The organism is Kutzneria sp. 744 (assembly GCF_000568255.1).
In the GTDB taxonomy this organism is placed as follows: Bacteria; Actinomycetota; Actinomycetes; order Mycobacteriales; family Pseudonocardiaceae; genus Kutzneria.
Genome location: NZ_KK037166.1, coordinates 7,085,625 through 7,129,170, shown reverse-complemented (window position 1 = coordinate 7,129,170; position 43,546 = coordinate 7,085,625). Strand labels below are relative to the sequence as shown.

Below are 43,546 nucleotides of genomic sequence, written 5' to 3'. Positions count from 1 at the left end.
GTGGCCCGCAACCGCAGGGACTGCACCAGTAGCCATATCGCGCCGGGGATTCGCGCCAGCCGGGGCAGCGGGGCGAACACCGAGGGGAAGAAGGCCTCGAAGCAGTCGCACGGGGTCAGCACGACCCGCCCGACCCGCGCGGAGTGGTCGGCCATCACCAGCTGGGTGATGGCTCCGCCGGTGTCGTTGGCGACCAAGGTGACATCGGAAAGGTCGAGGGCCTCCAGGAACTCGGCGACCATGGCGGCCAGGCCCGGCGGCGTGAGGTCGGCGTCCGGCACGGGGACGGAATGGGCGCCGAGCGGCCAGTCCGGGACGATGCACCGGTATCCGGCGCCGGCGACGACGGGCACGACCTTGCGCCACAGGTCGCCGTTGACCAGCAGGCCGTGCACGAAAACGACGGGCGGGCCCTCGCCGAACTCCTGGTAGCGGAGGCGGCTGGCACTGAGCTCGATCTCCATGCCAGAAACATACAGGCAGTACGTATGTAACGTCCAGAGCCTTGTGGCCAGTGTGAGCAGGACCCCTGGTTACATCGGGCCTATCCCTGAGCCGCATTGCGTAGGTTTGACACCACACACCGATCACCCGAGGGGGCGCCGTGGAGACCGGGACCGAACCACCCCAGCCGAGGCTGGCCCGCCACCTGGCGATGGCCGAGGTATACGCCGATCAGACGTTGTCTCAGCGGTTCGCGAGCGATCTGAACCACCTGCTGGCCGAGACCAAGCAGACGCCCCGCACCCCCACGAGCACCTGGGACGAGTGGCGCGCGGCGGTCGCGCGCACCATCGGCCCGCCGCTCACGGACATGGTCCTGCCGTCGGAACCGGCCAGCGCGCCGGTGATCCCGCCCAATCAGCGCCACCTGTGGCGCAATCGCTTGCGGGCCATGCACGCCGCCGTCACGAGCGAGCCGCAGCCCTGGCCCGAACTGCGTATGACGGTCGCTCGCCTCTACCTCGACCTGCTCGCGGCCGGCGTGTGGGAGTCGGGCGAGCAGTGGCGGCCGGAACTGCGGGACGTCGTCTCGACGCTCCCGTTGCGGGACGGCGAGAGCGCTCCGGGCCAGCTGGAGTCGTACCTCAGCTCGCTGATCGCGGTGTGCCTGGCCCTGCTGACCCAAGAGGCCGATCTGTTCGGCAGCGCCCCGAACGACGCGATCGCGAAGTCGGCGTGGGACAAGGCGGCCGAGGTCGCGGCCTTCGCCGACGCGGAGCAGGCCGAGCGCTACCTGTACCACCCGGACCAGCCCTACGCCCGGGTCGCCACCCGCACGGACGTGGACTGGGTGATCGAACTGGCGGTGGACTCGGCCGACGACCCGCACGCGGAGCTGCGGGCGGCGTTCGAGAGCGCGGGCCTCGATGTGGAGCTGATCGACGGGGTCTGGGTCTCCAAGGGCACGTTCAAGAACCCGCGCCGGGCGGCCGCCCGCATCGCGACGCTGGTCGGCGGGGCAGTGCGTGACCATGGCGTACAACGACAAGCGGGCCAGCGTGATCATTCGCAACGGCCGCGAGGGTGGTGGGTGGCCGACTCGACCGCCCCGCGCTGGCGCTACTACAAGCTGACCACGATGGCCACGCCGGAGTCGCTGCTCGGTGACGCCGAGGGCCTGCCGCCGACCAGGGAGAACGATCCGTTCCGGCCGGTGCCGGACCGGGTCGCGGCCCTGTTCGAGGCGGCCGACGTGAACTCGCAGCACATCCTGATGCTGTTCGACAGCTTCCGGCCGCGGCTGCGTTAGGACAGCACCCGCACCGGCTTCCCCGCCACGAAGGCGTCGATGTCCTCGACGGCCTCGGTGAAGTAACGGGTGTAGTTGCCGCGGGTGACGTAGCCGAGGTGGGGCGTGGCCAGCACTGTCGGCAGTGTCCGAAGTGGATGGTCGGCCGGCAGCGGTTCGAGGTCGAACACGTCGAGCCCGGCCCCGGCCAGCCGCCCGGCGCACAAGGCGGCGATCATGGCTTCGGTGTCCACGATCGCCGCCCGCGAGGTGTTGACCAGCAGCGCGGACGGCTTCATGCAAGCCAGCGCGGCGTCGTCGACCAGGCCACGGGTGCGGTCGCCGAGCGCCAGGTGGATGGACACGATGTCGCTTCCCGCCAGCAGTTCGTCCTTGCTCGACGCCAGCGTTGCGCCGGCCGCCTCGGCCCGTTCGGCTGTCAGATTCTGGCTCCACGCCAGCACTTCCATGCCGAACGCCCGGGCAATGGCCGCCACCCGGGTCCCGATCTTGCCCAGTCCGAGCAGGCCGAGCGTGGACCCGGCCAGGTCGGTGCCGATCGTGCTCTGCCAGGCCCCGCCGGCCCGGAACGCCCCGTTTTCGGGCACGAGGTGACGAGCCAGGCCCAGGATCAACGCCCAGGTCAGCTCGACCGGCGGCTCGGATCGACTGGCCGTGCCGCACACGGTGATCCCCTGAGCCGACGCCGCCTTCAGGTCGATCGACGCGTTGCGCATGCCGGACGTGATCAGCAGCTTGAGCCGAGGCAGCCGGGCCAGCAGCGAGGCCGGGAACGGCGTGCGCTCACGCATGATCACCACCACGTCGAAGTCGGCCAACGCGGCGGCGACCTCGTCCTCGGTGTCCATGTGCTCACGGAAGACGGTGAGGTCGACCCGGCTCCAGTCGGCGATGGCCGAGGCCGCGTCCTGGTAGTCGTCGAGCACGGCGCAGCGCAGCATCACAAGACCTCCGAAAGCCGGTACTGGTTGGGCGACTGGCCGAACAGCCGCTTGAACGCGTGGGAGAAGGCGAACGGCGACTCGTAGCCGACCTGGCGGGCGATGGCCGACAGCGGCGCGTCGGAGTCGCGGAGCAGACGGGCGGCCCGGGTCATCCGCCACCATGTCAGGTAGGCCATCGGCGGCTGGCCGACGAGCGCGGCGAACCGCCGGGCCAGGGTGGCCCGGGACTGCCCGACCAGTGCGGCCAGTTCGGGCACGGTCCACGGCCGCGCCGGATCATCGTGGATGGCGTGCAACGCCCCGGCCACTGCCGGATCGGCCAGCGCGGCCGACCAGCCGACGCCGGGATTGTCGTCGAGCCAGGCCCGAAGCATGTACACCAGCAGCAGATCGAGCAGACCCGACACGACGGCATCACGCCCCGAGCGGTCGGCCTCGACCTCGGCGCCGAGCAGGTCGATGGCCGAGCGCAGCTCGGGGTGGCGGCCGACGGTCGCGGGCAGGTGGATGATCTCGGGCAGGTCGCCGAGCAGGGGATGCGCTCGCGACCGGTCGAGCCGGTACTTGCCGCACAGCAGTTCGGTTCCGTCGCCGGCCAGCGCATGCGCGGCGCCGTGCGGCAACAGCACGACATCGCCGACGCCGAGCCTGATTGGTTCGGCGAAATCGCCGAGCAGCGAGCAGTTGCCGCGCAACAGGATGTGGAAGCCGGCGCCGTCGTAGGCCTCGAACGGCACCTGCCAACGGACGTCCACCGAGGTGCGGTTGGACGACGGCCGCCCGGTCCGCAGCACGGCGACAACATCGCTCAGCACATCCATGGCCTGAGCGTATCAAGCATGGAACCGATGCTTGCAAGCATTCAAACGCTCAGCTGTGAGCCGCAGACTTGTACCCATGGACACCATCACCTTGGGCGAGGTCGAGATCACGCGGGTCGTCGAGCGGCACGGCGAGTTCGGGCCGCTGCGCACATTCGTGCCGGGCGTGCCGGACCCGGCGCCTTCCTGGCTGGTCCCCGACCACCACGACCCGGCGACCGGCGGCATGATCGCCGCGGCCCAGACCTGGGTACTGCGCAGCGCCGGCCGCACGATCCTGGTCGACACCGGCGTCGGCAACGATCGCGTGCGCACCAACCCGGTTTTTGCCGGCTGGCACACGGATTTCCTCGAACGGCTGAGCGCCGTCGTCGATCCGTCCGATGTGAACGTCGTGGTCAACACGCACGTGCACGCCGATCACGTCGGCTGGAACACGCATGACGTCGACGGCGAGTGGGCGCCCACGTTTCCCAACGCCACCTACCTGATCCACCGCGCCGACCACGAGCATTTCAAAGGCACCGAGGTGCACGACGACAGCGTCGCCCCGGTCATGGACCTGGTCACGTTGTGGGAGAACGGTTTCCGCATCGACGACAACCTCGAACTGGAGGCCGCGCCCGGGCACACGCCGGGGTCGGCGGTGCTGCGGCTGCGGTCCGGGAGCGACCGGGCGGTGTTCGTCGGCGACATGCTGCACAGCCCGTACCAGGTGACGGATCCGTTGTGCAACAGCACCTTCTGCCTCGACCAGAATCAGGCGCAGGCCACCCGGCTGCGTGTTCTCGGCCGGGCCGCCGACGAGCGGGAACTGGTCGTGCCGGCGCACTTCGGCGGGCACGGGGCGGTCGAGGTGGCCCACGACGGCAGCAACTTCGCCATTACCGGTTGGGCCGCCTTCGCGCAACTTTCAGCGGCGTGAAAGCGCCGTTCCTGAACTCCGAGTAGAGGAAAGCCCCCGTCCAAGCGTCAAAGACGGCGGCGCGAGTGAGGGGGTGTCAGTCCATCAGCTCCTGGGCCACGATGTAGCCGGAGCCGCCGTTGATGCCGTGGCCAGGCCAGGTGGCGGCGCCGAGCATGTACAGGTTGGGCACGACGGTGCGGTGGCTGGGCTGGCCGGGCAGCGGGCTGAACACGTAGCTCTGGGCCAGGTCGTGGCTGCCGCCGAAGGGATCTCCGGGGCCGCAGTTGGGGTTGAACGCGGCGAGCTCGCGCGGGCTGATCACGTGCCGGTCGAGGATGATGTCCTTGAGCCCGGACACATGCCGGGCGGCCTCGTCGACGACCCGGTCGGCGAAGGCGTTCTTGACGTCCTCGGTCCAGCCGTGCTCGCCGACGGGGATCGTGCCGGCGGCGTCGCCGTGCACGATCGCCGGCACCTCAAGCATTTGCAGCCGCGCCACGGCTCGACCGGGCGGGCAGCGGGAAGAGTCCAAAGTGGACGGTGTGTCCCACGAGATCGTCGGCTCGACCGGCAGTAAACCGCGCAGGGCCTCGTTGGTGGCACGAGAGATCGCGTTGAGGCCACCGGTCAGGTGCGGCTGGCCGACGTGCATGAGCCGCTCGTCGTGGAACCGGGCCGGCTCGGACAGCGCGAGATGAACCTGCACCGCGCCGAGACCGTAGCGATAGTCCTTGGCGTGCTTGCGAATCGCGGGCGGGGTGGCGCCGTGCTCGTGGTCGAGCAGCCGCAGGTAGAGCTGGTCCGGATTGACCGAGGCGATCACGGCCCGGCGCGCGTGGATCACGTCGCCGTCGGCGGTGCGCACGCCGACGGCATGCCCACCCTCGACCAGGACGTGTTTCACCCACTGTCCACAGCGGACCTCGCCACCGTTGCGCTCGACGATCTTGACCAGTCCCTTGACCAGCTCTTCGCTGCCACCACGGGGAATGGGCATGCCGACCATGGTCAGCGCGGCCAGCACCAGCACGGTCCAGGTGCCACTGTTGGCGTCGTCGACGGCCCGGCCGAGGTGCGTGGCCCACGGCGCGAGCATGGCCCGCAGCACGGGCGAGCGGAACCGCTGCTCAAGCAGGGCCCGCGCGCTCAGCGTGAACATGTGGGCGAAATCGGAGAAACCACCGTCGGCCGTGTGCATCAGGCCCTGGATCGCCGCGGCCGAGCTGGGCGTTGTCAGGTCGGCCGAGCACAGCGCGAACACCGTCTCGATGGCCGGCCCGAACTCCTTGAAGATCTCCCCCATCGCGTCGCCGTCGCCGGGCGCGAGCCGGTTGGCCTCGACGATGTTCTCGTCGAGATCGGTGGACACCACCGAGCTGCGGCCGTCGGGCAACGACACCCCGGTGGGGTATCGCGTGTTGAGATAGTCGATGTCCAGTTCGGACCGGAGATCCGCGTACGCCGGGCCCGCCACGAACAGCGGGTGCGCCGCCGAGAAGTTGTCGTGCACGAAGCCGGGCAAGGTCAGCGGGTCGGTGCGGACCAGGCCGCCGGGCCGGTCGTTGCCCTCAAGGACCAGCACACCCCAGCCGGCCCGCGCCAGGTACGCGGCGGCCACCAGCGCGTTGTGGCCGCTGCCGACGACGACCGCGTCGTATCCCACCATCCCCGAATCATGACCGCCGCCGGCCGCCCGGGACAACAGGTGATTGCGTGCCGTTTCCGTGACGCGGCAGTGACGGCCGACCTTCCTGGAATCGGTCCAAACTGGAACGCAGGGTCGCCGCGCCGGGCCATGCAGGGAGTGGTCCGGCGCGGGCGAACCCCGAGTGAATACGATTTCGCCTCACATCCACAAGGCGCGAAACTTAAGTGTTAACACGATGTCGGCAAGCGCCAAAAGAAGGGTGGTACCCCGGGAATTCTTCCGTCACAATCGGCGGCGATGACGCAACGCCGCGACTTCGCGCCCGCCCTGCTCGGTGCGATCACCGCCAGCGGGTTGACCCTGGACCGTATCGTCCACCGACTCGCCGAGCGGGGATTCGCGCTGAGCACCGCCACGCTCAGCTACTGGTCCAGAGGCCGGAGCAGACCCGAGCGTCCGGAGTCGCTGGCCGCGCTCAAGGCGCTGGAGGAGATCCTCTGCGTGCCGCCGGGCTCGCTGCGTGAGCTGCTGGGCGACCGGGTCAGACGGGGCCGCAACCGCCAGCGGATGGTGCCGTCGGGCGAGCTCTGGGGCCACTTCGGCCAGGCCGTCGACCAGCTGATGTCGCAGGTCCAGCGGCCGGCCGAGCACCGAAGAGTGATCAGTTACCACGAGCGCTACGCGATGGATCAGCGCGGCGGCGAGAACTACTGCCGGGTCATCGCCGTGCTTGAGGCCGTGACCGAGAAGGCCCGGCACATGATCGCCGTCTACCGGGACGACACCCGCTGCGCCCGACTGCCCACGGTGGTGCCGGTGGCCGGGGTGCGGCTCGGCCGGGTCGGCGTCGACCGCGAGTCGCATCTGATGGCCGCCGAACTGTGGTTCGACCAGAACCTGCGCAAGGGCGAGCGAACCGTTGTCGAATACGGCCTCGAATTTGTACCCGGCGGTAACAGGGCGGTGATGTGCGAACGGCGATTCGCGGCCCCGATCCGACAGTACGTTCTGGAGATCACCTTTCATCCGGAAGCGGTTCCGAGACACTTCCGGTCCAGCTCGGAACCGACCGACGGCGGTCGCGGCGTCGCCACCGAGTTGTTCATCGACGACCGCCGCACCGTCCGGGCGGTGTGGCTGGACCAGCCGGCCGGGGCCTACCGGATCGAATGGGAGTGGGACCGATGAGTTCTGCTCCTGGCCGTCGTTGTAGTTCGCATGACAGCGCTACACGACCCGTGCCATGCTGCGGACCCAGTGGACCAGGACGACTTCACCGAGCTCACCGCGCGGCACCGCCGCGAGCTCCACGTGCACTGCTACCGGATGCTCGGCTCCTTCGAGGACGCCGACGACCTGGTGCAGGAAACCTTCCTGCGGGCTTGGCGGGCCCGCGACGACGTGCGCGACGACGGCGTGCGGGCGTGGCTGTACAAGATCGCCACCAACGCCTGCCTCGACGCCATCCGCAGCCGCAAGCGCCGCGCGCCGTACCTCCAGCCCTATCCCGACACGCTGCTCGACGAGCTGTCGCCGGACCGGATCGTGGTCGAGCGCGAGACGATCGAGCTGGCCTACCTGGCCGCGATCCAGCTGCTGCCGGCGCGGCAGCGGGCCGTGCTCATCCTGCGTGACGTGCTCGACTGGTCGGCCGCCGAGACGGCTCGCCTGCTCGACCTGACCGTGCCGGCGGCCAACAGCGCCCTGCAACGGGCCCGCGCCACGCTGCGCAGCACCCAGTGGACGCCGTCCAGGCCGAGCGGCGACGAGCAGGCCCTGCTCACGGGCATGATCGAGGCGCACGAACACGCCGACATCGACCACTTCATCCGGCTGGTGCGCGACGACATCCGCATCTCCATGCCGCCCGCGCCGATGACCTACCTCGGCGTCGCCTCCATGAAGCCGTTGTTCGACCTCGCGTTCGGCCCCGACGGCATGGGCGAGTGGCGGCTGCTGCCCACCTCCGTCAACCGCACGCCGGCCGCCGCCAGCTACCTGCGCCGGCCCGGCGAGGTCGGCTTCCGCCCGTTCAAGCTGGACGTGTTCCGGGTGGTCGACGGCCTGGTGACCCAGATCCACGTGTTCGACGCCCGGATGTTCGACGACCTTGGCCTGCCGAAGGAGTTGGGTGACGATGCCTGAGCCGATGACCGTTGCGCGCCAACAGGAATTCCTGTCCGAGGGCACTCGCACCGCCGTGCTGGTGACGCTGCGGGCCTCGGGCCGGCCGCACGCCGTGCCGATCTGGTACGCCCTCGACGGCGAGGACGTGGTGATGTTCACCGGGGCCGACAGCGTGAAGGGCAAGGCCATGCGGGCCAACCCCCAGGTGTCGGTGGTGGTCGACGACGACCAGCCGCCGTACGCCTTCGTGTCGGTCGAGGGCACCGCCGAACTCTCCGACGACCCGGCCGAGCTGCGCCGCTGCGCGACGCTCATCGCCGAGCGCTACCTGCCGGCCGAGCAGGCCGCCCAGTTCGTCGAGTACAGCGCCCGCGCCGGCAACATCCTGGTGCGGGTCAAGGCCAACCACGTCATCGCCCAGGACCGGGTGGCCGGGTGACTTCTGTCAGGAAGGGCCCCTTACTGACGTTCAACGTCAGTAAGGGGCCCTTCCTGACGTTGAACGTCAGGATTGGTCCCTTGATCTTGGGGGGTTAGCCGCAGGCGGCGGCGCGGTCCAGCAGCAGGGTGCGTTCGCGTTCGTTGCGGGTGAGGGAGGCGGCCCGCTCGAACTCGGCGCGGGCCTCGGGCAGACGACCGAGCTTGGCCAGGAAGTCGCCGCGCACGCTGGGCAGCAGGTGGTAGTTCTGCATCGCCGGGATCTCCATCAGCTGGTCCAGCAGCGCGAGGCCGGTCCCGGGCCCGAAGGCCATGGACAGCGCCACGGCCCGGTTCAGCTCGACCACGGGCGAGGGCATGGCCTCGGCCAGCCGCTCGTACAGCCAGGCGATGCGTTCCCAGTCGGTGTCCTCGAAACGCCGGGCCTGGGCGTGGCACGCGGCGATGGCGGCCTGGAGCACGTAGGCGCCAGGCTTGTCGTCGATGAGGGCATCGGCCTGTTCCAACGCGGCCAGCCCACGGCGGATCAGCAGCTGGTCCCAGCGACCCCGGTTCTGGTCGGCCAGCAGGATGGGCTCGCCGCCGGGCCCGGTGCGGGCGGCGGCGCGGGAGGCCTGGATCTCCATCAGCGCCACCAGGCCGTGCACCTCGGGCTCGCGCGGGGCCAGCCGGGCCAGGATTCGCCCTAGCCGCAACGCATCCTCACACAACCCGGGCCGCATCCAGTCGTCGCCGGCGGTAGCCGAATAGCCCTCGTTGAAGATCAGGTAGACGACTTCGAGCACGGAGGACAGCCGGGCCGCCAGCTCCTCGCCCTGCGGCACCTCGAAGGGCACATCGGCCTTGGCCAAGGTCTTCTTCGCCCGCACGATCCGTTGCGCCACAGTCGATTCCGGCACCAGGAAGGCCCGGGCGATCTCGTCCGTGGTGAGGCCACCGAGCAGCCGCAGCGTCAGGGCGGCGCGGGCCTCGGTGGACAGCACGGGGTGGCAGGACACAAAAACCAGCCGCAGCAGGTCGTCGCCGATGCCGTCGTCCTCGGCGACGATGGCACCGATGTCCGGGGTCGACTCCTCCAGGTCGCGGCCGACCTCCTCGACCTTGCGCCGATAAGTCTCGTTGCGACGGATCTGGTCGATCGCCCGGCGCTTGGCCGTGGTCATCAGCCAGGCGCCCGGATTCTTCGGCACGCCCTCGTTGGGCCACTGCTCCAGGGCCGCCACCAGCGCGTCCTGGGCCAGCTCCTCGGCCGTGCCGATATCACGGACGAGCCTGGTCAGGCCGGCGATCAGCCGGGGCGCCTCGATCCGCCAGACAGCGTCGATCGCGCGGTGGGTATCCGTGGGCACAAACCCCGTCTACCCCACCGCGCGTGTCGACCGCAAGCGAATCCGTCAGTTGTCGTGCTGGGCCGCGGCGCGCTCCCGCAGGGCCTCGACCGCCGCCTGGCGCTCCGGGGTGAAGTTCTCGCCGAAGTCCTCGGCCGTGAAGACCTGGCGGATCTCGATGTTGGTCTGCACGCCGGGGGCCGGGTTGGGGCAGCGCTTGAACCGCTCGACGCACTCGGCCAGCGACTTGGCCTCGATCAGCCAGTAGCCGGCGATCAGCTCCTTGGCCTCGGTGAACGGCCCGTCCACCACCGTCTTCTTGTCGCCGTCGAAGTAGATCCGGGCGCCCTTGGCGCTGGACTGCAGGCCGTCGGCGCCCAGCAGCACGCCGGCGTCGACCAGCTCCTCGTTGAACTTGCCCATGGCCTCGAACTCGTCGGGCGTGGGCAGCACGCCGGCCTCGCTCGACTCGGTGGCCTTGACGATCACCATGAAACGCATCGCTGTCTCCTCATGTTCAGGGTGCCTTCTCACCTACGCGTCGATCGGCCGTCGGCTCGATCGACACCCTGCCAGAAGTTTTTTCCGCGAACTTGTCGGTGGCCGTGACCAGGGCGTCGCGCATGCCCTCCGACCTCACGCTGTGGCCCTCGTTGGGCACCATCACGAGCTCGGCGTGCGGCAGTGCCTGGGCCAGCAGCCAGGGCGTGCCGACGAGGTTGCCGAGGTCCAGGACGCCCTGGACGAAGACGGTCGGGATGTCGGCCAGCCGGTGGGCGTTGGCCAGCACCTCGTCCGGGTCGATGAAGTGGTCCTGGCTCCAGTAGTGCGTGACCAGCCGGGTGAAGGCGTAGGCGAACTTCTCGTCCTGCTCGTACATGGCGCGGGCCGGGGCGTAGGGCAGCATCGCGTCCTCCCAGTCGCACCACGCCCGCATGGCCCGGTCCCGGACCGCGGGGTCGGGATCGTTGAGCAACTTCGAGTAGCCGGCCGGGGCGTTGTCGCGCTCGTCCTCGGGCAGCAGCGCCACGAACTTCTCGTACGCCTGCGGGAAGATGCCGCCGAGGCCACGAGTCAGCAGGTCGACGTCGTCCTTACGGCCGGTGGCCAGGCCCATCTGCACGAGCTCGGTCACGCGGTCGGGGTGCCGCTCGGCGTAGACGAGGCTGAGCACGCAGCCCCAGGAGCCGCCGAACAGCATCCAGCGGTCGATGCCGAGGTGCCTGCGCAGCAATTCCATATCGGCAATGAGATGGCTGGTGGTGTTGACCGACAGGTCTACCGCCGGGTCGGCGGCGCTGGGCCGGCTGCGGCCGCAGTTTCGCTGGTCGAACAGCACGATCCGGTAGCGCTCTGGGTCGAAGTACCGGCGCGAGCCCGGGCCGCAGCCGCTGCCGGGGCCGCCGTGCACCGACAGCACCGGCTTGCCGGCCGGGTTGCCGCAGGTCTCCCAGTAGACGAGGTTGCCGTCGCCGACGTCGAGCAGGCCGTGGTCGTAGGGCTCGATCTCCGGGTAGATGTCGCGCATGGGTCCCCCTTGATGCAACAGTGCTGTTACATTAGCACTGTTATATTGCCGCGGTGACGGGACCGGGACTGGGCACACGACTGCGCCACCTACTCGAGCTGTTGGACGGCGACGTGGCCGTCGTCGAGGAGGAGCTCGGGCTCACCGGCTTCCGCCCGCGCTACGCCCCGTTCCTGCGCACCCTCGCCGCACTGGGGCCCAGCTCCATCCGCTCGCTGGCCGAGGTCGTCGAGGTCACCCACTCCGCTGCCAGCCAGACCGTCGCTGCCATGGAGCGCAAGGGGCTCGTCTCCCTGTCGCCGGGAACCGATGCGCGCCAACGGATTGTCGACCTGACGCCGCAGGCCCGCACACTGCTGCCCAAGCTCGAACAGGCCTGGGAGGCCACCGAGGCCGCCGGGCGCGAGCTGGACGCTGAGCTGCCGCACCCACTGTCCGAAGTGGTCCTTGCCGCCACGGAGGCGTTGCGACGCAAGGCACTCCGGGACCGGATCCGCGGTTACCTGTAGGAGCTGCGGTTGGCGTTGATCTGCTCGCGATTGGCCATCGCCCACTCGGCGAGCGCGATCACCAGCGGCACCAACGTCTTGCCCAGCTCGGTCACCTCGTACTCGACGCGCGGCGGCACCTCGGCGTAGGCGGTGCGGGCGATCAGGCCGTCCTCGACGAGATGCTTCAACGTCAGCGTGAGCATGCGCTGGGAGATACCGGCGATCGCCTTCTCCAGCTCGCCGAAGCGCATCGGACCGTCCCGCAGCGTGCCGACGACCAGCAGGCTCCACTTGTCGCCGATCCGGTCGAGCACCTCGCGGACGGCGCCGCCGTGCTTGATCGGCGGCGTGAAGTCGCCCTTGCGTGTGACCTGCGCCATGGCCGAGCCGCCCTTCCTGGACACATACATCGATGTGCCTTTTGTAGCGCCGCCCATACAGACACACCATGAGGCTACACACAAGAGGTAAGGATTGGAGAATTCCGTGAACATCGCACTGTGGGTCGTACAGGTTCTACTGGCATTGGTCTACCTGGCCGCCGGCGGCATCAAGGTGGTGCGGCCGCGCGAGCAGCTGGCGGCGTCCGGCCGGTTCGACTGGATGAAGGACACCTCGGATGCCGGCGTGAAGGCCGTCGGGGCGGTCGAGATACTGGGCGCACTCGGCCTGGTCCTCCCGGAGCCGACCGGAATCGCCCTGATCCTGACGCCGATCGCCGCCGTCGGGCTGGTTGTCGTGCAGATCGGCGCGATCCGAGTCCACCTCAGGCGCGACGAGCGGCAACCGTTGCCCGCCAACGGAATTCTGCTACTGTTGGCCGCCTTCGTCGCGGTCGGCCGTTTCCTCGGCTGACCCGGTCCACTAACAAAACGGCCGCCGGTGACGAGGCGGCATTTTGTCGGTCACCGACACGTCAATAGCGCTCACCCAATTGGGGGCATTTCCCGCCCTTGGGGAACTCATTGACAAGTTACTCCGAAAGCACCATCATCTTGCGCATGATGCGCGGGGTCTATCTGACCATTCGCCGGCACGTCGACCTGCAGAGGCAGGCCAGCGACCTCTGTCTCGGCCGCTGAGGCCAACTCATATTCGTCGGTGACCGACATGTTCGGTAGCCGCTGAAAGCGCTTGCCCGAACACCGGCATGGTGTCCGGTCGGTCAGTCGCGCGCATTTTCTCTTTCACGAATCGGGAGCACACATGTCTGTTCATCCGCCTGGCCGGCGGCGGGCGAGGATCGTCGGGGCGGCCGCGGTTGTCGCCGCCGCCGCCACGTTCTTCCCGGCCGCGGGCACGTCCGCGTACGCCGACGTGCAGGTCAGCACCGAGCACGTGACCGGCTCGGACGGCAAGGACTACTCCGTCACCAACCACCTGGTGCCGCAGTACGCCGCGAAGTCCGCCAGCCGCAAGGAATGGCTGTTGGTCTGGGCCGGCGACGAGAACATCGCCGACACCGTCGTGCCGGACATCAAGAACCTGCCGGGCACGCTCGGCGGCGGGCTGACCAAGGTGCGCAACGCGTTGCCGGGACCGGACTTCCTCGCCGTCATCGACGCCACCAAGGGCTCGCCGGAATACGGCAAGGTCGTCAACACCGCGACCGTCGGCCCGCTGGTGGAGAACGAGCCGCACCACATGCAGTACGTGTGGCACAAGGGCGACACCATCTACGCGGGCGCGCTGTTCGCGGCGGCCACCTACGCGTTCGATGTGTCCTCGTTGCCGCAGCTCAAGCTCAAGGGCATCAGCCTGCCCAGCCAGACGCTCGGCGGCTCGGTGCCGGACGCGTACTGGACGCTCAAGGACGGCACCGCCTACGGCACCTACATGGGCGGCCCCGTGGTGCCCGGGCCGTACCTGTACGGCGATGGCTCGTCGGTGATCGGCAACGGTTTCGCCGGCAGCCCGGGCGAGGTCGTGCACTTCGACCAGAGCGGCAAGGTGCTGTCTCAGTCCCCGGCGGCGACCCCGCAGGGCGACGACTCCAAGCTGTGCGACAACCTGCCACAGCTGGGCAGCGCCACCTGTGCCAACCCGCACGGCATCCAGGCCCGCGAGGACCTGAACACGATGATCACCAGCGACTACGCCGAGCCGCGCAACATCATCCTGGACCCGGTCAAGCAGCCGACGCCGTACCTGCGCCGGCCGACCATCCGGACCTGGGACATCTCCGACCGCAACAACCCCAGGCTGCGCGCGGTCAGCTACCTGCCGGACGGTCCCCGGGCCAACCCCGCGGACCCGCTGCACGCCGAAAGCCGGGCGGCCATGGAGAACACCGTGACCAACCAGCCGGGGCACAAGGGCGCGTTCGCCCAGACCATGCAGGGCGGCGCGATCTTCTACACGCCGGACATCACCGCGGCGGAGCCGCACTGGCGTGAGGTGTTCGACGACGGCACGGCCACGAAAGCGTTCAATCCCAACGCGACCGAGGCCAACGGCGGCGGCACCAACGGCGGTTGGGTGCAGGTCAGCCCGGACGACCACTACCTGTACCACGCGGTGATCGGCCGTCCCAAGGGCACGCTGTCGGCCGACGACCCCGGAACCATCGGCGGCGTGTACACATTGGACATTCGCAAGCTGCTGTCCGACGGCACGGGCTACACCTGCAACATCGACACGATTGTCAAGGCGCAGACCGGCGGCGGCGCGGACTGCCCGACACTGGTCGGCGCGGCGGCGATCAACCCGGGCACGCCGGGCCAGGGGCCGCACTGGGGCGCCTACGACAACTTCACCGTCGGCTCGGACGGCTACTACCACGAGACCGACAACCCGGCACGGGTCGCGGTGTCGGACTACTTCGTGGCGCGGTCCGGCATCGACGGCGACCACAAAGTCAACATGGTGAACCTCGGCCCGGACGGCAAGCTGACCGTCGACACCGCCTTCCGTGACGAGTACACGGGGCAGGTCGGCATCAACTTCAACCGGAAGTCCTGGCCGCACGGCGACTTCGGCAACGCGAAGCCGCACTCGGAGCTGTTCGTCGTCGCTGACGCGGACGTGAAGTAACGGCGAGCGGGTGGCGCCGCCCCGACCGCGGCGCCACCCGCTCCTACCTAAGCGGGACTGCCTTGAACATGACCGACATGGGCATGGACGCATCCGTCACCGGTGTGCCCCCTGCCGTACTGCTGCTCAGGATCGTGCTGTTGTTGGCGACGGCTGCCGTCGCCGGAATCGGACTGCTGCGCCCAACCGTGGTTTCGTTGCCGCGCAGCACCTTCGTCATCGCGTGGATCGCCGGTGCCGTCACGGCCGTGGCCGACGTGATCTCCTTGCTGTGGTTGGACGCCCATCCGGCCTTTGCCGTCGGTCAGCTGCTGCTGGCCGTTGCGGTGCCGGCCACGCTGCGCTGGCGCTCGCCGTCGGCATACCTCGGCTTCGGTCTGCTGGTGGTGCTGATCTCCGAGATCTCCTTGAGCCACATGGGGATCGAGTTCCTCGCCGACACCGGCTACACCGTCGGCGTGGTGGCTTGGCTCGGGCTGACGCTCGTGACCCCGTCCACCGGCCGCCTTCGCCCGCTGGCCTTGACCTTGGCCGTCGTATTGGCGCTGGCCGGCGTTCTTCAGATCGCTGTGTCCGGCGTCGGCTTCGACCGCCGGCTCTACGACACCGGCTTCGGGCTGGCGCTGCTGGCCGTGGCCCTGTTGCCGATCGTCGTCACCGCGTTGACGATCACGTTGCCGGTCCAGCGTCTCTACCCCGTCGGCGCCCTCTTGGTGGTCGTCGCCTACCTGGCTTGGGCGGCCCTCGGCGCCATCCCGCGGCCGGCGGATCTCCCGACTCCGGGCGTTCCTCTGCTGGGAACGGCGTCCGGTGCACCGGTTCTGGTTGTCCCGCAACGGCCCGGCCACAACCTCGTCCACCTGCCGGGCGAGGCCGTGGTCAACGGCGTCCGCGCGGTGGCCCGGCCCGGAATGAACGGGGCGTGGGCGGACATCGACCTGCCGCCGGGGCGTAGCACGCTTCAGCTCTCCTCTGGCGGCAAGGAATCCACGCTGTCGGTGGACACCGGCTCGGGGACCGCACGGACCGTCGACCCCGAGTGCGCGAACGCCGCGTTGGGCGGGCTCATCGGCGGGAGCCGGGTCGCGCTGACGTCCTGCCCCAGCGACGCGTTGTCCACAGGCGATGCCGAAGCTGTCCACAAGCTTGTGGACTTCTTGGCCGCCCGCAAGATCTCGGCGATCACCGTCGTCGGCGACGACTCCGCCCGGTCCAAGGCCGCCGCTGCCGCCGTCCGCGCGGCCGGCATCCCCGTGTTCGACACCGAGCAGCCCAACAGCGCCCTCGTGGTCGTCTCCGGCTGGTCGACGGCGGCGGATGAACTGTCCAAGGTCGCGGTGGAGCAGACCAGGAAACCAACCTTCATCAACGGCATCTACCTCGCGCCGTGGCTGCTGACCGCCCCCCTGCTCAAATCCGTTGTCAGCTCGGCGATCCCGCTGCGCTTCGACCCCCGGGATCCACAGACCCTGGCCTACACCGTCGCACTGGCCAACGCCTTCCCCGGCGAGACCGGTTCGATCGGCGGCCTGGACGAGTGGCTGGCCGCCCAGGGCCAGCGGTCGGATCCGTCGGTGCGGCTGTACGCGTCGGCCCAGGTCGACGCCATGCCCATGGACAACACCATGGACGGCATGGAGATGGCCTACCCCGGCCAGTGGGTTCCCAACGGCACCATCGTCCCGATCTCGGGGCCGCTGTCATGATCTTAGGAGGGAAGATGTCCGTCGCCAATGAGCGACTGCCCGTGCTCGCGGTCGAGGCGCCGTCGGCCAGATCCGGCGTGATCGTCGTCGGCACGGCCCTGGCCGCGATACTGGGCTTTGCCGTCTATCACGCGGCAGGCTGGAAGCTGGCCCTGCTGTACGTGGTGGGGCTGGCGCTGGGACTGGTGTTGTTCCACTCCCGCTTCGGTTTCACCTCGGCGTGGCGGCAGATCGTCGCGGTGGGGCAGGGCGCGGCGATCCGGGCCCACATGCTGATGTTGGCCGTCGCGGTGGCGCTGTTCGCGTTGATCCTGCAATCCGGCATCGGGCTTTCCGGCGCTCCCAAGGGAATCATCCTGCCGGCGAGCATCGGCGTCGCGCTGGGGGCGTTCATCTTCGGCATCGGCATGCAGATCGGCGGCTCCTGCGCGTCGGGCACGCTCTTCGCCGTCGGCAGTGGACAGACGGCGATCCTGTACACGTTGGGCGGCTTCATCCTCGGCTCGATCGGCAGCGCCTTCGCCGCCAACTGGATCGGGTACCTCCAGTCGCTCGGCCCGACGGTGTCGCTGGCCGAGACGCCGCTGGGCTACGGCGGCGGCGTGCTGTTCTCGTTCCTGATCATCGGCGCGATCGCCGGCGGATCCCTTCTGCTGCAACGGCGTCGCAACCCGCCGCCGATCGAGCCGGCCCCCGTGGCCCGGGGCTGGACGCGGGTGCTGCGGGGCGCGTGGCCGCTCTGGGTGGGCGCGATCCTGCTCGCGGTGCTGAACGCCGTGACGCTGCTCGTGTCGGGGAGTCCGTGGGGAATCACCGCCGCCTTCGCCTTGTGGGGAGCGAAGTTCCTTGGTTGGATGGGGATCGACATCTCCAACACTCCCTATTGGACGGTGCCGAAGAACGCCGCCGCGCTGCACGCCTCCGTGCTGGCCGACCGCGTGTCGGTGATGGACTTCGGCATCATGCTCGGGGCCCTGATCGCCTCGGCCCTGGCCGGAGCCTTTGTCCTGCACCGTGCCGTGCCGTGGAAGATGGCCGTCGGCGCGGTCATCGGCGGCATGCTCATGGGTTTCGGCGCCCGCATGGCCGGCGGCTGCAACATCGGCGCCTACTTCTCCGGCGTCGCCTCCTTCAGCCTGCACGGCTGGCTCTGGGGCGCCGCCGCCATCGTCGGCACCTATGTCGGCGTGCCCCTGCGCCCGCTGTTCGGGCTGGGCAACCCCAAACCCACCGATTCCGTTTGCTGAAAGGAAGTTCCATGAAGGCTGTTGTCATCGGCGTGCTGACCGCCGCACTGCTCGCGGTCGGGGCCGGCTCGGCCTCCGCCGACACCCTCCCGATCTGGGCCCTGCCGGGTGTGGACGTCGGCTCGCTGCTCGGTCCCACGGTGGGCCTGCCCACCACCGCCCTCGCCCCCGTCGACGGCCTGCTGAAGCTCATCAGCGGCTGACCAGGAAAGGAATTCCCCTCATGCGCAAGGCTCTCGTCACCACCATCCTGGTGGCCGCCGCCTTCATCGGCGCCGCCTCGCCCGCGCTGGCCGACGGCGTGACCGTCGTCGACCAGCCGGACACCAGTTCCCTCAACAACATCTGGACGTTCACCCTGCTCGGCGTGCCTCCGCTCGGCACACTGCAGTCCGTGTCGCAGGCGGTCGGCCGCCTGTTCTGAGCGGTCTGAAGACCCACCGTGGCCCGGCCCGTCGTCCCGCCGGGCCACGGTCCTTTTCTCCCCCTGATTGGAGTTGTCGCCTTGTCCCGCCGTGCCTCGACCGGCCTGGCCGCGCTGGCCGGAGTGCTGGCCGTCACCTGCGTGGCCAGCACCACCCCGCCGCTCGCCGTAGTCGACGCCCATCCGGTCGCCGCCACCGTCCCCGACCGCGTCGTCCCCGTCACGCCCGCCCCTGTTCCCCACCAGCGGGCCGACGTCCAGGTCGTCCGGCCGGACCACGTCGTCGCCTTCAGGCCCGTCGCCACCGTCACCGACAACCGCATTCCCGCCGTCCTGCTCGCCGCCTACCAGCACGCCGCCGGCCGTACCCCGTCGTGCCACCTGCGTTGGCCGGTCCTGGCGGCCATCGGCAAGGTCGAGTCCAACCACGCCCGTGGCGGCCAGGTCGACGAGCGGGGCACCGTTCACCGAGCCCATCTTCGGTCCCGAGGTCCTCGACGGCACCCACGCCGTCGGTCCCATGCAGTTCTTGCCTTCCACCTGGGCGCGGTGGGGCGTCGACGAGAACCACGACGGCACCGCCGACCCCCAGAACGTCTGGGACGCCACCGCTTCCGCCGCCGACTACCTCTGCGCCGACCGCCGCGACCTCGCCCTCAACGGCGACCTGGTCAATGCCGTCCTCAGCTACAACCACTCCGGCGCCTACCTGGCCGAGGTCTTCCAGTGGATCACCACCTACTCCGGCGGCGTCGCCCCCATCCCCGCTGTGCTGGCGGCTGCCCCGGTCACCACCGCAACCCCGCCACCCACCACTGGGACTTCTACTCCGCCGGCGAGCACAACCGCCACCACGCCACCCGCCACGACCACGACGACACCGCCGAATGTGCTGGGTGCTGTGATGGGTGGGTTGTTGGGAGATGTGGGTGGATTGTTGGGGAAGAAGTAAGGCCGAATGCGCCGGACACCACTGTGGCGGATCGCCGGAAGATGCCCGCGAGCTGGGCAGGGCATTGCGGCACCTGAAATGTCGGGGACTGCCGGCGAAGAAGTCAAGCTCGCCGCGGGCGGGACAGAATGCCCTCGGCCAAGGCAATCGCGTGTTCGCGGCCGGGGCATTCGTGCGTGCCGGCGCCGAAGGGATGGCCGTCCAGGCTGACCATCACGACCTCACCATCACGGACGCGCCGGGTGGAGCGCAAGGGTGGATCGACCAGCAGGGTCTCCTCGACGCTGGAATGGGTGCGGGCGTTGGCGACCAAGGCCGTGGTGGAATCGCAGGCCTGGACCAGGAGGCTGATCCGCGCGGCGGTGAGCTCGTCGGTGACGCCACCGAAAGCGGCTACCAGGCGAGCGACGGCGAGGTCGGCGGCGGCGTCGGGGACGGTGTGGGGGTGGTAGGCGCGGGCAACATCGGCCACGGCGTCGCCGGCCTCGACGCCCATGGCCAGGGCCAAAACCTCGGCGGGAGTGCAGGTGGTGGAGACGGCGAGTCGGCGCAGGGCGTCGGGATCGATCTTGGCTAGTTCGGCGACGACCAGGGCCCGCCGGCGCGCGTGGTCGGGACCGGAGCTGAAGCGGGCGACCATGGCCCGCAGCCAAGCGATCGACGGGGCGGGCTGGGGCACGGGCAGGTCCAGATCCATACGGAAACGGTAGTGCGGCAACGGTTCGGCGAAGGCCGAAGAGTCAGGAGCCGTAGGCCTCGGCCAGGGCGGCGAAGACGGCCTTGGGCACGAGGCCCTCGTCGGTGACCATGACAACGCCGTAGGCGGCCATGTCGAGATCGTGCCGAGGATCGGGGCGGTGCGGGGAGTTGTAGGAGGCGAAGGTGAACCAGAAGGCGGCGTCGAGGCCGACCTCCTCGAAGACGGGCAGGAGCTCCCGGAGGTAGCGGACCTGCTCCTGCTCGTCACGGACGTAGTCGCCGTTGATGGAGGGCGGATCGGTCTTGTCGTCGACGATCATCCAACCGGTGCCGCCGCGCTCGCCGGCGCCGACGTAGGTGCAGCAGCCGAACTCGGTGGCGGCGACGGGCTTGCCGTGCTTGAGGCGCGAGGCGAGGTCGTCACGGAAGGTGGCGGCGTTGTCCTTGTCCCGGTACGCATCCACGGACACGATGTCGAACGGCGACCAGTCGATGTCCTCCCACGGACCGGAGGCGTAGGTGATCCGCCCGCCGAAGCGCGCACGAGCGGCGGCGACGGCGCTGGTGAGGAAGGCGGTGACGGCGGCCGGCGCGGTGGCGAAGGCGGCGTACGTCTCGGGTTTGCCGCTCATGATGCCTTCGATGCGCGCATACACGTCGTCGCCGGGCAGGAAACCCTTGGCGAACAAGCTGATCTCGCAGCCGAGGACCAACACGACCTCGGCCCCGGTCAGACGCAGAGCCTCGGCCCGATCGGCGCAGTCCACGAGCAGGGGCATCATCTCGTCCGGCGTCAGGTCACAGAGGAAAGGCGCGAACCACACTTCGAGCCCGGCCTCGGCCGCGTACTCGGCGGCGACGGACAGCCGCGCGGGATCGGCGCCGCTGATCCGGACGGCGGTGCAGTGCAGCTCGTCGGCGATCATCCGCAGCTCGCGGCGCACCTGCTCGGGCTCGAACACGGTCCGGCTGAGCTTGCCGCCGGGCGTGAAACCGGTGTCGTAGTTGATTCCCCTGGCTCGCATGACACCGAGTCTGGCACCGCGAACACCCCGGCACCCACGACAGATGTCATGGTCCACTTGGGACCGTCAGACGACCGTGCTGCGCCGCTCCAGCAGCACGACGTCACGCCAGCGACCGTCGCGGAACTGCCCGACCCGCTCCAGGACGCCGACCACCCGGAACCCCAGCTTCTCGTGCAGGCCCAGGCTGGCGGCGTTCTCCGGGAAGATCCCGGCTCGCAGCGTCCAGACGCCGGCGGCCTCGGTGCTGGCGATCACGGCGTTGAGCAGCGCCCGCCCGACACCGCGACCACTGGCGTCCGGATGGACGTACACGCTCTCCTCGACGACCCCGGCGTACACAGCCCGCTTGGACGTCGGCGAACAGGCGATCCACCCCAGCACCTGGTCCCCGTCCAAAGCCACGAACCGATGCGCCGGCAGGTGCCCCGAATCGAACTCCGCCCAACTCGGCGCTTCGGTGGCGAAGGTAGCCTGACCAGCGTCGATGCCCAGCTGATAGATATCGAGCACGGAGTCCGAGTGGACGGGCAGCATCGACGTGACGGCCATCATGGATCGGACGCTACCCCATTCGGGGGACGTATCCTCCCCAATTGTGACGAAGGGAAAAACGGCCTGGTTGGCGGTCGTGCTGGGCAGCCTGTCGGCGTTCGCGCCGCTGTCCATCGACATGTACCTGCCGGCCTTTCCGGCGATGGCGCGCGAGCTGACGGTGTCGCCGTCGGACATCCAGCTGACGCTGACCGCGTGCACCATCGGCCTGGCCGTGGGCCAGCTGATCGCCGGCCCGCTGTCGGACCGGCTCGGCCGGCGCGGGCCGCTGCTGGTCGGGCTGGTGATCTACCTGATCGCCTCGGCCGCGTGCATCTTCGCTCCGTCGGCGACGACGCTGACGATCCTGCGGCTGGTGCAGGGCATGGGCGGCGCGGCCGGCATCGTGATCTCCCGGGCCGTCGCGCGGGACCTGTTCGACGGCCGCGAGCTGGCCAAGTTCTTCTCGCTGCTGATGCTGGTCAACAGCCTCGGCCCGGTGGTCGCGCCGGCCCTGGGCGCGGTGGTCCTGCACTGGACGACCTGGCGCGGCGTTTTTGTGGTCCTGTCGGTGATCGGACTGCTCCTGCTGGTCATGACCACGCTGTCCCTGAAGGAGTCGCTGCCGCGCGAACGCCGGCATCGGGGCAGCCTGTCCATCGGATCCCTGTTGGTGGACCGCGTTTTCCTGGGTTACGCCCTGTCCTGCGCGCTGGCCTTCGCCGCGCTGTTCGCGTACATCTCGGGCTCCTCGTTCGTGCTCCAGGATACCTACGGCCTGTCGGCGCCGCTGTTCAGCCTGGTGTTCGGCGTGAACTCGCTGGCGATCATGGGCGCGAGCCAGCTCAACAGCTGGCTGCTGGGCCGCTTCCCGCCCCGGCCGCTGCTGGCCGCCGGCCTCGTCGGCACGGTCGTCTCGGCGTTGGCGCTGCTGGTTTCCGTGCTAGCCGGCCTCGGGCTGCCGGGCGTGCTGCCGGCGTTGTTCGTGCTGGCGGCCAGCGTCGGCGTGGTGTTCCCCAACGCCACAGCGCTGGCCATGAACGATCACCCGGACAAGGCCGGCAACGCCTCGGCGCTGCTGGGCACCGCGCAGTTCCTGATCGGCGGCGTGGCCGCGCCGCTGGCCAGCACGGCGGTGTCGATGGGCATGGTGATGACCGCCGTCGCGGTCGCCGCCGTGCTGGCTTTCGCGCTGCTCACACGGGCGTCAACGCGGAAACCAGCCATTGACCGTCCTGCCGTTGCAGGGTAGCCCGCACCCGGGCGCCGTCGATCCGTGACGACGGGTCGGCCTTGGTCTGCGTGACCTGGTCGAGAAACACCAGCAACACCACACGATCCGCGTCGGCGCTGACCACGGATGTGCCGGCCACGGTGGTCTTGGTGACGATCTGCTGCTGTTGCGCGGCCGGGGCGACGACCTTGGTGGTCAGCTCGGCGAACTGGTCCCGGAAGGCTCCGGTGGTGCCGGCCCGGGCGCCGGACAGGTCTCGGTCCAGCGTATGGAAGTCGTACGACAGCAGCTGCGGGAGCCGGGTCCGCGCGGCCTCGATCGCGGACTGCCGGGCCGAGTCCACTTCGGACGCCTGCTCGACCCGCTGGTACAGCAGGAAGGTCGAGGCCCCCAGGCCGATGACCGCCGCCGCGGCGATCCATCTGACGAGTCTCACGGCACGAACTCCAGATCCGAGACCAGCCAGCGGTCTCCCTCGTGGTGCAGCTGCATCTTCATCCGGTACTGACGCTGCTCGCCGGTGGGCGCGTCGGCGTTCTGCACGGTGGCGGAGACCGCGGCCAGCACGGTGACCGTGTCGCCGTCGACGCTGCTCACGCCGGCCTCGGCCACGGTTCCCCTGGAGGTCACGGAAGCCTGCTGCACGACCTTGCGGAACACGTCCGCCTGCTGGGCGAACTGGTCCTTGAACGAGCCGGTGGCCGCGCCCATCAGGCGGTTCACGTCCTGCTGCGCGGTGTCCTTGCTGACCGTGGTCAGGTCGACGGCGACCTGGCGGGCCACCTGCAACGCCGACTGGCGGCTGTCCTCGTCGGCGTTGGCGTCGTTCAGCTTGAGCAGCAACAGGGTCGCGACGGCGACGAGCCCGGCCGCCAGCACCATGGCTGCGGCCTGGAGGATCCGTCTGCGCCACGGCACTACTTCACGAGCAACTTCTGCCATGTGAGCTCCTGTTCTTGGCACTGCTCGGGGCTAGCGCCGCGTTGACCGGGCGCGTTCAGGCACGGTGTGTTCCGCGCGCCGCGCACCACCCGTGGATCGGCCGGCGCGACCTTGCAGTACAGGTCGTGCGGGGCGGCGATGTCCGTGGTGTCGCTGGGATCCCGCCGCTGCGGGTTGGGCAGGAAGCCGGTGGTGCACGGCGGCGGGTCGTTGATGTTCAGCCGCAGCGTGGCGGCGATGTCGCCGTTGTGTTGGAGCAGCATGTTCTGGATGATCGCGACCGTCGCCGGGTAGTCGGAGAGGAACTGCTCGACACCCGGCAGATAGGTGCGCACGACCTGGCCGGTGGCGATCATGTTGCCCAGCAGCATGGGCAGCGTCGGCTTGAGCCGGTCCTGCAGGCCCAGCAGCTGATCGTCGAAGCCCGGCACGGTGTCGACCAGCCGGCGCAGGTCGTCGTCGCTGAGCCGGAGCTGGTCGGTGAACGAGGCGAGATCCCTGGTGTAGGAACGGATCTGGCCGTCGAGGTCGTGCTGGGTGTCGAGGAACGGCCGGAGCCCGGAGATCAGGGTCGTGGTCGGGCCGGCGTCGACCGTGGCGTCGTGGACGAGCAGGGACGCCTGGTCGAGCAGTTGCCGGAGGTCGTCGTGGGAGCCCTGGAACGCCGTGGTCACCTCGGTCAGCACGGTCCGGAGCCGGTCGGTCGGCACCGCCTTGGCCAACGAGTCCACACTGGACAGCAGCGCGTCCGTCGGTGTCATCGGCTTGGTGCGATCGACGGGAATCGTGGTGCCGTCCACAGCCTTCTTGGCGGTGTCTCCGGTCGGCGACAGGTCCACGTACTGTTCGCCGATCGCCGACGTGCTGTGGATCTCGGCCCGCAACTCGGCCGGAACCGGCTCGTCCAACGACATCGCGACCCGCACGCCGTCCGCGCCGAGATCCATCGAGGCCACCTTGCCGACCTGGACGCCGAGGTAGGTCACCTCGGCGCCCTGGTACAGCCCGGAAGCGTCGGAAAACGCCGCGGTGATGGTGTATTTGCCGCCGGTCAGGCCGAGGTAGTCGACGGCGATCACCGACAGGGCGAAGATCGTCAGCGCCGTGAAGACGGCGAGCTGGACGCGGACCAGGCGGCTGAACATCAGTGACCGCCCAACGGGGCCAGCAGCGGGTTGACCGCCTGCAAGGACAGGTCGACCGAGGCGTACACGTTGACGAAGTCGCCGCGGAAGCTGTTCCTGAACGTGGACAACGGAAACAGCAGCGTGCCGGCGACGTCGAAGGACTTCGGCAAGGCGTCGCCGGCCGCGACGAGGTTGCCCAGGATCGGCTTGAGGTCGGCGAGGTCGGCCTGGAGGTCGTTCCGCGTGTGGTCGATGACCCTGGTCGCGACGGTCGAGAACGACGTCAGCGACCGCAGGGCGTCGGTGAGGTTGGCGCGCTGCTGGTTCAGCAGCGTGATGCCGGGCGTGACGTGATCGATCGCCTGGGTCAGCTGATCCCGTTGCGCGGCCAGGGGTTTCGAGAGCCGGTCCAGGGCGTCGATGGTCGCGACGATGGCGGCCTTCTGGTGATCCAGGCTGGTGGTGAAGGTGTGGAGCTTGTCCAGGAGGTCGCGGGTGGTCTGCTCGCGGCCGCCGAGGGCCTTGTCGACCTCGGTGTAGATCGTGCGCAGGTTCTGCAGCCCGCCGCCGCCCAGCCACAACGACAAGCCGGCCAGCAGCTCCTCGGTCTCGGGGTAGCGATCGGTCCTGGTCAACGGAATGAGGTCGCCACCACGCAGCTGACCCTGGGCGTCGGAAGGCCGGTCCAGCTCGATGTACTCGGCCCCGAGCAGGCTCTTCTGGCCGATCTTGGCGGTCGCGTTGGCCGGCAGCCGCACGCCGCTGTCCAACTCCAGGGTCACGTTGGCGTGCCAGCCGTCCAACCGCACGTCGCTGACCCGGCCGACGGTGACGTCGTCCACCTTGACCTCGGCGTTCGGCACCAGGTTGGCGACGTTGGCGAACTCCGCCCGCACGGCGAACGTGTCGCCGCCGCAGGCCGTCAGGCCGAGCATCAGGGCCACTGCCAGCACGATCCTCATCGGCCGCCGCCCAGCAGCAGGGCCGGCAGGCTCGGCGGGTTCAGGGCAACCGGCACCGTGGTCATGTTCAGCATGTGCAGCAAGGGATCCAGCGTCTGGCGGCACTGCTCGGGCGTGCCGCCGAGGGAGAACAGCGTGATGCACGTGAAGCCGGCCAGATCCTGGGTGTTGTTGATCGCCAGCCGCGCCTGCAAGGTGTTGGTCGTCGGGTCGAACATGGCCAGCGTGTCGGTGAGCGTGGTCGGGGCCTGGTGCAGGATCTCGGACAGCTGGGCCCGGTCGTCGGCGAGGATCTTCGTCACGTCGGCCAGCCGGCCCACGGTCGCCCCGAGCCGATCGGCGTTGTGGGCCACGAAGTCCGCGACCTCGGCGGTGGCCTTGTCCAACGCCGTCAGCGCCGCCGACAGCTGGGTCTTGCTGTCGTCCACCAGCTTGGCGATCGCCGCCAGCTGCGTGCTGAACCGCCGCACCTGCTCGTCGGCGCCGTTGAGGGCACTGACCAGCACCTGAAGGTTGTTGATCGTGCCGAACAGGTCCTTGCTGCCGGCCGCCAGGGTGCTCGCCGCCTTGCTGAGATCGGTGATCGTCTGCCGGATGGAACCGCCGTTGCCCTGGAGGTTCGCGGCGGCGGTGTCGATGGCCTTGGGCAAGGATCCGTTCTGCGCCAACGCCGTGGACAGCCTGGTCAGCTGGTCCTTCAGGTCGTCCCACTCGACCGGAACGGCCGTGCGGTCCTTCGGCACCACGGCCCCGTCGGCGAGCTCCGGGCCGCCGGTGTAGGCGGGCGTGAGCTGCACGAAGCGGCCGCTGATCACGCTCGGCGTGACGATGACCGCCTTGGCCCCGGCCGGAACCGGCCGGTCGTAGCCGATGCCCACGGCGACGTGATCACCATCCGGCCGCACCGACGTCACCTCGCCGATCCGCACGCCGAGCACCCGCACGTCGTCCCCGGAGTGCAGGTTGACCGCCCGCGTGAACTCCAGGGTCGCGGTCCGCCGACCGCCTGGATTCAGCACGACGTACACGGTCGAGGCCAGCAGGGCCGCGATCACGGCGGCGACGGTCAGCCGGTGCAGGTTCACTTTCCTCCCCTGGCCAGCAGTTCCGGCAGCAGCGGCACCAGATTGGTCGGCACGAGGTTGCCGACCTGGGTGTCGACGAACGGCCCGGATCCGACGGCCTCGCCGATCTCCCGGACCAGCGGCCCGGTCCGGTCAAGGACCTGGTCGAGGTGGTCCCGGTTCTGCTGCAACACGGTCAACAGGTCGTCGAGCTGCTTGAGGGCCGGGTCGAGCTGGGCGTTGTTGTCCGCCACCAGGCCGCTGAGCTGGTCGGACACCGCGACGGAGTTGGTGAGCAGGGACCGGATCGCCGCCCCGCGCTGGTTGAGCTCGGCCAGCAGCGTCGAGCCCTGGGTGAGGATCTTGACCAGCTGGTCGTTGCGCTGGGCCAGCACGCCGCTGAAGTTGTTGGCGTGCAGCAACAGATCCCGCAGCGCTGCGTCCCTGGAGTCGACGGTCTCAGAGACCCGACTCAAGCCGTCCAGCACGGCCTTCACCTCGGGCGGCGTGTCCTTGAAGGTGTCCGACACCGTGTCCAGGGCGCTCGACACCTTGGCCGTGTCCACCTGCGACACCTGGGACGTGACGTCCGACAGCGCATCCGTGACGTCATAGGGCACGGTGGTGCGGCTGAGGGGGATCCGTTGCAGCTCGCCGGATCCGGCCGGCGTCAGCGCGAGTTCCTTGCGGCCCAGGGCCGTCTCGGCCTTGATCGCAGCGGCGGTGTCGTCGCCGAGCCGAACGTTCTTGTCCGTCAAGGAGAAGGTGACGTCGACGTGATCGCCGTCCAGGTCGACGCCGTCGACGGAACCGACCTTCAGCCCGGAGACCACCACCGGGTCGCCGCTGCCCAGGCCGCCGACCTCGGCGAACTCCGCGACGAAGTGCCTTCCGCCGAGCGCCGTCGGCACCACGAAAGCGCCGACGATCGCCGTGACCAGCCCGACGGTGCCGATCACGCCCAGCTTGACCGGATCTCGTTCGGCGAAGGTCCTTGTCATGCCGCCCTCACTTCGTCGGCCGGCAGCGGGCTATGCCGCTGCGCAGTGCGATCGGGTCCGCGAGCTTGATGCCGAGACCACACAGGTAGACGTTGAAATAGCCGCCCCAGGCCGCCCCGCGGGACAGCCGCTGGTAGGCGTCCGGGAGCGCGGTCAGGGCGGCGGTGAGGCTGTCCTTGTTGGCGTTCAGGGTGGTCGAGAGCTGGCCGAGGTGGCCGATATCGTCGTGCAGCGGCTCTCGGACAACTCCCAGCAGCTGGGCCGTTTTCCCGGTCAGCGCGTCGATGTGGGTGACGGCGTCGCCGATCTCGTCCCGATTCGCGTCGAGGCCGCCGACCAGCTGTTGCAGCTGGGTGACCAACTGCCCCAGCTCGGTGGTGTTGACCTTGGCCAGCACGGCGTCGAGGTTCGTGACCAGGTCGCCGATCACCTGGTCGCGATCGGCCAAGGTGGACGTCACGGAGGCCAGCGCGGCCAGCAGTTCGTCGATGGTGCCGCCCTCGCCCTGCAACACGGTCACCAGCTCGCCGGACACGGAGTTGACCTGCTCCGGGGACAGCGCGGCCAGCAAAGGCTTGAAGCCGTTGAACAACGCGTCCAGGTCGAGGGCCGGCGCGGTCTGGCCGACCGGGATAGTGCCGTCCGGGGCCAGCGCCGGGCCGTCGCCGGCGGTCAGCTCCAGGTACCGGTCGCCGACCAGGTTCTTGTACTTCACGGCCGCGTGGGTGCCCGTGGTCATGGCGACCGTCCGCTGCGCCGAGAACGTGACCAGGACCCGGTTGCCGTCCGTGATGGACAGTTCGCCGACGGTGCCGACGCGGATGCCGGCGACCCGGACCTCGTCGCCGGCAACGAGGTTCGAGGCGTCGGCGAAGATCGCGTGGTAGTCGTCGGCCGGTCCGTCGGGCGCGCGGCCGCTCAAGGTGACGCCGACCAGGACTGCGGCGGCGACGCTGACGAGTAAGAAGACGAGGAACTTCACCGGCCGGCCGCCATTCCATGGCAGCTGGGCCCGGTGCCCGGCCGGATCTGTGGCAGGTCCTGCGGGTACTGGTACGGCTTCGCCCCGGGCCCGACCGCGATGTCGACGTGCAGGCCGCTGTCCTTGTTGCGGCTCAACAACTTCCGGTTGAGGTCGAGCCCCTGGAACAAGCACGGGAACATGGCGGCGTAGTCGGCCAGCAGGCCGGCGGTCGGCCGGCTGATCTGCAACGCCTCAGTGAGCGGCTGGTCCAGCCCGCCGAGGAAGTCGCCGCTCTGGTTGCCGAACTTGGTCAGGGACAACAGGAAGGTCGCCAGCGGGGCCGAGAGCAGGGTGTCGCTGGTGGCGCCGAGGTTGTCGCCGATACGGATCGCATCAGGCACGACCGCCGTGTACGTGTCGAGCACCGCCGGGGCCTTGACCAGGTCGTCGTGCAGCGACGGGAGACTGGGATCGATCTGGCCGAGGTAGCCGTCGAGGTTGGTGGACAGCTCGCCCAGCTTGTCCCCGTTGCCCCGCAAGGCATCGGCGACGGCAGTCAGGGCCAGGTTGAACTTGCTCGGCTCGATCGCCTTCAGTTGGCCCAGCACGTGCTCGAACGTCTCGTTGATCTCCACCGCCACGCGGCTGCCGCCGATCACCGCGCCGGCCTTGATCGGCGGCGACGGCTGCGCGGGCCGGATCAGCTCGATGTACTTGGCCCCGAAGATGGTCAGCGGCACCACATTCGCCGTGACGTCCGCAGGTACCTTGACGGCCTCGTCCGGGTAGAGGCCGACGCCGAGCTCCGCGCCGTCAGCGGACGGTGTGACGCTGCGGACCGAGCCGACTGTGACGCCGAGAACCTTCACCTGGGCCCCATGATCCATCAGCAGCCCGGCGCGGCCGGCCAGCACGGTGATCGGCACGACCCGGTCCAGCGCGCCCTGGAACTGCGCGGCGACCAGCGCCGACGCCACCAGCACGGCGACGACGAAGGCGGCCCCGAGCACGCTGTGGCGGTTCATCCGGCTATGTGCCCTCATCCGGCTATGTGCACTGTCGAGGCGTTGCCGAACACCGTGAAGTCGACCGCCATGTCCACCAGCAGCACCACCACCAGCGACGTTCGCACGGCCCGGCCGACCGCGATGCCCACGCCGGCGGGGCCGCCACGGGCGGTGAAGCCGTGGTAGCAGTGCACGGACATGACGACGACCGCCATCATCAGCGCCTTGGCGAAGGCCCAAAACAGGTCCGTCGGATTGAGGAAGACGTCGAAGTAGTGCTGGTAGGTGCCGGCCGGCTGGCCGAAGCCGACCGTGACGATGAACTTGGTGGCCGTGAACGAGGTCAGCACGGCCAGCGCGAACAGCGGCACGATGGCCAGCAGGCCGGCGATGATCCGCGTGCTCACCAGGAACGGCAGCGACGGAATGGCCATCACCTCCAGGGCGTCGATCTCCTCGCTGACCCGCATCGCCCCCAGCTGCGCGGTGAAGCCGGCGCCGACCGTCGCCGTCAGGGCGATGCCGGCGATCAGCGGGGCGGCCTCGCGGGTGTTGGCGTAGGAGGAGAGAAACCCGGCCAGCGCGCCCGCGCCGATGTCGTTCAGCGCCGCGTAGCCCTGGAGGCCGACCTCCACGCCGACGGCCGCTGTCATGAACGCCACCACGGCCGCGGTCCCGCCGATCACGGCCAGTCCGCCGGTGCCCATGCTCGTTTCCGCGAGCAGCCGGAGCACTTCCCGCCGGTACTTGCACAGCGCACTCGGCACTTTCGCGTACACGCGGCCGTGGAATTCCAGTTGGCGGCCGATCGAACCCAGCATCGTCAGCTCCTCAGGAACAACGCGGTGATCAGGCTGTTGGCCAGGAACAGCAGCAGGAATCCGCACACCACGGTCTGGTTGACGGCGTCGCCGACGCCTTTCGGGCCGCCCTTGGCCGTCAGTCCGAGATGACAGGCCACCAGCCCGGCCAGCAGCCCGAACACGGCGGCCTTGAATTCGCTGACCAGGAAGTCCTTCGGGCCGACGAGCAGCGTGAGGTTGGCCATGAACAGGCCCGGGCTGGCGTGCTGGACGTACACCGAGAACACGTAGCCGGCCAGCAGGCCGACCAGCGTCACCATGCCGTTCAGACACAGCGCGACGACCGTCGCGGCCAGCACGCGCGGCACGACCAGGCGGTGCACCGGGTGCAGGCCCAGCGTGCGAACCGCGTCGATCTCCTCGCGGATCTTGCGCGCGCCGAGGTCGGCACAGATCGCCGTGGCCCCGGACCCGGCCACGACCAGGGCGCTGACCAGCGGCGCGATCTCCCTTACGACGCCGAGGCCGGCGCCCGCGCCGGACAGGTCGGCGCCGCCCAGTTCGATCAGCAGCTGGTTGAGCTGGAAGACGGTGATGACGCAGAACGGAATCGACATCAGCAGGGTCGGCGCCAGGCACACGCCGGCGATGAACCACGACTGGCGCACGAATTCGCGGACCTGGAAGGGACGGCGGAACGCGAACCGGACCGAGTCGAGCGAGGTGGCGTAGAAACCGCCGATCGCGGCGGCCGGTTTGCGCAGCACGACGCCTCCCTTCCCGAGGCCGTCGACTTGTATACCCCAGCCACTAATTGGTGAGTTGCGCTCAGTCTTTGGTGGGCCGTTTGCTGACAGCGTGTTTTCGATCGGTCGCCCGAAGTGGTGAACGGTCATTCGGCCATGGGATAACCGCCGTTCGGTGGCGCACAATCCGTACCCGCGACCGGCCTGGTCGGTTACCGTCGCCGCGTGCGGACGCTGCTGGTCGACAACTACGACTCGTTCACCCACAACCTGGCCCACTACCTGGCCGAGGTCACCGGGTGCGCGCCGACCGTGCTGCGCAACGACGATCCCGCCCTCACCGTCGGGCTGCTGGCCGAGTGCGACAACGTCGTGGTGTCGCCCGGGCCCGGCACGCCCGAACACCAGGCCGACCTGGGCCTGTGCCGTGAGCTCATCGCCCGCTGCGAGCTGCCCCTGCTCGGCGTGTGCCTCGGACATCAGGCGATCGCCCATCTGCACGGCGCCAAGGTCGGGCGGGCCGACGAGCCCCGGCACGGGCGGACCTCGCCGGTCGAGCACAACGGGACCGGGCTGTTCGCCGGGTTGCCGTCGCCGTTCCGGGCCGTGCGCTATCACTCGCTCGCCGTGACGGACCTGCCCGAGTCGTTGGAGCCGACCGCGTGGACGCCGGACGGGGTGCTGATGGGGTTGCGGCACCGGACGAAACCGTTGTGGGGCGTGCAGTTCCATCCCGAGTCCATCCGCACCGAGCACGGGCACCGGCTGCTGCGCAACTTCGCCGACCTGACGCCCGTGCTGCCTCGCCCGGTGATCAGGACTCTTTCTGCGAGGCCGGAGCGCGAGCCACTGGCCGTCCATGTGCGCCGGATGGACACGTTGATGGACCCGGAGTCCGTGTTCGATCAGCTGTTCCTTCAGTCCGAGCACGCGTTCTGGTTGGACAGCAACGGGATCGGCCGGTTCTCCATCATGGGCTCCGCGTCTCGCTGCGTCACGCCGGCCGATGTCGACGGGTCCTTCTTCGACTGGCTCGCCGCCGAACTCGGCGGTGTCAAGGCGATCGCGGACGTGCCGTTCGACTTCACCCTGGGGTGGGTCGGCTATCTCGGCTACGAGCTGAAGTCGGAGTGCGGCGGCGATGCCACCCACCGGTCGCCGTATCCGGACGCGGCCATGATGTTCGCCGATCACGCCGTGGTCTTCGATCACGTCGAGAACACCACGTACATGCTCGGGCTCGACCCTTCGAAGCTCTCACTGCTGGACCATTTGTCCAATGTGGACTTCGTGCCTGCCGAAGCATTCGATCCGACACCGATCTCGTTGCGGCACGACCGGGAGCAGTACCTTGACGCCATCACCGCCTGCCAGCAGGCCATCGTCGAAGGCGAGACGTACGAGGTGAACCTGACCAACCGGATCACCGTCGACGCCGACGTGGATCCTTGGCAGGCTTACCGATTCCTGCGGCGCACCAGCCCGGCCCCCTTCGGCGCGCTGCTGAAGTTCGGTGACATGCACATCCTCAGCACGTCACCGGAACGATTCCTGCGCATTGACGCCGACGGTGTCGTGGAATCCAAACCCATCAAGGGAACTCGACCGCGCAGCGCCGACCGTGAACGAGATGCGTTGCTGCGGGAGGAACTTCGGACCAGCGAGAAGGATCGCTCCGAGAGCTTGATGATCGTCGACCTGGTGCGCAACGACCTGGCCCGAGTGGCCGAGGTCGGCAGCGTCCGCGTGCCGACGCTGTTCGACGTGGAGAGTTACGCGACCGTGCACCAGCTCGTGTCGACGATCACCGCCCGGCTGCGGCCCGATGCCTCGGCCGTGGACTGCGTGCGCGCCGCCTTCCCGCCCGGCTCCATGACCGGCGCGCCCAAGATCCGCACGATGCAGATCATCGACCGGCTGGAGGGCTCCGCCCGTGGTGTCTACTCGGGGGCCGTCGGCTACTTCTCGCTCAGCGGCGCGGTGGACCTCAGCGTGGTGATCCGCACCGCCGTCGTCACGCCCGGCCAGGTCTCCTACGGCGTCGGCGGGGCCGTGGTCGCACTGTCCATTCCGGACGGTGAGTACGAGGAAACGGCGGTCAAGACAACGGCTCTACTGGCCCTGTTCCAGGCGGAGTTCCCCGATCGGGTGATCTAGAACGGGCGAAAAGTGCTTCACGGGTCAACTATGAGCGCGTCCTGTTCCGACACCCACCCAGAGGTCAACGATGCCCAAGACCGTTGTCGGGATCATCGCCGCCACGCTGGTAGCCGCCGTGCTCGGCGTCTCCGGCCTGGCCCAGGCCAGCACCCCGACGCTGGCCCAGCAGGTTCAGCAGGGCCGCGACCGTCTCGCCGCCGCCTGGCAGGCCAAGGACGTCGACGCCGTGCGCGCCGCCGTCACCGACCTCGCCCCCGCCCTGGCCCAGGTCCGCAAGGACGTCGACCGCCAGGCCATGAGCCCGGCCGTCGCCATGTGCCTCGGCCACGCCGAGCAGCAGCGCTCCCAACTGGCCGACGCCCTCGCCGGCCCGCAGCCCCGCAGCGGCATCCTCGACTCGGTGACGGGCCTGGTCAGCGGCCTGCTCGACTCCCTGTCCGGCCTGCTCAGCGGCCTGCTGGGCGGTGGCGGCGGCCACGACGACGGCGACAGCGACGCCGGCAACGGCGGCGGCAACGCCCCCGCCGACCACGGGCCCGCCCCGGCGCTGGTCCGCTGATGTTATTACCCGGCGGTGATCAGAGATGACGAAGTACTCGAGCTATCTCCTGCCTACGGGTCGTTCAAACTCTAATTCTAGGGATCAATGGGTAGGGGTGTGTGGTGCACCTTTTGCTGACCTCCCTTTGGGACAGCGTCTAAGATACGTCAAACCCACATTGTATGCCCTCGTTGTATCTACTCGAGTCTGACCCATGGCCTTCGCAGACCATACCCAAGTGTAAACTGTAAGTCAACTAGACCCGTGGTACGTGGTTCGGGGACTAGATGGATACGTTAGTGATAGGTAACGGCTCCCCCAACTAGCTCGCAAGTAAGTAGTAAGGCGTCCTTCCCTGCATCAAGGGGGGTTCAGGTGGACATGAGGGCGAAGACGGCGCCCTGGGGGTCCTGGATCACGGACATGCGGCCGAACGGGGTGTCCTTGGGCTGGACGAGGACCGTGGCCCCGTTGCTGTCGGCGATGGCGGCGGTGGCGTCCGTGTCGGCCACGGCGAAGTAGACCCGCCACTCCGGCTGGGCGTCCGGCACGGTGAAGATCCCGCCCACGTCCCGCCCCTCGGCCCTGATCGACGTGAAGTCGAACTCCGGCATCCGATCCCCGATCTCCAGGCCGAACACCGCCGAGTAGAACTCCCGCGCCCGTGGGGCGTTGGGCGTCGACAGCTCGTTCCAGATGACGCTGCCGGGCTCGTTCACCACGCGTGAGCCGATGTGCCGGCCGGGCTCCCAGACGGCGAACACGCCGCCGGTCGGATCGGCCGCGACGATCATCCGGCCCTCCCCCATGACGTCGATGACCTCGGTCATCGGCTGGCCGCCGTGCTCGACGATGGCCTTGTGCGTGAGGTCGGCGTCGTCGGCCTTGAGGTACGTCGTCCACGCGACGGGCATGTCGGCCTGGTCGGGGGCCTGCTGGATCATCCCGGCGACGGACTTCCCGCCGAGCAGCGCCTGTGTGTAGTGGCCGCTCTCCGGCGGGCCGACGAAGTACTCCCAGCCGAACAGCGCCGTGTAGAACTCCTTGCTGGCATTGATGTCCGTGCAGGACAGGTCGATCCAGCACGGCACTCCCCGCGCGTACGCGCTCGCCTCGGGCATGGCGGACCTCCGCTTCCGGCCGACGAATCGGCCCCACTCTGCCAGCGGTCGGCGGCGGCGGTGTCAGCCAACCTGACGACGTCACCGGATCCGCCCGTCGAGTCGACGCTCGGTGCCCACCCTTCAGGCTTGTCATGTCATTATTGACATGTCATGGCCTACGTGTCACCGTTGGGATATGACGGAACCGACCCCGAACTACCTGACCGGGCACCTGGCCCCGGTCGACGACGAGATCCAGGCCTTCGACCTGCACGTCGAGGGCGCGCTGCCGACCGAGCTGACCGGCCGCTACTTCCGCAACGGCCCCAACCCGCGGCCCGGCGACGACCCCGGCCACTGGTTCATCGGGGCCGGCATGATCCACGGCATCCGCCTCGACCAGGGCCGGGCCGAGTGGTACCGGAACCGTTGGGTGCGCACGAAGAACGCGCCCTTCCACCGTCCGGACGGCACGGTCGACCTGGCCGCCGGCGCCGCCAACACCTCCGTCATCGAGCACGGCGGCAAGATCTTCGCGCTGATGGAGACCAGCTACCCGTACGAGATGACGCCCGAGCTCGACACGGTCGGGCCGTGCGACTTCGGCGGCCGCCTCACCACCGGCATGACCGCCCACCCCAAGGAAGACCCGGAGACCGGCGAGCTGCACCTGTTCGACTACAGCGTCCGGCCGCCTTTCCTGACCTACCACCGGCTTTCGGCCGACGGCGAGCTGGTCACCAGCTTCCCGGTTCAGGTGCCGGGGCCGACGATGATGCACGACTTCGCCGTCACCAAGAACCACATCGTGTGGCTGGACCTGCCGATCGTGTTCGACAGGGAGATGGTCGGCCGCGGCATGCCGTACCAGTGGAACGACAAGTACACGTCACGGATCGGCGTGATGGGCAAGGACAGCGCGACCGTGCAGTGGTTCGAGGTCGAGCCGTGCTATGTCTTCCACGTCGGCAACGCCCGCGAGGACGAGCAGGGGCGGATCGTGCTGGACGCCATCCGGTACAGCCGCGAGGCCTGGTTCAAGACCTGGTCCCGCACCGGCGGCGCGACGCCGCAGGCCGAGCAGGCCGCCGCCGCGGCCGTGAGCAAGCTGCACCGCTGGATCCTCGACCCGGCCACCGGCAAGGTCACCGAGCAGCAGCTGGACGACGGCAGCGCCGAGTTCCCGACCGTCGACGACCGCCGCGTCGGCCTGCCCAACCGCTACCTGTACGCGGTGTCCGACCACGCGATCATCAAGTACGACAGCGACCGCGGCCAGATCGCCCGGCACGAACTCGGGGCAGACTGGCGGGCCGGTGAGGCAGTTTTCGTCCCGGCCACGGACTCCGCCGGGGAGGATGAGGGCTGGCTGCTGTCGATCGTCACCAACACCGATCCGACCGTCGCCTCCCAACTGCTCGTGCACGATGCCACCGACGTGGCGGCCAAGCCGGTCGCCTCGGTGCAACTGCCCCGTCGGGTGCCGGCCGGCTTCCACGGGTCCTGGATCTCGGACGGAGAACTGTCGCGATGAGCGAGTCCACGAAGGCGCCCGGCGTGCTGACGATCCTCAGGTCGCTGCTGGTGGACGTGGGGGTGCCGGCGCTGACCTACTTCGTCGCGCACTGGCTGGGGGCGAGCGACTTCGTGGCTCTGCTGGCCGGCTCGCTGATCGCCCTGCTGCGCACACTGTTCGTGGCGGCCCGGCACCGCAAGTTCGAGCTGTTCTCGGCCGTGATGGTCGGCGTGTTCACCGTCGGCCTCGTGCTGTCCTTCGTCACCGGCGATGTGCGGTTCCTGCTGGTGAAGGAGTCCGCCGGCACCTTCGTCGCCGGTGTCGCCTTCCTGGTCAGCTGCCTGATGGGCAAGCCGCTCGTCTACTTCGCGGCGCTGCGCATGCAGCCGGCCCGGGAGGCCGAGTTCGCGCAGCTGTGGGCGACCATGCCGCAGTTCCGGCGCAGCTTCACCGTGATGTCGGCGGTGTGGGGATTCGGGCTGGTTTTCGAAGCTCTGCTGCGCATTCCGCTGGTTTTCGTGCTGCCGGTGGAGGTCATGGTCACCGTGTCGACGGTGATGATCATCGCTGTGTTCGTGCTGCTGGCCGTGTGGAACAAGTGGTACGCCACCCGCGCACAGGCCCGGTTCGCCGAACTCCGGGCCGCGCAACAGACTCAGGCCGCGCCGACCGAGGCCTAGGCACTCGATCCTCAGTCAGCGGCGAAGATCGCGCGGTGCCAGATCGCGGTCAGCGTGTCCACGAGCTCGGCCCGGCCCAGCGCTCCCGCGTTGTGCGAGATGGTGTGCTCGGTCATGCCCACCAGCATGGTGGCCAGCGAGTGCGCGGAGGGCGGTCCCGCCGGGGCCGCCCCCGTCGCGCGATTGCGGTCGATCATGTCCTCGGTCGCCGCGACCAGCCGGCCGTTGAGGTCGGCCATGAACTCCTGGGCCTCCGGCGGGGCGTCCGGGTTCTGCGCCGCCAGCAGCACCGCGCCGTGCTCGTCCCACATCTGCACGGCCAGCCCGATGCTCGTGCCGACCGTCGTGCGCATGTCCGACTGGGGCTCCAGCCAGCACTCGACCACCTGCGTCACCAGGTCGTCGGAGACGCGGGACAGCAGCGCCAGCAGCATCGCCTGCCGGGACTCGAAGTAGAAGTAGAAGCTGGACCGGGAGATGCCGGCGCCACGGGCCAGCTCCTCGATGCCGATCTCGGCCAGCGGCTTGGTCGCCAGCAGCCGCTCCGCCGTCTCCAGCAGCGCTTCCTGCTTGCGGTCTCCCTTGCTGGGGCCTTTGCGGCGGACAGGTGCGGACACCAGCCGATCCTACCCTTTCAGACACCGTGACGACTTTTTTCGACACTGTGTTGACTCTGGGCCGGAGGCGGGGCCACAGTGGAGACATGACGCTGACCGTGGACGAGACGCCGTTCGGCTTCGACCCGCTGAACCCCGGATTCCGGGCCGACCCGTACTCCGTCTACCGGCGGCAGCGCGAGACCGATCCCGTGCACCACAGCCCCATGGGCATCTGGACGCTGACCCGCCACGCCGACTGCGAGGCCGCCCTGCGCGACCAGAAACTCGGGCACGGCGACGGCATCAACGGCTCCGACCACCTGTCGTTCCTCACCCTGAACCCGCCCGACCACACCCGGCTCCGCGGCCTGGTCAGCCGGGCCTTCACGCCCAAGGTCATCCGCGAGCTGCGGCCCCGCATCGAGCAGCGGGTGACCGAACTGCTGGCCCCGCTGCGCGACGGCGGTGAGTTCGACCTGATCAGCGGCTTCGCCTATCCCCTGCCCGTGATGGTCATCAGCGAGCTCATCGGCGTGCCCGTCGAGGACCAGAGCCGGTTCAGCGGGTGGTCCGAGGAGATGGCCCGGGGCATCGACCCCGACTTCCTCCAGACGCCCGACCAGCTCGTCCGCCGTGACCAGGCCAAACTCGAGTTCGACAACTACTTCCGCGAGCTCATCGCCGCCCGCCGCGGCCGGCCCGCCGACGACCTGCTGACCGGCCTCGTCGCCGCCGAGCAGGACGGCGACAAGCTCGACGAGCAGGAGCTGCTCGACATCCTCGCGCTGCTGCTCGTCGCCGGGCACGAGACCACCGTCAACCTCATCGGCAACGGCGCCCTTGCCCTGCTCCGCAACCCTTCGCAGCTCCAGCTCCTGCGGGAGGACCCTTCCCTAGCGCCGTCCGCCACCGAGGAGTTGCTCCGCTACGACTCCCCCGTGCAGTTCGTCTCCCGCGTCGCCCTCGCCGACACCACCGTCGCCGGCCACCCCGTCGCCGCCGGCGAGATCGTCTCCATGATCCTCGGCGCCGCCAACCGCGACCCCTCCGCGTTCCCCGACCCCGACCGCCTCGACCTCACCCGCCAGTCCGGCCGCCTCGTCTCCTTCGGCCAGGGCATCCACTTCTGCCTCGGCGCCCCCTTGGCCCGCCTGGAGGGCCAGCTCGCCCTCGCCGGCCTCGCCACCGCCCTGCCCGCGCTCGAACTCGTCGACGAGCAACCCGCCTACCGTGACCACTTCATCCTGCGCGGCGTCTCCGCCCTGCACGTCCGCGCTTGAGCTGTGCCTTCTCCGCGCGTTCCGCGCGGGGCGAGGCCGCTCGTGACCGGTGCCTTCCCTAGCCGGATTGGCACCGGCGCGGCCTCGCACTCTCCTGCGTTGCCACCGAGACACAAATCCGGTCCAAGTGGTCTATACCTTGACAGTGCGCTGAGGGGCTGTATCCAATGGGCTTCCGCCGCCTGTCCAGGTCCCCGCTCGGGAGGACAACCCAGACATGTCAACGATCCCCCGGCGGCTGGTTGTCGCGGCCGCCGCCATCACGATGCTCGGGACGACGGGGGCAGCCGCGCAGGCGGCTCCGGTGAAGCCGAAGGCGGTGCCGTACGCCAGTGTGGTGCCGGCTCCCGCGTCGGCGACCCAGGCGAGCTCGACGTTCACGCTGGGCAGCGGCGCCAGGATCGCGGCCGGCGGCCAGGCGGCGTCGGTCGGCGACTACCTGGCCGGCGTGCTGCGCCCGGCCACGGGCTTCGCCCTGCCGGTGGACCACTCGTTCATCGCCCGCGCGGTGGACCCGATCCAGCTGACGGTCGCCCCGAACGCCTCGCTCGGCGACGAGGGCTACCAGCTGACGGTGAACGGCGCCTCGGTGGTGCTCACGGCGAACAAGCCGGCGGGCCTGTTCGAGGGCGTGCAGACGCTGCGCCAGCTGCTGCCGGCGAGCATCGACGCCAGCACGAAGCAGCCGGGCCCCTGGACGATCCAGGGCGGCAAGATCAGCGACCACCCCCGCTTCGGCTACCGCGGCGCGATGCTGGACGTGGCCCGCCACTTCTTCGGCGTGGACACGGTCAAGACCTACATCGACGAGATCGCCCGTTACAAGGTCAACACCCTGCACCTGCACCTGAGCGACGACCAGGGCTGGCGGCTGCAGATCAACAGCTGGCCGCGGCTGGCCACCTACGGCGGCAGCACCGAGGTCGGCGGCGGCGCGGGCGGCTACTACACGCAGGCGCAGTACAAGGACATCGTGGCGTACGCGGCGAGCCGGTACATCACGATCATCCCGGAGATCGACATGCCGGGGCACACCAACGCGGCCCTGGCCTCGTACGCGGAGCTGAACTGCAACGGCGTGGCCCCGCCGCTCTACACCGGCACCGACGTCGGCTTCAGCACGCTGTGCGTGTCCAAGGACGTCACCTACAAGTTCCTCGACGACGTCATCGGCGAGATCGCGGCGCTGACCCCCGGCCCGTACATCCACATCGGCGGCGACGAGTCGCAGTCCACCACCGACACCGACTACAAGACGTTCGTCGGCAAGGTGCAGCAGATCGTGGCCAACCACGGCAAGATCGCCATCGGCTGGCACGACATCAGCAAGGCGGCCCTGCTGCCCTCGACCATCGGCCAGTACTGGGACACCACGCCGACCAACGCGGCCGTGCAGGCGGCGGCCAAGAAGGGCACGCACTTCGTGCTGTCCCCGGCGAATCTGGCCTACCTGGACATGAAGTACACCTCCAGCACGCCGCTCGGCCAGGACTGGGCCGGCCTGATCGAGGCCAAGACCGCCTACAACTGGGATCCGGGCAAGTACCTGACCGGCGTCAACACCAACGTGATCAACGGCGTCGAGGGTCCTCTGTGGACGGAGACGATCGTCAAGCTGGCCGACATCCAGTACATGGCGTTCCCGCGCCTGGCCGAGCTGGCCGAGCTGGGCTGGTCGCAGGCCGCCGCGCACGACTGGAACACCTTCAAGAACCGCTTGGCCGCGCAGGGACCGCGCTGGAAGGCGCAGGGCGTGAACTTCTACGCCTCCCCGCAGGTGCCGTGGGTCAAGTAGCTGTCCTGACGTACTCGTGAAAACGGCCGACTGGGGTGAACCCCAGTCGGCCGTACCAGTTCTGGGGCCAGTCCTCGCCGTCGGCGAACAGGAACACCGTGTCGCAGTCACGGGCCCGTCGCAGCGCCTCGCGCATGATCGCCGTGGAGTAGCCCCGGCCCTGGTGCCCGGGCACGGTCAGCACGTACTCGATCTGGGCAATTCCTTGGTGCAGATAGAGATCCGCCCATGCCACCGGATGGCCATCGGCCATCACACCGAGGAAGTGCACCTCGTCCGCGCCCTGTCGCCGCACCGCGATCCCGCGTGGCCAGCTGCTCCACCTCGTAATAGATTGAAGGTGTCCTACGCGATCTTATTCGTTGGTCTTTCGGAATAACGCTGAACACATGGTCCCAGATCGGTGGTGGAATTGTAATCATTTGAATCGAATGGTAAGTGGTCCGCCGAGGTCCCGCCTTCTTTGGTGAGCGGGTATCGATATCGCTTGGTTCGGTACGAATGGCCGCGACGAATGCGGTACGCTACTGTTGGCATGGACGCTGGGCTATTAACCTGGGACCGTGGTAGACGGCGCCGGCGGCACGGCTCCCTCGAACCCGCATCGGCACCAGCTCGTGCGGCGTGTACCCCGCCTCCACCGCCGCCGGCGCGAACGCCCGGCCCGCTTCGTCGTCGAGGAACACGATCACCCGGTAGTCCAGGTCGGCCATCACCTCGTCCACCGCGGCCAGCAGTTCCCCCGGATCGACCGGGCCGCGCACCAGAACCCGGTTGTTGTTGTACGAGGAGGGGAACTTCCGGTGGCGCACCGCGACCCCGCCGGGCACCTCGATCACATCCGTCGCCTGCCGCCCGGAGAACCCGATCAGGAAGTCCACGATGTCGGCAGGCGTGCGCATGCGGTGACAGTAGCGAGGGCCGGCTCCAAATCCGATACCTCTGAGCTTTGGGGTTATGGCTGCTCGATCTGCACCCAGTCGACCACAAGCACGTCGACCCGACGCCGCTCGGCCGGCAACAGGTACGTGACAAGGCCTGGACCGCCGCCGAACACCAGCTGGAAGACTCCGCCGTCCGGATTGTCGGCGTGCAGCGGCTCACCGCGTTCTGGCACGAGTGCGAGGACCTTGAACGCGTCGGCCAACGCGTCGAGCGCCGCCGGCGGCAGCGCCCGAATCTGCGCACGCGCGTTTGGATCGATGTCGAGCTCGTAGGACATGGAGCGGAACCGTCAGACGCCGAGCTCGGCCTTCAGGTCGTCCCAGGAGACGCTGCCCTCGCGGGGATTACCCGTGCGCCGGACCTCGGCAACGGCGTCAGCCATTTCCTTGACGGCATGGGCGTCGGCCTCGGTCTGCCAGGCCACTCGTCGCCAGACCCGCAGTACTTGGTGCAGCTGGTCCAAGCGCAGCGCCTGGCGCGCCGTGGTCAGTGCCGCGTCGTAGGCGGCGTCGAACTCGAGCACCTGCTCGGGCAGCAGCGCGGCGCGGATCGCGGCCGGCGAGCCGAACCTGGCCGCTGCCTCCTCGTCGCCGGCCCACTGCTGCTGCGCCCCGGCCGACCGATCGGGGTACGGGAAGTGGGCGGGAGCAGCCATATCGTCACGATAACGCGGTTGGTGGCTGTTGACACCCGCGGAACGTGAACACAGCCCGGATCGGGGAGACCCAACTCACATTCCGGGCGGTATGTGATACATGCAGGCCGGATTGATTGTTACTTGGGGCGGCGCTACCGTCGACCGTGATGCCCGAGCCAGGAGGCGCCACAGCCATGAGCACTGAAGCTTTTGTGTTCGACGCGGTCCGGACCCCGCGGGGGAAGGGCAAGCAGACCGGGTCGCTGCACGAGGTCAAGCCCGTATCCCTGCTCGTCGGCCTGATCGACGAGCTGCGCACCCGCAACCCGAACCTCGACCCGGCCCGCATCGACGACGTGGTGCTGGGCTGTGTGACCCCGGTCGGCGACCAGGGCGCCGACATCGCCAAGACGGCGGCGCTGGCCGCGGGCCTGCCGAACACGGTGGCGGGCGTGCAGCTGAACCGGTTCTGCGCCTCGGGCCTGGAGGCGGTGAACATCGCGGCGCAGAAGGTGCGCTCGGGCTGGGACGACCTGATCCTGGCCGGCGGCGTGGAGTCGATGTCCCGGGTCCCGATGGGCTCGGACGGCGGCGCCTGGGCGATGGACCCGGAGACGGCCTATGACACGAGCTTCGTGCCGCAGGGCATCGGCGCAGACCTGATCGCCTCGATCGAGGGCTTCTCCCGCGAGGACGTGGACGCCTACGCGTGTGAGTCGCAGGCCCGCGCGGCGAAGGCGCAGAGCAACGGCTACTTCGACCGCTCGGTGGTGCCGGTCCGCGACCACAACGGCCTGACGGTGCTGGAGCGCGACGAGTTCATCCGCCCGGGCAC

The 43,546-nt window shown here is 69.1% G+C and carries 48 protein-coding genes (1 of these 48 running past the window's edge); 21 read left to right on the top strand and 27 right to left on the bottom strand.

Annotated elements, in window-relative coordinates:
* Nucleotides 1-464 (bottom strand): alpha/beta fold hydrolase (locus KUTG_RS32750; protein ID WP_043722283.1); only part of this gene is annotated, 464 nt, incomplete at its 3' end.
* A gap of 140 nt (nucleotides 465-604) precedes the next feature.
* Between KUTG_RS32750 and KUTG_RS32745 the strand changes: the two genes are divergently transcribed.
* Nucleotides 605-1,753 (top strand): hypothetical protein, encoded by a 1,149-nt coding sequence (locus KUTG_RS32745; protein WP_043722281.1) that lies wholly within the window; start codon nucleotides 605-607, stop codon nucleotides 1,751-1,753.
* Here KUTG_RS32745 and KUTG_RS32740 read toward each other — a convergent pair.
* Together KUTG_RS32740 and KUTG_RS32735 are read right to left on the bottom strand one after the other, a co-directional pair.
* The gene (locus KUTG_RS32740; RefSeq protein ID WP_198047828.1) at nucleotides 1,750-2,691 is read right to left on the bottom strand and encodes a D-2-hydroxyacid dehydrogenase family protein; all 942 of its coding nucleotides are present in this window, start codon (nucleotides 2,689-2,691) and stop codon (nucleotides 1,750-1,752) included. The genes KUTG_RS32745 and KUTG_RS32740 overlap by 4 nt on opposite strands.
* A gap of 2 nt (nucleotides 2,692-2,693) precedes the next feature.
* Nucleotides 2,694-3,518 carry an AraC family transcriptional regulator gene (locus tag KUTG_RS32735; RefSeq protein WP_043722277.1) on the bottom strand — a complete coding sequence of 275 codons (825 nt, stop codon included), beginning with the start codon at nucleotides 3,516-3,518 and terminating at the stop codon, nucleotides 2,694-2,696.
* A gap of 76 nt (nucleotides 3,519-3,594) precedes the next feature.
* Between KUTG_RS32735 and KUTG_RS32730 the strand changes: the two genes are divergently transcribed.
* Nucleotides 3,595-4,443: an MBL fold metallo-hydrolase gene (locus tag KUTG_RS32730; protein WP_043722275.1), complete on the top strand. Its 849-nt coding sequence runs from the start codon at nucleotides 3,595-3,597 to the stop codon at nucleotides 4,441-4,443.
* Between the two features lie 76 nt (nucleotides 4,444-4,519).
* Here KUTG_RS32730 and KUTG_RS32725 read toward each other — a convergent pair whose 3' ends face one another.
* Complete coding sequence (locus tag KUTG_RS32725; RefSeq protein ID WP_043722272.1) at nucleotides 4,520-6,091, bottom strand: phytoene desaturase family protein; 1,572 nt, start codon at nucleotides 6,089-6,091, stop codon at nucleotides 4,520-4,522.
* 279 nt (nucleotides 6,092-6,370) lie between these two features.
* On the opposite strand from KUTG_RS32725, the gene KUTG_RS32720 reads away from it, so the two are divergent.
* From KUTG_RS32720 to KUTG_RS32710, 3 genes are all read left to right on the top strand, one after another.
* A complete protein-coding gene (locus KUTG_RS32720; RefSeq protein WP_052395678.1) occupies nucleotides 6,371-7,261 on the top strand; it encodes a hypothetical protein in 891 nt (296 codons plus the stop codon).
* Nucleotides 7,262-7,330: 69 nt separating this feature from the next.
* Entirely contained in the window at nucleotides 7,331-8,218 is an 888-nt protein-coding gene (locus tag KUTG_RS32715) for a sigma-70 family RNA polymerase sigma factor (protein WP_043722270.1), read from the top strand.
* Nucleotides 8,211-8,639 carry a PPOX class F420-dependent oxidoreductase gene (locus KUTG_RS32710; protein WP_043731418.1) on the top strand — a complete coding sequence of 143 codons (429 nt, stop codon included), beginning with the start codon at nucleotides 8,211-8,213 and terminating at the stop codon, nucleotides 8,637-8,639. The genes KUTG_RS32715 and KUTG_RS32710 overlap by 8 nt, the downstream gene beginning before the upstream one ends.
* 94 nt (nucleotides 8,640-8,733) lie before the next feature.
* Here the strand turns inward: KUTG_RS32710 and KUTG_RS32705 are convergent, their stop codons facing one another.
* The 3 genes from KUTG_RS32705 to pip are packed head-to-tail and all read right to left on the bottom strand — an operon-like array spanning nucleotide 8,734 to nucleotide 11,494.
* Entirely contained in the window at nucleotides 8,734-9,987 is a 1,254-nt protein-coding gene (locus KUTG_RS32705; protein ID WP_043722269.1) for an RNA polymerase sigma factor, read from the bottom strand.
* Between the two features lie 45 nt (nucleotides 9,988-10,032).
* The gene (locus KUTG_RS32700) at nucleotides 10,033-10,467 is read right to left on the bottom strand and encodes a YciI family protein (RefSeq protein WP_043722268.1); all 435 of its coding nucleotides are present in this window, start codon (nucleotides 10,465-10,467) and stop codon (nucleotides 10,033-10,035) included.
* A gap of 16 nt (nucleotides 10,468-10,483) precedes the next feature.
* A complete protein-coding gene (gene pip / locus KUTG_RS32695; protein WP_052395676.1) occupies nucleotides 10,484-11,494 on the bottom strand; it encodes a prolyl aminopeptidase in 1,011 nt (336 codons plus the stop codon).
* A 53-nt stretch (nucleotides 11,495-11,547) separates the two neighbouring features.
* Between pip and KUTG_RS32690 the strand changes: the two genes are divergently transcribed.
* Entirely contained in the window at nucleotides 11,548-12,003 is a 456-nt protein-coding gene (locus tag KUTG_RS32690) for a MarR family winged helix-turn-helix transcriptional regulator (RefSeq protein WP_232241089.1), read from the top strand.
* Here KUTG_RS32690 and KUTG_RS32685 read toward each other — a convergent pair.
* The gene (locus KUTG_RS32685; protein WP_369794539.1) at nucleotides 11,994-12,395 is read right to left on the bottom strand and encodes a winged helix-turn-helix transcriptional regulator; all 402 of its coding nucleotides are present in this window, start codon (nucleotides 12,393-12,395) and stop codon (nucleotides 11,994-11,996) included. The two genes, KUTG_RS32690 and KUTG_RS32685, sit on opposite strands and share 10 nt — an antisense overlap.
* Before the next feature lie 76 nt (nucleotides 12,396-12,471).
* Between KUTG_RS32685 and KUTG_RS32680 the strand changes: the two genes are divergently transcribed.
* The 7 genes from KUTG_RS32680 (at nucleotide 12,472) to KUTG_RS61895 (ending at nucleotide 19,347) form a co-directional block, all read left to right on the top strand.
* Nucleotides 12,472-12,840, top strand: coding sequence for a DoxX family protein (locus KUTG_RS32680; RefSeq protein ID WP_043722264.1), 369 nt, complete (start codon nucleotides 12,472-12,474; stop codon nucleotides 12,838-12,840).
* A 351-nt stretch (nucleotides 12,841-13,191) separates the two neighbouring features.
* Entirely contained in the window at nucleotides 13,192-15,018 is a 1,827-nt protein-coding gene (locus KUTG_RS32675) for a hypothetical protein (protein WP_052395675.1), read from the top strand.
* A gap of 77 nt (nucleotides 15,019-15,095) precedes the next feature.
* Entirely contained in the window at nucleotides 15,096-16,724 is a 1,629-nt protein-coding gene (locus KUTG_RS32670) for a hypothetical protein (RefSeq protein WP_052395674.1), read from the top strand.
* Between the two features lie 14 nt (nucleotides 16,725-16,738).
* The gene (locus tag KUTG_RS32665; RefSeq protein ID WP_043722263.1) at nucleotides 16,739-17,971 is read left to right on the top strand and encodes a YeeE/YedE family protein; all 1,233 of its coding nucleotides are present in this window, start codon (nucleotides 16,739-16,741) and stop codon (nucleotides 17,969-17,971) included.
* Nucleotides 17,972-17,982: 11 nt separating this feature from the next.
* On the top strand, nucleotides 17,983-18,174 hold the full coding sequence (locus KUTG_RS32660) for a hypothetical protein (RefSeq protein ID WP_043722261.1): 192 nt from the start codon (nucleotides 17,983-17,985) through the stop codon (nucleotides 18,172-18,174).
* Between the two features lie 20 nt (nucleotides 18,175-18,194).
* Nucleotides 18,195-18,395: a hypothetical protein gene (locus tag KUTG_RS32655; protein WP_043722258.1), complete on the top strand. Its 201-nt coding sequence runs from the start codon at nucleotides 18,195-18,197 to the stop codon at nucleotides 18,393-18,395.
* Nucleotides 18,396-18,828: 433 nt separating this feature from the next.
* Nucleotides 18,829-19,347 carry a lytic transglycosylase domain-containing protein gene (locus KUTG_RS61895; RefSeq protein ID WP_052395673.1) on the top strand — a complete coding sequence of 173 codons (519 nt, stop codon included), beginning with the start codon at nucleotides 18,829-18,831 and terminating at the stop codon, nucleotides 19,345-19,347.
* Between the two features lie 103 nt (nucleotides 19,348-19,450).
* Here KUTG_RS61895 and KUTG_RS32645 read toward each other — a convergent pair whose 3' ends face one another.
* From KUTG_RS32645 to KUTG_RS32635, 3 genes are all read right to left on the bottom strand, one after another.
* Nucleotides 19,451-20,044, bottom strand: coding sequence for a cytochrome P450 family protein (locus tag KUTG_RS32645; protein WP_043722256.1), 594 nt, complete (start codon nucleotides 20,042-20,044; stop codon nucleotides 19,451-19,453).
* A gap of 43 nt (nucleotides 20,045-20,087) precedes the next feature.
* Nucleotides 20,088-21,071 (bottom strand): hypothetical protein, encoded by a 984-nt coding sequence (locus KUTG_RS32640; protein ID WP_043722254.1) that lies wholly within the window; start codon nucleotides 21,069-21,071, stop codon nucleotides 20,088-20,090.
* 66 nt (nucleotides 21,072-21,137) lie between these two features.
* A complete protein-coding gene (locus KUTG_RS32635) occupies nucleotides 21,138-21,626 on the bottom strand; it encodes a GNAT family N-acetyltransferase (protein ID WP_043722251.1) in 489 nt (162 codons plus the stop codon).
* A gap of 43 nt (nucleotides 21,627-21,669) precedes the next feature.
* On the opposite strand from KUTG_RS32635, the gene KUTG_RS32630 reads away from it, so the two are divergent.
* Nucleotides 21,670-22,857, top strand: coding sequence for a multidrug effflux MFS transporter (locus KUTG_RS32630; RefSeq protein ID WP_232241085.1), 1,188 nt, complete (start codon nucleotides 21,670-21,672; stop codon nucleotides 22,855-22,857).
* Here KUTG_RS32630 and KUTG_RS32625 read toward each other — a convergent pair.
* Genes KUTG_RS32625 through KUTG_RS32580 form a run of 10 tightly spaced genes read right to left on the bottom strand, consistent with a single transcriptional unit; the run spans nucleotide 22,802 to nucleotide 31,476 of the window.
* Nucleotides 22,802-23,275 carry a hypothetical protein gene (locus KUTG_RS32625; RefSeq protein WP_043722250.1) on the bottom strand — a complete coding sequence of 158 codons (474 nt, stop codon included), beginning with the start codon at nucleotides 23,273-23,275 and terminating at the stop codon, nucleotides 22,802-22,804. The two genes, KUTG_RS32630 and KUTG_RS32625, sit on opposite strands and share 56 nt — an antisense overlap.
* Nucleotides 23,272-23,781, bottom strand: coding sequence for a hypothetical protein (locus tag KUTG_RS32620; RefSeq protein WP_157494907.1), 510 nt, complete (start codon nucleotides 23,779-23,781; stop codon nucleotides 23,272-23,274). The genes KUTG_RS32625 and KUTG_RS32620 overlap by 4 nt, the downstream gene beginning before the upstream one ends.
* Nucleotides 23,757-24,926 (bottom strand): MCE family protein, encoded by a 1,170-nt coding sequence (locus KUTG_RS32615; RefSeq protein WP_052395671.1) that lies wholly within the window; start codon nucleotides 24,924-24,926, stop codon nucleotides 23,757-23,759. The genes KUTG_RS32620 and KUTG_RS32615 overlap by 25 nt, the downstream gene beginning before the upstream one ends.
* Nucleotides 24,926-25,870 (bottom strand): MCE family protein, encoded by a 945-nt coding sequence (locus tag KUTG_RS32610; protein WP_052395670.1) that lies wholly within the window; start codon nucleotides 25,868-25,870, stop codon nucleotides 24,926-24,928. Before KUTG_RS32610 ends, KUTG_RS32615 begins: the two co-directional genes overlap by 1 nt.
* Nucleotides 25,867-26,955 (bottom strand): MCE family protein, encoded by a 1,089-nt coding sequence (locus KUTG_RS32605; protein ID WP_052395669.1) that lies wholly within the window; start codon nucleotides 26,953-26,955, stop codon nucleotides 25,867-25,869. Before KUTG_RS32605 ends, KUTG_RS32610 begins: the two co-directional genes overlap by 4 nt.
* On the bottom strand, nucleotides 26,952-27,935 hold the full coding sequence (locus KUTG_RS32600; protein WP_043722248.1) for an MCE family protein: 984 nt from the start codon (nucleotides 27,933-27,935) through the stop codon (nucleotides 26,952-26,954). The genes KUTG_RS32605 and KUTG_RS32600 overlap by 4 nt, the downstream gene beginning before the upstream one ends.
* Nucleotides 27,936-27,942: 7 nt before the next feature.
* Nucleotides 27,943-28,917, bottom strand: a complete 975-nt coding sequence (locus tag KUTG_RS32595; RefSeq protein WP_052395668.1) for an MCE family protein — start codon at nucleotides 28,915-28,917, stop codon at nucleotides 27,943-27,945.
* Nucleotides 28,914-29,924, bottom strand: a complete 1,011-nt coding sequence (locus tag KUTG_RS32590) for an MCE family protein (RefSeq protein WP_043722245.1) — start codon at nucleotides 29,922-29,924, stop codon at nucleotides 28,914-28,916. Before KUTG_RS32590 ends, KUTG_RS32595 begins: the two co-directional genes overlap by 4 nt.
* Nucleotides 29,925-29,938: 14 nt before the next feature.
* Complete coding sequence (locus tag KUTG_RS32585; RefSeq protein WP_052395667.1) at nucleotides 29,939-30,727, bottom strand: ABC transporter permease; 789 nt, start codon at nucleotides 30,725-30,727, stop codon at nucleotides 29,939-29,941.
* Nucleotides 30,728-30,729: 2 nt separating this feature from the next.
* The gene (locus KUTG_RS32580) at nucleotides 30,730-31,476 is read right to left on the bottom strand and encodes an MlaE family ABC transporter permease (RefSeq protein WP_232241084.1); all 747 of its coding nucleotides are present in this window, start codon (nucleotides 31,474-31,476) and stop codon (nucleotides 30,730-30,732) included.
* A 204-nt stretch (nucleotides 31,477-31,680) separates the two neighbouring features.
* On the opposite strand from KUTG_RS32580, the gene pabB reads away from it, so the two are divergent.
* Both pabB and KUTG_RS32570 read left to right on the top strand, forming a co-directional pair.
* Nucleotides 31,681-33,612 carry an aminodeoxychorismate synthase component I gene (pabB, locus tag KUTG_RS32575; RefSeq protein WP_043722243.1) on the top strand — a complete coding sequence of 644 codons (1,932 nt, stop codon included), beginning with the start codon at nucleotides 31,681-31,683 and terminating at the stop codon, nucleotides 33,610-33,612.
* 70 nt (nucleotides 33,613-33,682) lie between these two features.
* Entirely contained in the window at nucleotides 33,683-34,174 is a 492-nt protein-coding gene (locus KUTG_RS32570; protein WP_043722240.1) for a hypothetical protein, read from the top strand.
* Between the two features lie 353 nt (nucleotides 34,175-34,527).
* On the opposite strand, the gene KUTG_RS32565 is transcribed toward KUTG_RS32570, so the two are convergent.
* Nucleotides 34,528-35,277 carry a VOC family protein gene (locus tag KUTG_RS32565; RefSeq protein WP_043722239.1) on the bottom strand — a complete coding sequence of 250 codons (750 nt, stop codon included), beginning with the start codon at nucleotides 35,275-35,277 and terminating at the stop codon, nucleotides 34,528-34,530.
* A gap of 178 nt (nucleotides 35,278-35,455) precedes the next feature.
* Here KUTG_RS32565 and KUTG_RS32560 point away from each other — a divergent pair, with 178 nt between their 5' ends.
* Nucleotides 35,456-36,793, top strand: coding sequence for a carotenoid oxygenase family protein (locus KUTG_RS32560; protein ID WP_043722236.1), 1,338 nt, complete (start codon nucleotides 35,456-35,458; stop codon nucleotides 36,791-36,793).
* Nucleotides 36,790-37,455 (top strand): VC0807 family protein, encoded by a 666-nt coding sequence (locus KUTG_RS32555; RefSeq protein WP_052395666.1) that lies wholly within the window; start codon nucleotides 36,790-36,792, stop codon nucleotides 37,453-37,455. The genes KUTG_RS32560 and KUTG_RS32555 overlap by 4 nt, the downstream gene beginning before the upstream one ends.
* A gap of 11 nt (nucleotides 37,456-37,466) precedes the next feature.
* Here KUTG_RS32555 and KUTG_RS32550 read toward each other — a convergent pair whose 3' ends face one another.
* Nucleotides 37,467-38,072, bottom strand: a complete 606-nt coding sequence (locus KUTG_RS32550) for a TetR/AcrR family transcriptional regulator (protein ID WP_052395665.1) — start codon at nucleotides 38,070-38,072, stop codon at nucleotides 37,467-37,469.
* 86 nt (nucleotides 38,073-38,158) lie between these two features.
* On the opposite strand from KUTG_RS32550, the gene KUTG_RS32545 reads away from it, so the two are divergent.
* A complete protein-coding gene (locus KUTG_RS32545; protein WP_043722233.1) occupies nucleotides 38,159-39,334 on the top strand; it encodes a cytochrome P450 in 1,176 nt (391 codons plus the stop codon).
* Nucleotides 39,335-39,551: 217 nt separating this feature from the next.
* Nucleotides 39,552-41,129 (top strand): beta-N-acetylhexosaminidase, encoded by a 1,578-nt coding sequence (locus KUTG_RS32540; RefSeq protein ID WP_043722231.1) that lies wholly within the window; start codon nucleotides 39,552-39,554, stop codon nucleotides 41,127-41,129.
* On the opposite strand, the gene KUTG_RS32535 is transcribed toward KUTG_RS32540, so the two are convergent.
* From KUTG_RS32535 to KUTG_RS32520, 4 genes are all read right to left on the bottom strand, one after another.
* Nucleotides 41,122-41,424, bottom strand: a complete 303-nt coding sequence (locus KUTG_RS32535; RefSeq protein WP_052395664.1) for a GNAT family N-acetyltransferase — start codon at nucleotides 41,422-41,424, stop codon at nucleotides 41,122-41,124. The two genes, KUTG_RS32540 and KUTG_RS32535, sit on opposite strands and share 8 nt — an antisense overlap.
* A 229-nt stretch (nucleotides 41,425-41,653) precedes the next feature.
* Nucleotides 41,654-42,031, bottom strand: a complete 378-nt coding sequence (locus KUTG_RS32530; protein ID WP_052395663.1) for a hypothetical protein — start codon at nucleotides 42,029-42,031, stop codon at nucleotides 41,654-41,656.
* Between the two features lie 53 nt (nucleotides 42,032-42,084).
* On the bottom strand, nucleotides 42,085-42,351 hold the full coding sequence (locus KUTG_RS32525) for a hypothetical protein (protein WP_043722229.1): 267 nt from the start codon (nucleotides 42,349-42,351) through the stop codon (nucleotides 42,085-42,087).
* A 12-nt stretch (nucleotides 42,352-42,363) separates the two neighbouring features.
* Entirely contained in the window at nucleotides 42,364-42,729 is a 366-nt protein-coding gene (locus tag KUTG_RS32520) for a DUF6247 family protein (protein WP_232241082.1), read from the bottom strand.
* 176 nt (nucleotides 42,730-42,905) lie between these two features.
* On the opposite strand from KUTG_RS32520, the gene KUTG_RS32515 reads away from it, so the two are divergent.
* Nucleotides 42,906-43,546 carry the 5' portion of an acetyl-CoA C-acetyltransferase gene (locus tag KUTG_RS32515; RefSeq protein ID WP_043722227.1) on the top strand. Its footprint extends 574 nt past the window's final position, so the window shows 641 of its 1,215 coding nt (coding positions 1-641); it begins with the start codon at nucleotides 42,906-42,908; its stop codon lies off the right edge, out of view.

Excerpts from the sequence above, each read along its gene's own strand:
- KUTG_RS32585 (WP_052395667.1), bottom strand. The coding sequence starts at position 30,727 with ATGCTGGGTTCGATCGGCCGCCAACTGGAATTCCACGGCCGCGTGTAC.
- KUTG_RS32565 (WP_043722239.1), bottom strand. The coding sequence starts at position 35,277 with ATGCCCGAGGCGAGCGCGTACGCGCGGGGAGTGCCGTGCTGGATCGAC.
- KUTG_RS32615 (WP_052395671.1), bottom strand. The coding sequence starts at position 24,926 with ATGTTCAGCCGCCTGGTCCGCGTCCAGCTCGCCGTCTTCACGGCGCTG.
- KUTG_RS32610 (WP_052395670.1), bottom strand. The coding sequence starts at position 25,870 with ATGAGGATCGTGCTGGCAGTGGCCCTGATGCTCGGCCTGACGGCCTGC.
- KUTG_RS32675 (WP_052395675.1), top strand. The coding sequence starts at position 13,192 with ATGTCTGTTCATCCGCCTGGCCGGCGGCGGGCGAGGATCGTCGGGGCG.
- KUTG_RS32560 (WP_043722236.1), top strand. The coding sequence starts at position 35,456 with ATGACGGAACCGACCCCGAACTACCTGACCGGGCACCTGGCCCCGGTC.
- KUTG_RS32645 (WP_043722256.1), bottom strand. The coding sequence starts at position 20,044 with ATGGATCTGGACCTGCCCGTGCCCCAGCCCGCCCCGTCGATCGCTTGG.
- KUTG_RS32735 (WP_043722277.1), bottom strand. The coding sequence starts at position 3,518 with ATGGATGTGCTGAGCGATGTTGTCGCCGTGCTGCGGACCGGGCGGCCG.
- KUTG_RS32655 (WP_043722258.1), top strand. The coding sequence starts at position 18,195 with ATGCGCAAGGCTCTCGTCACCACCATCCTGGTGGCCGCCGCCTTCATC.
- KUTG_RS32700 (WP_043722268.1), bottom strand. The coding sequence starts at position 10,467 with ATGCGTTTCATGGTGATCGTCAAGGCCACCGAGTCGAGCGAGGCCGGC.
- KUTG_RS32670 (WP_052395674.1), top strand. The coding sequence starts at position 15,096 with ATGGGCATGGACGCATCCGTCACCGGTGTGCCCCCTGCCGTACTGCTG.
- KUTG_RS32665 (WP_043722263.1), top strand. The coding sequence starts at position 16,739 with ATGTCCGTCGCCAATGAGCGACTGCCCGTGCTCGCGGTCGAGGCGCCG.
- KUTG_RS32545 (WP_043722233.1), top strand. The coding sequence starts at position 38,159 with ATGACGCTGACCGTGGACGAGACGCCGTTCGGCTTCGACCCGCTGAAC.
- KUTG_RS32590 (WP_043722245.1), bottom strand. The coding sequence starts at position 29,924 with ATGAACCGCCACAGCGTGCTCGGGGCCGCCTTCGTCGTCGCCGTGCTG.
- KUTG_RS32555 (WP_052395666.1), top strand. The coding sequence starts at position 36,790 with ATGAGCGAGTCCACGAAGGCGCCCGGCGTGCTGACGATCCTCAGGTCG.
- KUTG_RS32660 (WP_043722261.1), top strand. The coding sequence starts at position 17,983 with ATGAAGGCTGTTGTCATCGGCGTGCTGACCGCCGCACTGCTCGCGGTC.
- KUTG_RS32520 (WP_232241082.1), bottom strand. The coding sequence starts at position 42,729 with ATGGCTGCTCCCGCCCACTTCCCGTACCCCGATCGGTCGGCCGGGGCG.
- KUTG_RS32640 (WP_043722254.1), bottom strand. The coding sequence starts at position 21,071 with ATGCGAGCCAGGGGAATCAACTACGACACCGGTTTCACGCCCGGCGGC.
- KUTG_RS32685 (WP_369794539.1), bottom strand. The coding sequence starts at position 12,395 with ATGTATGTGTCCAGGAAGGGCGGCTCGGCCATGGCGCAGGTCACACGC.
- KUTG_RS32720 (WP_052395678.1), top strand. The coding sequence starts at position 6,371 with ATGACGCAACGCCGCGACTTCGCGCCCGCCCTGCTCGGTGCGATCACC.
- KUTG_RS32620 (WP_157494907.1), bottom strand. The coding sequence starts at position 23,781 with ATGGCAGAAGTTGCTCGTGAAGTAGTGCCGTGGCGCAGACGGATCCTC.
- KUTG_RS32710 (WP_043731418.1), top strand. The coding sequence starts at position 8,211 with ATGCCTGAGCCGATGACCGTTGCGCGCCAACAGGAATTCCTGTCCGAG.
- KUTG_RS32525 (WP_043722229.1), bottom strand. The coding sequence starts at position 42,351 with ATGTCCTACGAGCTCGACATCGATCCAAACGCGCGTGCGCAGATTCGG.
- KUTG_RS32540 (WP_043722231.1), top strand. The coding sequence starts at position 39,552 with ATGTCAACGATCCCCCGGCGGCTGGTTGTCGCGGCCGCCGCCATCACG.
- KUTG_RS32730 (WP_043722275.1), top strand. The coding sequence starts at position 3,595 with ATGGACACCATCACCTTGGGCGAGGTCGAGATCACGCGGGTCGTCGAG.
- KUTG_RS32725 (WP_043722272.1), bottom strand. The coding sequence starts at position 6,091 with ATGGTGGGATACGACGCGGTCGTCGTCGGCAGCGGCCACAACGCGCTG.
- KUTG_RS32635 (WP_043722251.1), bottom strand. The coding sequence starts at position 21,626 with ATGATGGCCGTCACGTCGATGCTGCCCGTCCACTCGGACTCCGTGCTC.
- pip (WP_052395676.1), bottom strand. The coding sequence starts at position 11,494 with ATGCGCGACATCTACCCGGAGATCGAGCCCTACGACCACGGCCTGCTC.
- KUTG_RS32530 (WP_052395663.1), bottom strand. The coding sequence starts at position 42,031 with ATGCGCACGCCTGCCGACATCGTGGACTTCCTGATCGGGTTCTCCGGG.
- KUTG_RS32570 (WP_043722240.1), top strand. The coding sequence starts at position 33,683 with ATGCCCAAGACCGTTGTCGGGATCATCGCCGCCACGCTGGTAGCCGCC.
- KUTG_RS32600 (WP_043722248.1), bottom strand. The coding sequence starts at position 27,935 with ATGACAAGGACCTTCGCCGAACGAGATCCGGTCAAGCTGGGCGTGATC.